Consider the following 57,671-nt stretch of genomic DNA (forward strand, 5'->3'; position numbering starts at 1 on the left):
GGGAGATCGCTCAAGCTCAGTTGCCGATCACCGTTGAAGATGAGGAGAGCATTGACAAGCTTCGGGTGTTGCGCGCTGCCGATCTGGTGTCCGTTTTGCTGCCACACCCGCTCTCCGGCATACACCATGCGCGCGTGCTAGCACTAACACCAAAGGGACGTGAGGCGCTCGCTAGAGAGCACGAACCTCTGCAGCCCTAGTATTGGGCGCGACAGTGGCAGTTTTCAGGGGCCCCTCGCAGCTCTTGCACATTGTGTCCCTGCAATCTGGGCTGCTGCCCTGCGCAGATGAACGCGGTTAAGTTTCACACCTGAAAGGTCGGTGAAGACAAAATTGACCGACCGACCGACCGACCGCCTCACCGTTGACCTAGACCCAGGAGAAGCCGCTTTGGTACGGGTGATTCGTAAGGAACTGGGCTTGCCTAACGGCGTCAAGGGACTGCACATGGATGTCCATCAAGCGCCTGCAAAAGTGGTCCTCAAATGCGGGCGGGCAAGATTTTGCGGATTATCCGAGCAACAGCTGGGTACCACCGCCGCCAGTGCCTGAGCAGCCTGCGCTTGTACTGGGGATGGGCGTGCCTGACTTGAAACCGGCAGTTAGGACCGGGCTCAGATGTGAAGCGGGGCAAGGTGACCGAATTTCTTGATATCCGAGGGCTCGTTGCGTAGACTGACCGTGACGCACCCGCACTCTTGCGGAAGCGAGGAGAGGCAGTTGCAGATCGCATCCCTGAACATTGTGGCTGTTTCGGACAACCCGAGTGACGTCGAGTTAGTTGCGCAGCTTCTGCAGCGAGCGGCTCTGAATCCCGAGATCCGAGTTGTGGATTCCGAAAAGAGCTTGCGCTCTGCCCTGCAGGACCAGTTACCCGAATTAATCGTTTCGGATTTCAAGTTGCCTCAATTTAGTGGATTGGATGCCCTTCTAGTCGCCAGGGATGTTTGTCCCGATACACCCTTCATTTTGGTGTCAGAGGTCTTCGGTGAGGACCACGTCATCCATGCGCTCAAAAGCGGTGCGACCGACTACGTCCTGAAGCACGATCTTGCAAGGTTGGCCCCAGCTGTGCGTCGCGCGTTGGGGGATGCGCAGTCAGCGCTTGAGCAGCGGAGAACGCTGGAAGCATTGCGTCACAGTGAGTTGCGGTTCAGACTCGCAGCGTCCACGGGCGATGTGTGGGACTGGGACATCGAAACGGGGTTGGCCCAGATTTCGCCGCAGTGGAAGATGCGTTTGGGCTATAGCGAAGAAGATGTCGAGAACACCGCAGAGGGATGGCTTGCGCTTCTAGAACCCGCCGACCGAGTGCGAGTCCTCGCTGCATTCTCCGCACATATCAGGAACCATGTTCCCTATGACGTCGAATATAGAGCCTTGGCAAAGGATGGTAGCTATCGCTGGTCCCACGCCAAGGGACAGGCGGTCTGGAACGCACACGGACGCGCCACCTACATGGCAGGCTCAGTGGTTGATATCACTGAACGCAAGAACGCTGAAATTAAGGTCCAGCGGCTCAATAGGGTCTACGCTGTGCTCAGCGGAATCAACTCACTCATCGTACGAACCCAGAATCGGGAAGAACTTTTCCAGGAGGCCTGCAATATCGCTGTCCATGCAGGAGGTGTTGGTGCCGATGCAATCTTGACCAGCTAAACCGCAAAGTGCCAATCCAATATTGACCAGGGTGTTCCACTGACCTGCTGAGAATTTCAGCAGGGATTCAAGGTGATCACCATGGACATGATTGGCAAGGTCAGGCGCATGAGGCTGCGCGACCAACTCTCCCTCAGCGAGATCGCAAAGCGCACGGGCCTGTCGCGCAACACGGTCAAGAAGTGGCTCAAGGCGCCCGGCGATGTTGTGCCGAAGTACGCGCGGGTGAAGTTCGATGGCAAGCTCACGGCGTTCGAGCCGGCCCTGCACCAGGCGCTCACAACCGACAGCCATCGCCCCAAGCAGGGACGGCGCAGCGGCCGTGCCTTGTTTGCTCAGATACAGGCCCAGGGCTACCGCGGCGGTTACAGCGCCGTCACCGACTACATCCGGCGCTGGCGGGTGGAGTCAGCAGCCAGTCCGGCCAAGGCGTTCGTTCCGATGAACTTCGAGCTGGGCGAGGCCTTCCAGTTCGACTGGAGCGTCGAAGCCATGGTCGTTGGCGGCGTGTTCTACAACATGCAAGTTGCGCACCTGAAGCTGTGCGCCAGCCGTGCTTTCTGGCTGATGGCCTACCCCAGCCAGGGCCACGAGATGCTGTTCGATGCCCACACTCGCTCGTTCCAGGCACTTGGCGGCGTCACCCGGCGCGGCATCTACGACAACATGCGCACCGCCGTGGACAAGGTGCAGCGCGGCAAGCAGCGCACCGTCAACGCTCGATTCGCGGCCATGTGCAGCCACTACCTGTTCGACGCCGACTTCTGCAACGTCGCCTCGGGCTGGGAGAAGGGGGTGGTGGAGAAGAACGTGCAGGACAGCCGCAGGCGCATCTGGATCGAAGCCGCGACCCGTCGCTTCGGCTCGTTCATCGAACTCAATGCCTGGCTGAGCGAGCGGTGTCGTTCGGTGTGGAGCGACACCACGCATCCGATCCACCGACAGTTCACCGTGGCCGAGATGTGGGAGTTGGAGAAGCCTCACCTCATGTCCATGCCGGCCCCCTTCAACGGCTATGTCGAGCGGCTGGCCCGGGTCAGCAGCACCTGCCTGGTGGCCGCCGCGCGCAACCGTTACTCCGTGCCGTGCGAGTGGGCCGGCCACATCGTCAGCACCCGCGTCTATCCCGAACGAATCGATGTGGCGGCCGCAGATGCCGTCGTAGCCAGCCATGCCCGGCTGCCGGGCAGTGGCCAGACCAGCTACGACTGGCAGCACTACATCGACCTGGTGCAGCGCAAACCGGGCGCATTGCGCAATGGCACGCCGTTCCTGGACCTTCCGGCGCCGTTGCTGCGTTTGCGCCAGTCGCTGCTCAGGCACCCTGGAGGAGACCGGGTCATGGCACAGGTGCTGGCCGTGGTGCCGCAGGCTGGGCTGGAAGCGGTGCTGGTGGCCATCGAGCTGGTACTCGAAGGCAGGGCCCCCAGTGGCAGCATCAGCGTGGAGCACGTGCGCAACGTGCTGGCCCGCTTGAACAACCCGGCCACGCCGGCGCAGGCGCAGACGTCCTTGCAACTCACCCAGGCGCCCAAGGCCGACACCGCGCGTTATGACCGGCTGCGCCCCACCCACCAGGATCATCTAGACGGGCAGGAGGTGGGCCATGCGTGAGACCTCCATCGATGTACAGGCCCAACTGAAGGCGCTGCGGCTCAACGGCATGGCCACGGCCTGGGCCGATCTGACGGAGCAAGGCGGCGATACGACCCTGGCCGCATCACGCTGGCTGGTGGAGCACCTGCTGCAGGCTGAAGATGCTGATCGGGCGATGCGTTCCATCGCCCACCAGATGAAGGCGGCACGCTTCCCGATGCACCGCGACCTGGCTGGGTTCGACTTCACCGTCGCGCCGGTCGACCGCGCGTTGATCCAGAAACTGGCGGACCTCTCGTTCACGCAGGATGCGCAGAACGTGGTGCTGGTCGGCGGCCCAGGCACCGGCAAAACCCACCTGGCCACGGCGCTGGGAATTGCTGGGCTCACCCGGCACGCCAAGCGAGTGCGGTTCTACTCCACGGTCGATCTGGTCAATGCCCTGGAGCATGAGAAGAGCCAGGGCCGTGCCGGACGCATCGCCATGAGTCTGGTGCGCATGGATCTGGTCGTGCTCGACGAGTTGGGCTACCTGCCCTTCAGCCAGGCCGGTGGCGCCTTGTTGTTCCACTTGCTGTCCAAGCTGTACGAGCACACAAGCGTGATGATCACCACCAACCTGACGTTCGCGGAGTGGTCCACGGTGTTCGGCGATGCCAAGATGACCACTGCGTTGCTGGATCGCTTGACCCATCACTGCCACATCATCGAGACCGGCAACGAGTCCTACCGCTTCCGTCACAGCACGCACGAAGCCCGGGGCCGCATAAAGACGCGCGAGCAGACCAGGAGGGCAGTGGCCGCCCAGGTGAGCGAGACCGCGGAGGAAGGGGCCTCGCCTGATGGCTCGGCCATACCAACCACGAGTTCAAAAAAAGGAGGACCTACCGAAGCATCCACCCTATAGTTATCCACAGTTGGCTTCAAATGGAACCAGCTCTAGCCCCTGGTCAATGTTCGACTGGCACTGCTGATCACGTTTGCACTGGCACTAACACACCCAGGCCAAAGGATCGGGCCTGGTGGGCTACAACGTGCAGACCGCCGTCGATGCAAAGCACCACTTGATCGTTGCGCACGAGGTCACGAACGTTGGCAATGACCGGGCACAGCTGCACAACATGGCCTTTGCCGCAGACCAAGCCATGGGAAGCGAGAACCTGCAGGTCTTCGCTGACCGAGGTTACTTCAATGGAACGCAGCTCAAGGCTTGCGAAGACGCTGGCATCACGACCTTCGTGCCCAAGCCGATGACATCCAACGCGAAAGCCGAAGGGCGCTTCGATAAAGGCGACTTCATCTACATCGCCAAGGATGACGAGTACCAATGCCCTGCAGGTGAACGTGCGATCCATCGATTTGCAACTACGGAGAAGGGGCTACACCTGCACCTGTATTGGTCAAGCGCCTGCCCCAAGTGCCCGCTCAAAGCACAGTGCACGACAAGCAGCAATCGGCGCATTCGCCGCTGGGAGCACGAAGAGGTGCTGGAGCGCGTGCAGCAACGGCTGGACAGCAACCCCGAGGCGATGACATTGCGCAGATCAACGGTGGAGCATGTCTTCGGAACGCTCAAGCACTGGATGGGGTCGACGCACTTCCTGATGAAGACCCTCAAGCATGTGAGCGCCGAGATGAGCCTGCATGTGCTGGCCTACAACCTCAAGCGGGTGATGAGCGTGATGGGTATCGCGCAGATGATGCAGGCGATGCGGACGGTGAAGGCGTGAGGCCTTTGTTGGCTTTTACAGGCCGAGAAAAGCTCTGAAAGGCGTCAAAAGGCCCCAGGCGCTCCAGAAACGGCTCTCAATAGAGCTGGTGGAAAATGCGGCTCAGTGCTGCGGGATGCGGGATGCGGCTGGCCCGCATGCTTCTTGAGCGTTTCCACACAGCCTGGGCCAAAAGCAGACCGTCGCACCAGCGGCGAATCTGCCAACAGCCACCTCCACAGCGCATGCATAATCCGGCTTGAGCTCATAAGCTCATCGCGTTGCGCAATGCGCGCGGCCATCACTTAGCTCCAAAGGCTGAGTGAGGTCAAGCTCCTGTTGACCCGACAAGAGCCACCAAGTGCCCATCCTTGTGGATGGCTCGTGTTGTCAGGTCACCCGCCCTCTTTTCTGAGTCAGCGGCTTGGGAGTTCCATTTTGCGTTCACACGATCAAAGCGCTCCGCCATTGGCGTTGCTGATTGCCCTGTCAGCTCTCGGCGTTCTGCCGTTCAACATGTTCGTTCCTTCGATGCCTAGCATTGCAAGAGAACTCGAAACCGATTTCGCCACAATCAATATGGCCGTGGCGGGATATGCCGTCGCGACCGCATTTACACATTTGATTGCCGGCGCGCTATCCGACAGATTTGGGCGAAGGCCTGTTCTGCTGGCCGCATTGGTGATTTTTGTGATCGGCTCCATCGGATGCTCCTTTGCAGGAAACATCTATATTTTTCTGGGGTTTCGGCTACTTCAAGGGAGCGCCGTAGCAGGTTTCGCAATGTCGTTGGCAGTGATCCGGGACACTGCTGGTGAGCGAATGGTGAGTCAAATCGGATATGTCTCCTCAGCCTATGCAATCGCTCCCATGGTCGGCCCTACAGTGGGCGGATTGCTGGCTAGCTGGTTAGGCTGGCGGGCAAACTTTGCCGCGTTCGCAATACTCGGCGCATGTGCCATCGCTCTTGTTCTGCGCTACCTGCCCGAAACCAATCGTCGTCGGTCCACCTCAATGATGCAGCCGTACCTTGGATACGGACAATTGCTCATTTCTGCGCGGTTTTGGGCATATGCCTGCTGCATGGCTTTTACCATTGGTACGCTCTATGTCTTCATCAGCGGTGCACCTGCCGTGGCTGTGCAGACAACCCAAATCTCCACGACGATGGTCGGCATTTACCTGGGGCTGGTGCCTGCGGGCTTCATGATTGGTAGCTTCGCAGCCGCGCGGTATGGCGTGCGCTTGACGCCACTTCAACTGATTGTTTTCGGACGGCTGTTGACTTGCGCAGGATTGTTGATTGGTGGGGCGTTAGCTGCATTGCAGATCAATCACCCCCTGGCATTCTTTGGTCCATGCGTATGCATCGGATTAGGAAATGGGTTAACGATGCCCGCCGCGAACAGCCGTGTGCTTTCCGTCTATGCAGGCCTGTCTGGTACAGCGTTAGGTTTGGCATCTGCAATCACGACGGCAGGAGCAGGAGCCATTGCCTTTTTCGCCGGACTGTTCATCGAAGTGTCGAATGCACGTGCGTATGTTGTGGCGGCGATGTTGACGACGTCATTGCTGTCATTGGCAGCCGCTGCACTCATCGTTCGTCTGGAGTCAGCGAGGAGCAGTGCCCCTTGAATAAGGCCCGCCCTCACCGCGCAGCATTGAGCGAATCTTGCTCTGAGCGGTGTCCGCTTCGGGCCCGTTAGCGTCCCCCACGTCAGCGCTACGATGGCGTAATCGGGAGTTGTTTATGTCGCCTACAGCCTTCAGGAGCTTTGCGCAGAGAGGTGTCGTTTTCGGAGTGCTGCTTGCGGCATCTGGGGCGTTCGCATTGGCACAGGAGATACTTGAGCACGTTGAATTTTTACGGCTGCAAACTGACAAGTTGTCGCCACGCGAATGGCCAAATGCCGAGTACGTAGTTCGAACCCAGCAACAGTGGGATGAGATCTGGGCGATGGGCAAATTAGAACCCAATCCGCGGGATGCTGAGAGCATAGGCACACCGAAGGTCGACTTCAGTCAATTCACTCTCGTTGGCGTTTCACGCGGAAAGCAGAGCCATGGGTGTACGAGCCTAAATATCAAATTTGTAATCCGACGCGGAAAACGAATTGATGTGCACTTCACCGACCCTGAGAACGCGAGACGAACCTACGGAGCGATGACGGTCTGCCCTGCGGTGGTTACCTATCTGAACGACTGGGTTTTGATACCGCGTACGCCCCGGCACTCGGTGATCAGATTCGTCGATAGCCAATCGATGCGCTAGAAGCTGCCCCGCAAAGCTGTAGCAAGATCTGTCCCGCCCGTGGCGGCGTGTCAGCGTCGCCTTTGGGCCCTCTGCAGTCAGTCGCCTTGCGAATTTGGACGTCTGCAGTGCAGCCATTGCTGCCTTGACCATCCAACAAATCGGCCCTTGGCTCCGTCCTTGAAGTGATTGCGGGGAGTAACTATTCGACCTGTGCCAAAAGTGCATCCGGTATCGAGTCTCCAAAACGCTGCATGGAACCAAGCACGTCGCGCAGTGAGTAACCCAGCGGCGTCAACTCATAGACCACTCTTGGCGGGATTTCAGCGTATGCGGTGCGCGTGACCAGCGCGTGACGCTCGAATCGCCGCAATCGATGGGTGAGCGTATGGGCACTCATCGCAGGTAGGAGTTCTCGCAATTGAGTGAACCGGAGCGGCCCGCGCATCAGCTCACGCACGATCAGTGTGGCCCATGGTCCGTCCAGCAGGATCAAAAAGCGTCCGACACCGCAGTCGGGGAGCTTTTCAGGTCGTTTTTGCGCTCGTTCCATCTTTTCTCTATTAGTGCAGTTGAAGTAACTGGTGCATGAAATGCATCATAGCGATTCCACACCGTTAAGTCACTTTTCTCAACCTAAGGGAGAACCTAAATGAGCTACATCATCCATGGCGCCACAGGCGCACAAGGCGCGCCGCTGCTGCGTCGTCTGACGAAGTCAGGCAAGCGAGCCATTGCCGCTGTTCATCGCAACAAGACCGTTCTGGGAATCGAGACGGTTTCCATCGACAACGAATCCGTGGACTCTTTGGTCGCAGCCTACCGCGACGCCGACGGTGTGTTTGTTCACCTTCCCATCGCCGATGAGGCTGCGCGTGTGAACTACGCCCACAAGATTGCGCAGGCCATTGCGGTGGCTCGGCCTCAGCGTGTGGTGATCTCCACTAGCGGCGCCATCGTTGACGATCCGAAGTCGCCGCTACAGGCCGCGCCAGAATCGGCCATAGCCATCCTCATCGAGGAAGTCGGGAAGTCCGGCGTATCGATGGCAGTTGTCGCACCTCGCCTGTATTTGGAGAACATGCTGTTGCCGATGGTGCACGACAACATCGCCTCGGAAGGCGTCTTGCGTTACCCCGTGCGTGATGATCTGGCGGTTTCCTGGAGTTCTCACCTGGACGTGGCCGAAGTTGCCGAGCGCCTGCTGATCGACTCTTCGGTCACTGGCGTGGTGGGGGTGGGGCACCTACCTGGGTTGGTAGGTGAGGAGCTGGCCGCCGGCTTTGCACAGTATCTTGGGCGGCCCGTGCGGTTCGAGAAGGTCGCTCCGCTTGCGTTCAAAGCACTCCTAGTTCCGATGCTCGGCGAGGCTGCAGCGAGTGGAGTGACGGGGCTCTACCTAGCTTTGCAGCGTGTTCCTTCCAACACCATCGCTACCGCGACCTCTGCGCAGCAGCTCCTTGGCTTCGCACCCCGCACATTGCCAGTCTGGCTTGCCGAACTTGCTGCGGCCGAGGTCCCTGCCGCGGAACCACAAATCTGAAATTCTGGTGTTGCCTTGACGTCCCCTACCTGTCCTCGCACTCGGTCGAGCATCGTTACGCGGATGTCTAAGGATATGGATTGATGAACAGAATCGTTTGAGGAACTTTTGATATGAATTCACTCAACTTGAACAAGCCGACTGTCGTGTACGTGTTCGATGCTTACTGCGGCTGGTGCTGGGGATTTTCCAATCGCGTAAGTGAGTTTGAAGCGGCAAACCGCGACCGCGTAGCTTTCGCGGCTGTTTCGGGTGGCCTTCTCACGGGAAAACGGGTCAGCCCCATTTCCTTTTTGACCCACATCCCCGAGGCCAACGCGAGGATCACGCGGCTCACTGGCGCTGAATTCGGCGAAGAGTTCAAGAAGCTTCTTGAAGAAGGCTCCTTTGAAATGAACTCAAGCCATGCCGGAGCTGCGATGGCGGCCCTGAAGCTTCAAGCTCCTGATCGCGCCGTCGATTGGGCCCACCAACTGCTAGAGGCGTTCTTTCAACATGGCCTGAGTCTGTCGGAACCGAGCACCGTCGCTGCCATCGCTTTAAGAAACGGTTTGGACGAGCTCAAAGTGCTGCGGGCCCTCGCTGATGGCTCTGCGCAGTCGCAGGCAGAAGCTGACTTCGCTTTGGCTCGAGAACTTGGCGTGAATTCTTACCCTACGCTGCTGTATGTTGATGGTACTCGTGTACACCAGCTTCCTGGGACCGGCACTTCACTTGCAGAACTCAACAGCACGCTGGACTCGTTGCTCGCGTAAAGAGCATCGCAAGTAGCTCCTTAGGCCAGCAGGACGATCGGCCTTTCTACGCGCGCGGCGAAAAGTCTTTCTGAATCGCCCCGGGATTGAACTGACCCCCAGAAGTTGGACGGTTACCTTGCCGCCAATCAGTCGCTGTTTCTCAGTCGGTATCCCACCGGGCTGAGTCCGCTCAATCTGAGCTTGACGCGCTCATGGTTGTAGTAGTGAATGTAATCATGCACGCCCGCTTCGAGCGTATCAAGGCTGTCGGGCGCGGCAAGCCGGAAGTACTCAGCCTTGAGGGTGCCGAAGAAGCTCTCAATTGCCGCATTGTCAAAGCAGTTGCCCTTTCGGCTCATGCTTTGCTTGACTCCCCGTTGCACAAGCATCGCTCGATAGGGCTGCATCTTGTAGTGCCAACCTTGGTCCGAGTGGACGATCAGTTCCCCCGTGCAAGCGGTCCGCGCCAGCGCTGCCTCGAGCATGCCGGAAACCAACTCGAAGACTGGACGCCTTGCCATGCGGTACGCGACGATCTCGCCGTTGTAGAGGTCCATGCAAGCTGACAGGTAGAGCTTGTGGCCATTCACATTGAATTCGGTGACATCGGTTGCCCACTTCTGGTTTGGTGCGGTCGCACGGAAGTCGCGCTGTAGAAAGTTCGGCACGTGCGCATCGCTGACGCCTAGAACATGCCGGGATCGCTTCTTCACCCGAATCAACGCGCGCAGCCCCATCTTGCGCATCAGGCGCTGCACGCACTTGTGGTTGATCGGTTCCGCCCCTGCATTGCATAGCGCGGCCGTGATCCGTCTGTAGCCGTAGCGCCCTTTATGCTCGTCATAGACAGTGCGGATCCTGGCCTCCAAGGCGCTTTGCTGGTCGGCGCGCTGGCTCGCCTGGCATTGGTAGTAGAACGTGCTGCGTGGCAGGCCTGCGACCTGCAACAGGTATGCCAATTTATGGTGATGCCTCAACCCGGCAATCAGACGCGCTTTGTCGGCGCAGCTGATCTCTTCGACCGAATCAAGGCCTGCAATTTTTTTAGGTACGCGACCTCGGCGCGCAGTCGTTCGTTCTCTTCTCGTAGGGTTTGCGCTGCGTCGGCGGCAACCTTGTTCGATGGCGCTGCGCAGCGGCCTTCCAGCTTCATCTTGGGACGCTCTTCTTTCTCGTTCTCGATAGCCTGCAGGCGGCCTTGATCGAGATTGCGTCGCCAGACCACGACTTGGTTGGGATTGCGGATGTCATAGATCGCTGCGACCTGGCGGCTGGAGAGCTGTTCGCGATCCTGATGGGACAGCACTTGCAGCTTGAACTGCGCACTGTACGTGCTGCGCTTGGGGCGCAGCCCGTCAATGCCGTGCAGGCGGTAGTGGCTCACCCAAGTGCGGATCTTCTCCTCAGGCACAGACCATTGGCGCGCCAGCAGCTTTGCCCCACCGTCCCCAGCCATAAAACTCTTGACCACTTTGAGCTTGAACTCTGTCTGATACTTCTTCATGAAACCCCTTGAAGTTTGTCCAACTTCTGGGGGTCAGTTCAAACCCGGGGCGATTCACAAGTGCTCTGGATACACACGGTAAGCGATGTGCTCGACGAGCCGGTGTTCCACCCAACGCTGAGCAAGCCAACAATTGTTAGAAATGAGCTATCGGTCGCCTCGTCTCCTACGATTGCGTAGGCTGGTATCCCCGTGAGATGGGTGGAGGTAAGAAGGTCAAACCCTGCCAACCTAGCAGACGTATTTCTCGCAACACGCTGGTCGAGATTTGGCGCCGGCTTACTGGTCCCTACCTACTGAATCACCGGCGGCTCTTTTGGTAGGCTACTGGAGTAATGCCCTCCAGCCTTCTGAAGGTCTCTGTGAAATGACTTTGCGTCGCGAACCCGCATGCCGACGCAACATGCGCTGCTTCGTACCCAGTCTGCAGCAACTCCTTCGCTTTGCGTATCCGTTCGTGTACGACATATCTATGAACCGGGAGGCCGAATGTCGCTTTGAAGCGAGCGGCAAAGTGGCTAGCACTCATGTCCGCATTCCCTGCAAGTGCCGAAACGGTTAAAGGTTCTGATAGAAAAGCGTCGATATATGACCTGATCAATCGCACCTGGATTGGTGAGAAGCGAGCACTTTCGGCTTTGTTGGCTTTCCGTCCCGCACCCTCATCGGCAATGCTCCGTACGCGCTGTGCTAAGGCGATGCAGAGCGACTCCGCGTATAACCGCCCCGACCTACCTCCATCTGCTGCCTCGCGAGCCAGGCACTTGGCGAGACTTACTATCGACTCATCTGTCACACAAGCGTAGACAGCGCTGAGTTGGTGCGTCAGCGCAGGTTCATCAGCCAAGGATCCGAGCGCACTCCAGTCGAAAGAAACATTGACGCTTTCCACGGCTCCTTCGTAGCTTAGGCTGTCCCAATGTTGCCCAGCAGGGTAAGCGGCAACACAACCGGGTGTGAAGTTTACGTGCCTTCGTTTGGTGCCATAGCGGAGGTCCACGGCACAAGCGCCACGTAAAACGACGGCTAGGTAGAAGTGAGATAGCGCTTCCCCAGCCCAAGTCCCGCGTTCCGCAGATCGGGCTACAACAATGGGAAACCCGCCCCACGATGGGAGGCCATCCGTAGTAAGCAGGAGCTCACCGGTGTTGCCGCTTGATGTTTTGTGTGTAGTACTCATAACGAATTCAGACCGAAGCGATAACAGTAGCGTTGCGGCCTTCAGCCCCTCACTGGGGAATACCCTTCGCAGAAGCTAAGGGAAATCCTTCGGCGTTTCTCGATAGCGCTCGCAATTCTTGATATATGTGAACCTCAATCCTAGTTATCTTTGGTCGCTCGCGATGTACACACGAGAACTTTCCAAAAATATAGGAGACACCCAATGCCGGTTCCAGAACACAAATACATGCGGTCATCACAGGTCCGCAGAAAACTGCTTAAGTGCAGTGCTATCTTAGCTTTTACATATGTATTGACTGCCTGTGGCGGAGGTAACGTTGACTCGACTGCTACCAGAGCGGCCGCGTGGACTGCTTCACAGAGCGATCTTACAGAAGACGTTAGCGCTCTCGGTATTCCGAAGCCCACCCCCGCGGAGTTTACGAATCAGACCATTCGACAGGTGGCCAGGCTTTCGTTGGACGGTAATCTTGTTCGCATCAAGTTCTCAAACCGCTTCGGGAAAGTCCCTTTGACCCTGAACAAGGTGCACGTTGCGCGGAGCGTTGGTGCTGCAGAGATTGACACTTCGAGCGACCATGCAGTCACCTTTGCTGGAGCTCCCAGCGTAACCATTGAAGCCGGTCAAGATAGATGGAGCGATGCTGTTGCCCTTCCAGTGGAGCCCCAAATACGGCTGGCAGTCAGTATTTACATGGAAAAAGCGACTATTGCCACAGGACATCGATTCTCTACTTCTTCTACGTACGTCAGTACCGGCGATCAAACAACCGCGCGTGATATTTTCTCCGCCGCCGAGAATGTGCGCTCATCCAGCTATTTCATGAGTGAGATAGCTGTGGAAAGGAGTGATGCGAGTAAGGTAGTGGTGGCGTTCGGTGACTCAATTAGCGACGGCGTTGCTTCGAGCACGAATGCCTTCTTAGACTACCCAAGCCAGCTCTCTAACCGTGCACTGAAAATCGACCGCAACATTTCAGTCGTGAATGCAGGAATGGGGGGAAATAGATGGCTGAACACGCCGTTTGGTCTCCCCGGTGTGCGTCGTTTCACTGAGCAGGTTCTCGGCGTAACGGGCGTCACTCACACCATCATTTTGCTCGGCACAAACGATCTAGGGCTCTCACAGCTATATCAAGATCAGGTGGTCACGGCTGAGCAGGTCATTGCGGCCATGACGGAAGTGATCTCTCTGGCAAAGGCCAAAAACGTGAAGGTGTATCTCGGTACTCTCATTCCGTTCAAAGGGGGATTTTTCTACACAATTGAAGGCGAAGCGAAGCGTCAGACGATAAATGCCTGGGTGCGAGCAAATCAAGAAGTCGCCGGTGTAATCGACTTCGACAAGGCAATACAGGATCCAGAGGACCCGCTTCGGATTCCTACCCATTTACATAGTGGTGACAGCCTACATCCAAACGACGCTGGTTACGCCAAATTGGCCACTGCGGTGGACCTAGCGATGTTCAAATAATTCGGCACTAGCTATTGAACGCCTCTCGAATGGGCTGTGAATCGCCCCGGTTTTGAACTAGCCCCTAGAAGTTGGACAAACTTCAAGGGGTTTCATGAAGAAGTACAAAACGGAGTTCAAGCTGGAAGTGGTCCAAAGCTTCTTGGCAGGCGAAGGCGGCGCGAAGCTCTTGGCTCGGCGGTGGTCGGTTCCCGAGGAGAAGGTCCGCACGTGGGTGAGCCACTACCGCCTGCACGGCATCGACGGTTTGCGCCCCAAGCGGAGCGCGTACAGTGCGCAGCTCAAGTTGCAGGTGCTAGCTCATCAGGATCGCGAGCAGCTTTCCAGTCGTCAGGTCGCGGCGCTCTATGACATCCGCAATCCCAACCAGATCGTGGTCTGGCGGCGCAATCTCGATCAAGGCTGCCTGCAGGCGCGCGAGAGCGGGAATGAAGAACAGCCTAATATGAAGCCAAAACGACGCTCTGCCGCACCGTCTAGCACGGTCGTTGCCGATGCGGAGAAAACCCTGCGGGAAGCGAACGACCGACTGCGCGCGGAGGTCGCGTACCTAAAAAAATTGCAGGCCTTGATTCGGTCGAAGAGATCAGCTGCCCCGACAAAGCGCATCTGATTGCCGGGTTGAGGCATCACCATAAATTGGCATACCTGTTGCAGGTCGCAGGCCTGCCACGCAGCACGTTCTACTACCAATGCAAAGCGAGCCGGCGCGCCGACCAGCACAGCGCCATGGAGGCTAGGATCCGCACTGTCTATGACGAGCACAAGGGTCGCTACGGATACCGGCGGATCACGGCAGCGCTGTGCAATTCAATGGCACAGCCGGTCAACCACAAGTGCGTGCAGCGTCTGATGCAAAAGATGGGGCTACGTGCGTTGATCCGGGCGAAGAAGCGCTCCTGGCATGTCCCGGGCACGAGCGATGCACACGTATCCAACGTTCTGCAGCGCGACTTCTGCGCGACCGCGCCGAACCAGAAATGGGCGACCGATGTCACCGAGTTCAATGTAAGCGGGCAAAAGCTCTACCTGTCGGCCTGCATGGACCTGTACAACGGCGAGATCGTCGCGTATCGCATGGCAAGGCGGCCGGTCTTCGAGATGGTTTCCAGCATGCTTGAGGCCGCGCTCTCGCGGACCAATTGCGTCGCAGGCCTGATCGTGCATTCCGACCAAGGTTGGCACTACAAGATGCAGCCCTACCGAGCGATGCTCGTGCGACGCGGAGTCGAGCAAAGCATGAGCCGCAAGGGCAACTGCTTCGACAACGCGGCGATTGAAAGCTTCTTCGGCACCCTGAAAGCCGAGTACTTCCATCTCGAAAGGCCCGATAGCATTGATACGCTCGAAGCGGCGTGCATGATTACGTCAACTACTACAACCACGAACGCATCAAGCTCCGGCTGCAGGGGCTCAGTCCGGTGGAATACCGATTGAGAAGCACCGCCTAATCGGCGGAATCGTGACCGTCCAACTTCTAGGGGCCAGTTCAAACCCGGGGCGATTCAAGGATAGCCGCTAGGCATTCAAGTGCTTGTGACTCCAAGGTGCTCATGGATTTGTCCGCTCCGCAGCTCTGGCCTTGTGTTGATCACCCGACGTCACTAAGTCTTGCAAACCCCTTCTCCAGATCTGCGATCAGATCGGCTGCATCTTCCAGCCCAATGTGAAGGCGCACCAGATGACCTACTTCGTCCCACTTGGAGGCACTTCGCATCTTTCGTAGATCGACGGTCATCGCCAAACTCTCGAATCCGCCCCAAGAGTATCCAAGCGAGAAGAATGAAAGGCTATCGAGCATCGCCTCGACCGCTTCGAGAGAAACCGGTTTGGTCACAAATGAGAATAAGCCGCTGGCACCAGTGAAATCACGGCGCCACAGTGCATGGTTGGGATGTGAAGGCAGGGCTGGGTATATGACACGCGCAACCTCGTCGCGGCCCTCCAACCAGCTCGCGACCTTAAGAGCACTCTCCTGGTGGCGCGCAAGCCTTGTTCCCAACGTGCGCAGGCCGCGCAAGGCAAGATTCACGTCATCCGGCCCGACATAAACACCTGCCTGAAATTGGTACGCTTTCAGTAGCTCCCAAGCGCGTGGCCCTGCCGCTACAGTGCCGATGAGCGCGTCCGAATGGCCCACCACGTACTTGGTGGCAGCCATCACACTCAGATCGACGCCCATGGTCAGCGGTTTGAAAAATAGCGGTGTGGCCCAGGTGTTGTCCATGATGACCAGGGCGCCGCGGCGGTGCGCGATCTCCGAGATAGCCGGTATGTCCTGAATCTCGAAAGTGTGTGACCCGGGCGACTCGGTAAACACCGCTTTCGTATTCGGGCGAAACAGCGCTTCGATGCCCGCGCCGATGCATGGGTCGTAATAGGTCGTTTCGAAGCCGAAGCGCCTGCCGGCTGTGTCGCAGAAATGGCGGGTGGCCCCGTAAACACTATCAGGCACCAACAGGTGATCCCCCGCCCCCACCACAGCCAGAATGGCAGTGACACAGGCAGCCAGTCCGCATGAGCAAAGCACGCTTCCTTGTGCACGTTCGAGCACGTTGATCGCCTCGGTGAGCGCTTCTGTGGACGGGTTGTTCCAACGGCCGTACTGGTAGCGCTGACTACCTGACTTCATCGTCGCTGCGCTGGGAAAGACCACTGTGGAGCCGCGGTAGATAGGCGGGTTGACGAAGCCGTAATGGTCTTCCGGATGAGAGCCGGCGTGAGCCAGGGCCGTGTTGATTCCACGTTGTTCGAAATCAGTGTGCATAACGTTGTCCTCTCTCGGAGCAAGAAGCCATCGGCTGTAGGTCTGGAAATTCTGTTCCTACCTTCTAGAAATATGATTTCTAATTGCTCCAAGAGTGCGATCATTTGGTTAATTTTATTAACTGACTACTAGCTTTGAAGACGCCGCAACATCTCAGGCCACGGATCTCGGCTCAAGTGGCTGCAGGGGAGCGACGAGCTCGACATTTCAGTGGTGAACCCTTGCGGGTTGGCCTGCCTATGTGTGTACCGAGGAAGAATGGAATGGCGGAGTTAGACAATACCGATCGAGCGATCTTGCAGCTTCTGCAGACCGACGGCCGACTGGCGAATACAGAGATAGCGTCGCGTGTGGCACTGTCACCCCCAGCATGTTGGAAGCGGCTCAAGCGGCTTGAGGAGAAAGTAATTCGGGGTTATCACGCCTCGCTAGAGCCCAGGGAGTTGGGTTTGGGCCTGTTCGCGTTCATCAGCATCATGCTTGACAACCATTCCGAGAAAGCGATGAACCGCTTCGAGAGCGGCGTAATGGCGCTTCCTAACGTTATCGCCTGCCACAATGTCTCAGGAAAATACGACTACTTGCTGCAAGTTGTCGTGAGCGACATGAATGCTTTCCACGAACTTGCCATGCACAAGATTCGCACGCTTGGCAATGTCAAGGAGATGTACACGGGTTTCTCGCTCAAGGAGATCAAGCGCTCAACGACCCTGCCGTTGTGAATTCAAATTTGTGGCCGATGCTGGCGCCTTCTATGGTTCCGGCACCCCCACACGCCGCCACACCGTCCGGTTAGCGTTTCATAACGCCCAGCGAATGTTAGTGCTGCGCGTTCCCTGGACAGCGGCAGGCCTGGCATCTAACAACTTATGGCGATTGCCAAAAAAAGTGGTGCGCCGGCTTGCGCTCTTCGAGCTTGGTGGAACCTGAGGAGGGTGCTCTAGTCGGTGAGGAGGTTGCCCCAGTTCGAGACCTCGAGAGTCAGAAACGGGGGCGCCTCTCGAGCGCGGCCTCTTGTATGGATGGTTCGGTGAAAGTCAAAAACTCCTGCATGCAATGGTTACGCAACCTAACGTCGACGGCGAAATTTGGTCAGTCAGCCGACTAAGACCTGTTCAAAATATTCTGAGCAGCAGAGCCAACAATACAAGTGGATGAACTGCAAGCTGGTGTTCAGTAGCCTCTCGCAGTTCTTCCACACCGCCTGTTCTTCTCCAACTACGCAAAGCTGCACTCCACCACCCAGCGCTGGGGTATCACTTTGAACGGGTGAAGTCCAATGCATGGCGTTGTGCTGTTCGCCATCTATCTCGCGCTCGATGGGTATTCGCATGCCCACGCACCCCAAGTGACGCTGGCGGATGATGTATCGACGCTGTTACGGTGGTTCAACGCTAGCGCTGGCTTCCTGGTATTGGGCTTATTCTCGAACGTCTACTACAAGGCGGTACTTGCATCGGAACAACGGTTACGAACAATCGCCTCCACCGACCCGCTGACCGGAGCCCTGAACCGCCGCGCGATGAGGTATGAGGTAGATGCCGCCCCACCGGGGCTTCTCGACGACGCTGCTGCTCGCCGACATCGATTTCTTCAAGCGCATCAACGACTGCTTCGAGGCCGGTGATCGCGTACTGGTAGTTGCACAGAAGCGCTGCTTCCCGCCTCATGACGAACGTGACACTGAAGGTCACAGGTACCTCGCAGGTGAGGTACAGGAACAAGTTGGGCCCCGGGGCCTGCGGATGAAGCGGCCGGCGGCGCATCAACACCACCAGGAAATCCTACATCGACGTCACCAGCCTTTCTAAGCCAGGTATCCTCGTCCGCCCAAGGGTACGGCGACAGACATCCCCGAAACGAGGATGCTGCAGACATCAAGTCGTGCGTTCCCGATCACAGCCGTCTTAGTGCTCGGTAGCGTGTGCCAATCGGCACACGATCCGATCAGTTGCCCGCGTACGGCAGTGACGAGTGGTGCACGACGATGCGCAGCTTGCCCGCATCGTCCTTGACGAAGGCCCAGCTCTTGTCCACGGTGGTCACCTTGCCGTCCTTGCCCGTGAATATCACGTTGCCTATGGTATTGGCAGAGTCACCGGAGATGAAGACTGCAGCATTGGCAATCTCGCACTTCGTCCAGCCCTTCAGAGCGAACCCGGTGTCCTTGGGGTATGCAGGATTGCCCCCCACGAAATACGAGAGTGCGCCCTCTCGGGTGGTGCGAAAGGTCTGGGGCACCTCAGTCAGGGTCGGCTTGAACAGCACGGTCCCAATCTGGTAGCCGTACGCGCTGTCGATCACCTTCTCGGCCAAAGCCTTGGCTGCCGGCTGGCCGCTGGTGGTGTTCACCGTCGAGATATCGACCAGCGCCTTGCACCAAGCTTGCTGGGCCGCCAGCACTTCGGTTTCGGAGATGGCGTGGTTGACCACAGGGCCCTTAGCGGCGGCGGGCAGGATGGCTCCGCCGATCAGGAAGCTGGCAACGGCGATACAGGTGAGTTTTTTCATGGTTTTCACTGGTTGAACTGGTTGGTTCCCGCCCGTTTTCCCAAGGGCTGCAGCGGGACCTACAGTTCACCAAAGCGGCATGAACCGGTTCTGAAAGCCGGGTTACAGCCATGTGAGCAGCACATGAACAACGGATGAACGCCAGGTCGCCTGCCCCCCGGCAAGCGGGCGCCAGGACATACTCCCCCACGATTCAATCCGCCGTGGCGTCCAATCGGTAGCCAAAGCCACGCACGGTCTTGATGAGCGCGAGCCCTTGGCCTTCGTCGATCTTGGTGCGCAGGCGGCGCACGTACACATCGACCACGTTCGTCAGCGGGTCCTCGTTGGTGCCCCAGACGTTGGAGAGGATGCGCTCACGGCTGTACACGCGACCGGGGGCGCTCATGAGCAGCTCCAGAAACGCCAGCTCGCGCGCAGTCAGCACGATAGGCTGGCCGGCCCGGCTGGCTTGCATGCGCTCGAGGTCCAGCACCAGGTCGGCGACGTGCAAGGTGCTGGCGCGCGGGCGCTGCTCGCGGCCGCGGCGCAGCAGCGCTTCGATGCGGGCCAGCAGTTCTTCAAACGCAAAGGGCTTGGTGAGGTAGTCGTCCGCGCCCAGGCGCAGTCCGGTGACCTTGTCTTCGGTATTGCTCAGCGCGCTGAGCATCAGCACCGGCAGGTGGTGGCCTTCGGCGCGCAGCGTCTGGCACAGCTCCAGCCCACTCAGGCCAGGCAACATCAGGTCGAGCAACAGCAGCACGCCGGGCTCGGCGCTCCGCGCCAGGGCCAGGCCTTCGGGGCCGGTGCGCGCCAGCTCCACGCGGTAGCCCTCGGCCTTGAGGCCGCGCACCAGGAAGTCGGCCACGCGCGCATCGTCTTCCACGACCAGGATGTGGGTCATACGCGGCGCTCCGGTGATGCGGCTTTGGCGTTGAGGGCGGGGGTTATGGTGGTGCCGTCCATCAACGGCAGCGCGATACGGGCCACGGTGCCCTGTTGCGCCACGCTGGTGATGGCAATGTGCCCGCCGTGTGCCTGCACGATGGACTGCGCGATGGACAGCCCGATGCCCGTCCCATCGGCCCGGTGCGCCCGCGCCCTGCGCCCGCGCACAAAGCGGTCGAACACGTGCGGCAATTCGTCCGCGTCGATGCCGATGCCCGCATCGCGCACCACCACCTCGACCCCTCCCGGAGCAGCCTGGAGCCACAAGCACACGGTGCTGCCGCTGGCCGAGTAGCGCACTGCGTTGTCCAGCACGATCACCAGGGCCTGGCGCAGCCGGTCGGCGTCGGCATGCACGACGACCGCTGGGCCGGGCGGCAGCACATCGCCGCCCTCCTGAGGGCTGGGCGGGCTTGGCAGCAGTTGCACCTGCACGCCATGGGGCGCGCCCAGGGCGGCCGCCTGCTCAGCAGCGTCGCCCAGTAGTGCATGGACGTCCACCGGTGCGGGGTGCATCACCAGCTGGTCGGCGTCGGCTTTGGCAATGAGCATCAGGTCATGGATCACGCGGGTGAGCTGGTCTACGCCCCCCACGATGCGCGCCAGCGTCTGGCGGTATTCGTCCACGGGTTTGTCGCCGCCGCGCAGGGCGATCTCGGCCTCGCCGCGGATGGAGGTGGCGGGGGTGCGCAGTTCGTGGCCCAGGTCTGCAAACAACTGGCGGCGGCGCTGGTCCAGGCGCTGCAGGGTGTCGTGGGCAGCGCTCAGCTCTTGTGTGCGTGCCTGGACCGCGTCTTCCAGGCCACGGCGGGCGGCGTCGGCCTGGGCGCGGTGTTGCTGCAGTTCGGCCGCCATGGCGTTGAAGTGCTGGGCCACGCGGTCGAATTCGTCGTTGGAGCCGGTGGCCACCCGGTGGTCGAGTGCGCCGGCCTGCAGGGCCTGGGTGCCTTCCAGCAGCCGGTCCAGCGGGCGCTGCAACCGTTGCTTGAGGTGCAGGGCCAGTACCACTGCCACGGCCAGGGTGATCAGGGCCATGCCGATGGCCTGCGCGCGCAGCAGATCAAGGCCGCGCTCGGTGGCGGCGCGCGCCACAGGCACGGCCGCGCGCTGGTGCGCAATCGCGCCGTTGATCAATTCGCGCAGGTCGCGCCCGCGCGCCATGTCGAACACCTGCGTGAGTTCAGCCCACAGGGCCGGAAAGTCCGCTCCTTGCTCCAGCGGCACCAGTTGCGCCAATCGTGCTTCCACAGCCTGGATGTTGTCGCGCATCAGCTCTGTTACGCCCACGAGCTGGGGCACCTCGGCCGGCATGCTCACGCCTTCACGGCGCACCATCTCGTTCCACAGCGCCAGATCGCGCTGCACCAGGTCATCCAGGTTGGCGGCGCTGGCGACCATCGCGGCCACCAGACGCTCGCGCTGCTCGGGCTGGGCGTCGGTGTTCATCAACCGCTGCAGGGCCCACACCCGCAGCCGCTGCTTGTTGGCCGACAGGTCGAGCAGCTCCGACTGGATGTCGCTGGCCAGCCGGCTGTGCTGCGCATAGTCGTTGACGCGGTTGGCGCCCCAGTACACAAAGGCGGCCTGGATACACACCAGGGCCACCAGGGCGGCGAATGCGAGGGAGAGTCGTGCGCGGTACATCAGCATTGGGTTTCGTGAACGATCCTCTGGATCGCCTGAAGCAGTAGGACGGACGATAACCCAGCTTGTTTTTTCTTCGATCCACATAGCTGTGCATCCGAATTCATAAATGCGTCTACAACCGAGAGCGCTGCACCGCCGGCAAGACGACGTCGTTCGACTACCTAGGTTTTGCTGGCCTGGATGCCAATGGGCGAATGATGCTGCAGACCTTATGTGTGGCAATCTCTGCGCATGGCCGCTTTGCACAATTGAGCGGTCGGTCACGATTCAAGCATGACAGACTGCAACCGCTGCCAAACCGACATCGGTGATTGAGGGCGGCTTCAGGCTGGTTGCTGCCGGTGACCTCTGCGTATTTGCCCAGCGTATATCTCAAGGCTGCCATGCACGAACCGAACTGACAGTACCAAGAATCAGCGGGAATCGACGGCGGACGAAAATACACATTCAGCAGAACAGGGAAGAATTTGCCAGTGTTTACAGCAATCATTGAAGGCGGCATTGGTTGGGCGGTAGGCCGGGTGGGCGATAAAGCAGCCAGGGCCTTCATCAGTCGCTGGAGCGAGAGGGAAGCGAAGGCGGAGTTGATCGAAATCATCGACGTAGCTATGGGGGACGCCGTAGCTGCTGTGCCGATCCTGGCAGAAGACTTCCGCTCAGAGACCTTCATCCACCACGTCGTCGCACCGACCGTGGTGCATTTCTTGCATGATCTGATCGTCGACAAACCCGAAGCGGAAATCGTCAGAGGCTACATCGAGCGATTCGTGGAGCCTTTCCTGCGCGGGCGCTCACTGAAGGAAACCTTGTCGCAGCTGTTCTACACCCGGCAAGGTGACTTGGAACATGCGTTTTCTCTGTTTCTGACACGCCTGCGTCCGGCCCTCTACGCCTCCAAGCACTGGAGAGACCCGATCCGTGATCATGCATTAGAAGAGGTTCGATCCACGGTCCTTCGCATCGAAAAGCAGCTCACTCCGACCACAGTTGCCGATGCGGTCGATATTGACGATGCACGGGCTGATGCGAAGGCGGCCTCCCAAGCGCTGCGGTCCTGGTCGCAGACGATTAGCGGCGAACATATCGATCGGCCTGAACTAGAGATACTTCGGCAACGCATTCGTGAGCATCCCTACGCTTGCACCCTGGTCATTGGTGAATCCGGCTCCGGGAAGTCGGCGCTTTTCGCCGAACTGGTCGAGTGCCTCCAGTCGCAGGGAGTGGTTGTCTTCGCCATCAAGGCGGACCTTCTTCCGACCCATGTGAGAACGCTGAATGATGTGTCGAAAGCACTGGGACTGCGCGGGCACTTGCTCGGCGAGATCGAGGCCTTGGCACGAACTGCCCCCGTCGTCGTCCTGATTGACCAGTTGGATGCAGTCAGTGAGGTCATGGACCGGTCATCGGAGCGGATGCGGCTTCTGCTTCAGATCGCCCACCATTTCCAAGACAAGAAGCGCGCTGAACGGGTTGAGCCACCCGTGCATATCCTCGTGTCTTCGAGACCCTTTGAAGCGGACTATGACGCCCGTTTTCAGTCTCTGGGCGCTGAGGTTGTCCAGCTTGCGCTGCCCAGCCAGGAGCAAGTTCACGCACTACTACAGCGCCTGCACATTTCGATGGAGGAGATTCCAGAGGTGCTGGGCGAAACGCTGAGACGTCCCTTTGCCTTGCGCATTTTCGTCGACATTCTGCGGAGAGGCGTTCCTGGTCGCGAACTGATCGCCTCACAGTTACTCAACACCTGGCTCACATCCGCCGATCTCGGTGACTCCACCATACGGCGGGAGGTGCTCAAGTTCTTGGAGAAACTGGCCGCCGACATGACCGAGAGTGAATCTCTGTGGCGGCCTGCAGATGTGTATGAGATCCAGGATCCTCAGGCAGTTCAGGTCGCCGTGGCGTCTGGCATCGTCGTGAGACAGAACAGTTTGGTGGGATTCAGCCATCAGGCTTGGCTGGATGACTTCCAGGCCAAGAACTTCTCAACCGGCCAATCACTGGCGAAATACGCCTGGGAGCGGCAGGACGGGCTTTTTGCGCGGGCTACCGTACTGCGGGCTCTGCAGCGTTTGCGGGCGTTCGATCTACCCGCCTATGAACAGGCGATTGATGCGCTGCTGGGAAACACCAAGACGCGGCGGCACCTTCGCCATCTCGTTGTGGACATGGTGGCTGGGCAACGGAAACCCTTCGCGCGTGAGCGGGGCTGGTTGCAACACCTTGTGCGCAGCGATGTTCCGTTGGCGCGCCGAGCCCTTGCGCGAATCACCGCACATTGGACAGATTGGCGCGAGCCCCTTCTCCCGCTGGTGCATAGCATCATGGGTAATGCGGAGCTGCGTTGGAGCGTCGTCCAGTTGTTGATTGCGGAAGCGCCACTCGATGCCGATTTCGTGGTCCGATCAATTGCCGCGCATTGGGACGCACCTGAACACGACCTTGAGGCGCTTGAGGTCTTTTCCAAGTCAGGCCAATGGTCTCCCGTCATTGTCGAGCGCCTTCGGCTGATATTCGCGCGACAGCGACTCGACAACTACACGATCGTTAGCTATGCGGAAAGGCTGGGTGATGATCGTGCCGCAGATCTCTTCAAGATTTATCTTGAGCGTGTGGAGGTCAGCAACGAAGACCGGCTACGGTTCCATGGCCTGGACAAGCTCGCTCAGCGATCAACCCTAGCTTTTGCAAATGTTCTCATTCCATGGTTTGTATATGTGGCGAGCCGAGACGAGCCTAGATCACGGGGCCTGCTGGATGCCTATCCGGCTTCTTCAAGTCTGCCCCATTGGTGGGACTATGAGCACACGGAGGACGGCATCTTCGGAATCACAAAGGCCGTTCTCTGTGCTTGTGCCAAAGAGCATCCGCATGATTTCCTGCGCCTGATCAAGACATTCGCCGACGTCGATGTGGCGGAGGTGCAAGCACTGATTGTGGAAGGCCTCGCTGCTGGTGGCATGGTGTTGGCAAATGAAGGTGTCGATTATTTGCTTGCCGACTCGCGACGCTTGCAAGTCGGAATGGCCTTCCTGCCAGACACCGACGGTGTGAGTCATCTGGTGGACGGATGGTCGACACAGGTGCTTCTGCGTGCCATCGTTACCCAACTTGGCACGGAGCAACTTGAGCGTATTCGGGCAAACATCGAATCATGGGATCCGTACCTGTATGAGGCGCAGGAAGAATCCGATGTTTCAACGAGACGCAATCGTCGCATTTGGGCTGAGGAGAGACGGTTTCCTCTGTTGGCACTATTACCTGCGCATGTTCTGCAGCCGCGCAGATACCGGCAAGTTCAGGAATGGCGTGCCACGCAGCCGGAACTCCGAGGCAGTCGCGGCGGAAGCATGGCATCTATCGTTAGATCACCGATGTCCTCACAGCAGATGGGCAACGCCTCTGACGATGACGTGTTCAAGATGATCGACGAGGTCGCGGACAATACAGATCGTCGGAGAGGCCGCCGCGGGTTGCGCCGCGATGGTGGCACGGTGGAGTTGGCGCGCGCGTTTGCGGCATTCGGCAAGACTCATGCTGACCGCGCCTTGTGGATCGCGGAGCAACGTTTTCGACCCGGTCGGCATGAGAACGTCGCAGGGGAACTGCTTCGTGTCCTTGCCGAGGATCCGAACGTCGATGCGCAGCGTGTTCGTGCCCTTGTCTGGAAATGGCATCGCGAAGGTTTTATCACCGAGGGGTGGCGAAAGGACGTGGCCTGGGCTCTTCAGGATCTGGCGAAACGTGATGAAGGTTTGATTGACGAGGATGTCGCGTTACTGGAGTCGTGGATCATCAACGACTCACTGCACACCAATAAGCGGATTGCGGCAAGGCTCGACTTAGAACAACGCAATCGTGAGATGAATAGCAATCGCAGAGCCGAGACGAATGCTATTGTGTTCCGCCGAACTCCAGGAGGCATGCGCATTCTTCCGCAAGACAATTTCACTTTGCTTGCAGGGATGGCGGCCGGTTTGCTGGGGCGTACGGAGCCAGACTGGGATGGGTGGTTGTCTGCCTTGGAGCGGCATGTAGATCGCCCCGAAGACCCAGCGATCTGGACCGCCATATTGATGTTTCGTGGTGCACCATTGTTTTGGGCGGATCGCCCGCGTGCGACGCGACTCGTGCAAACGATCTGGGATAGATTTCCAGACACATTCTCGGACAAGTATGTCTCGGACTTCCTCTGGCAGAACCGTGATCTGGTTACCGGCGAGATGATGAAGGCGATACGAGATCATTGGCTAGTTGGCAACGATGCTGGGAACCGGCAAGCTGCTGGCGAATTGCTGATGGCGACAGTGTTCCTTAACTCCGAAGACAAGATTGCATCAGTGCAGTTGGAGCAGATCCTGGTAGGGCCAGACACACCAGAACGTCTAGGCGCGCTGTTCACAGCGTCAGCCGCCTGGCGCGAGGCTTCGTTGCGTCCAGGGGCACACCATGTGTTGATGCGGTTTGTGCAACAGGCCGCTGGGCACGAGGCGTCGGCAATCGCTCGCGCCGTGTCTCATTGGGAACCACCGATGGCGGACGCATATACCAAAGAGTTTTTGAACGCCGTTGCGAGCAATCCTGCGGTGCTGCGTGTTTGTCTCGATAGAAGCTTCACGCGCTATCTGCAGGAACTGCTTCTCAGCCCAGGCTTCGAGGAACTGGTCCTTGAACTGGCGGAACGCTGCACGGAACTCATGTTCGCGCAAGGCGAGTCGCGCGTGCGGATGTCATACGGCGAGAGCTTTGTATCCGTCGCCATCGCACTCCAAAGATCCACGGATCCGCTTCGCAGCCGAGCAATGGATCTGTATGAACGGCTGTTGGATGGTGCGGCGTATGGGGCCGAAGAGGCGGCTGCAGCTTCGCTCTCGCGCTCTTAGCACAGACCTTGCCCAGGAATTTACCGATGCTAGATGGCGGTAGCCCAGCCCCAGTTGAGCGTCTGCTAATCGGCCGAAAAAGCACGTTCGTTTGACCTTCTCGATCGTCAGCAACCGCTGCAAAACCGACACCTGGGTTGGCATCTTCAGGCTGATAGCAGTCGTCGATGTTCAGCCGTTCACTGACTGCATATGTTCATACCGGACACTGGCAACTATCGGGGAACAATTCCATGCCACCGCATCCTCGGCACCTGCGTACAGGCTATCAGGCAGCTAGATATTCCCTCTTCATGGACTGAACCAGGTCGGCAGTAGTCGGTAAGGATGTCACCCCCGACACCGAATGCCCCGCACTCCATAGATCCGACCACCGTTGAATGACTGGTCCTTCAGATCCTCCTCCGAATTTGTTGCGCGCTTCCTGAACGGACACTGTCTCGTCCAACGCTTCGGGGTCGAGGCCCACCCGGACGATGGACGGCTTCAAAAAGTTCGCGGGCAACCCGGTGAAGGCGCGTGTGGCGAGCACATCGTCCATGGAGCTTTCCAGAAGCATCTCTTTGTAGTCCGCCGTCGCCATGCTTTCCTGGGTGGCGATGAATCGCGTACCCACACACCCCAGATCGCAACCCAACACGGTCGCGGCGCGCAGTGCCACGCCGTCCGAGAGTCCTCCCGACAACACAATGGGGCCGTCGAACATCTGGCGTACAGCACGCACAAACGCGAACGGGTTGGCCCAGCCGGTGTGCCCGCCTGCGCCGGACGACAGCAGCACCAGGCCATCGACGCCTGCCTCCACCGCACGCTCCGCATGGTGGAGCGAGGCCACATCGGCAAACACAAGGCAGCCGCCGTCACGCAACGCAGGAATCACCGAAGCGGGAGACCCCACACTGGTGATCACAAGCTCCGCGCCGTGGCGCACGATCAAATCCACTTCGGCCTTGAGGCGTGCGGGGTCGCGCCGCATGATGAGGTTGGGGCAATAAGGCGCTCGGCTGGGCTGTTCTTCGGCTTCGCGCTGAAGCCGCTGCAACCACGCCGCAAACTCGTCCAGCGACGTGCAATTGGCCGTGGGAAACGCACCGATGACGCCGGCCTCGCACGCGGCCGAGACCAGATCAATGCCCGAGACACGCAGCATGGGGGCCGCAATGACGGGCACCACCAGCCGCTCCATGAAAGGCAGTCGGTTCATTCTTGTTCCATTTCGTTCTGTGAATGCATTGCGTGAAGGGCCGCGATGGCCTGCACCGCCTCGTCCACGAGGTCGTTGACGATGGCCTGCAGCGGCTCGATGCGCCTGGCGAATGCGATGGATGGCCCCAGGGAGACCATGCCATGGCGCCAGTCGCCCTGGGTGTAGCAGCGCTCGCGCGCGACGGCTCCGCTGATGAGGCCGCCGAACGCGGCGTGTTCGGTGGCGCCGGTCCGCTCGATGGCCTGGACCTGGCGCGCGGTGTCGTTGAGCAGCACGCGCCAGGTGGTGCCCAGCGACTGCAGCACCCGCACCGTGGAGTGCTCGTCGCAGGTCAGCAGATGCTCCTTGTAGCGGGGGTGCGTCTGGATTTCCTCGCACACCAGAAAGCGGCTTCCGATGAGCACCCCGTCCAGCCCCTGGGCCAGCACCGCGGCCAGTTGCCTGCCGCGGCCGATGCCGCCCCCCAGCGCCACGGGCACGCTGAACTGGCCATGGGCGAGCGCCCCCATAAGCATGGTAGGCAGCTCGTTCATGCCCGGGTGCCCGCCTTCCTCCATGCCGACCAGGGCAATGGCATCGGCACCGGCGCGCACTGCAGAAAGCGCGTGGCGGATGCTGGAGGCTTTGTGAACAACGACGGCGTTGGCCTTATGCAGCGCTTTGATGAGTTCCGCTGGCGCATGTCCTGCTGTCTCGAAGACCTTCACGCCATGCCCCAGACTGGCATCCATCCAGCGCGGAACCATGGAGTTGGCTTCGGGCCGGTGCGAGAGCGTGAGGTTCACGCCAAACGGTTTGCCGTGAGTCAGCTCCGTGCAAAGCGCGAGGGCGTCCCGGAAATCCGCTTCGCTGGCATACGACCGGGGCGTGATGAAGCCCATGCAACCTGCATTCACCAGCGCAGCCACATACCTCGCGTCGGACAGCCACATCAGGCCGCCGCCCAGGATGGGGTGATCGATCCCCAGAAGCTGCGTAATGCGCGTGCGCAGAGCGGCGCCCATGGGTCAGCCCCCCGCAGAACCCAGGGCTGGCGCTCCAGCCAGGTCGATGTCGCCCATCCCCTCCATGGCCACGGGGAAGCGTACCCACGGCATGTCATCACCAGCGGCAAACTTGCCTCGCGAGGCGAAATGCGCTTGAGACGACAGTTCGGCGGGATGAACCACGGGTGCAGCTGGAACGTCATGGCGGCACAGCAGTTCGAAGGCCTCCCGCGATTGCAGCGGCTGCATGGCCTGCCCGATGCGCAGGTTGATCGCGTCGGCCGCCGCCTTGCGGGCCTTGTGCGTGGCGTACTCCGGGCCATCGAAAGGTGCGAGCGGCAGGGCCGCGCACAGCCGCTTCCAGAAATGGTCCTCCAGCGCGGCAATCGACAGATAGCGCCCATCCTTGCACCGGAACGCGCCGTAGGCGGCCTTCACCAGCGTGGCCTCGCGCTGCGCCTGCACGGTGCGCGCGCCGGCCGAGCGGTAGGCACCCAGCCGCGGGTTCATCCAGTGCAAGGCGCAATCGGCCAGTGCCACGTCCAGGTGCTGCCCCCGGCCCGTGGCTTCGCGCTGGAACAGCGCGGCCAGGGTGGCCGACAGCGCGTACATGGTCCCGCACAGGTCGGCCACCGGCAGCCCGAAACTCTGCGCGGGGGCGCCATCGGGCTGGCCCGAGACGGCCAGCACGCCCGCAGCGGCCAGGTAGTTGATGTCATGCCCCGGCAGGTCGGCCCAGGGCCCTGTCTGGCCGTAGCCGCTCAGGGATACGTAGATCAGGCGCGGACAGGCCTGGCACAGCGCCGCGGCGTCCAGGCCCAGGCGTGCCATCACCCCCGGGCGGTAGGACTCGATCACCACGTCGGCCGACGCGATCAACTCGCGGACCTGGGCGCGCCGGGACTCGTCCTTGAGGTCCACCAGCAGGCTTTGCTTGCCCCGGTTCACGGCCTCGAAGGCGCCCTGACCCAGGTGCCGGGCATTGTCGCCATGCGGCGGGCGCTCGATCTTGATGATGCTCGCGCCCATTTCCGCCAGGTTCTGCGTCAGAAACGGCCCCGGCAGCAGCTCGCTGAAATCCACCACCGTAATGCCCTGCAGCGGCGGCCGGGTTGCGGTGCCCGTCATGCGGTCGCTCCTTCGCTCGCTCTTTCGACAATGACGGCATCCAGCGGCAGCACGCCCTCTCCCTGGGCGCCGATCCACACCGGGTTGAGGTCCATCTCCTCGATGCGGTTTGCGTTGTGCATCACGAAGTCCGAGATGCGCAGCAGCAGCGTCTGCAGCGCCTCCAGGTCCGCCGGCGGGCGGCCACGTGCGCCGTCCAGCAGGGGAAAACACCGCATCTCGCGCACCATCGCGGCAGCCTCGCTGGCGCCCAGCGGCAGCATGCGGCGCGTGACGTCGCGCAGGATCTCCACGTAGATGCCGCCCAGCCCGAATGTCATCACATGGCCGAACACCGGGTCGCGCGTAACGCCGACCATCAGCTCCAGGCCACCGCGCGGCGCCATCTTCTCGATCAGTAGACCGTCAATGTGCGCGTCGGGCCTGTGGTGCTTCGCGGCCACCATGATGTCCTCCCAGGCTTGGCGCAGTTCCTCGGCGTTCTGCAGCCCCACCGCTACGCCGCCGATGTCGGACTTGTGCACGATCTGCTCGCTGGCGATCTTTGCCACCACGGGGTAGCCCATGGCGTTGGCCGCCGCGACGGCGTCCTGCGCGGTGGCGGTCAGTGCGTTGGGCAGTAGGGCGATGCCTGCTGCCAGCAGCTGGGACTTGGCTTCGGCCTCGGACAGGCTGCGCGTGGCAGTGGCTTGCGCAAGCACTGCCATGGGGTTCAGCGGCACACGCGCAGCGCTGGCGCGCTTCCAGCGGCCGTATTCGATCCAGCGCTGTATGGCCTTGATGGCCTTGCCCACAGACCGTGGCGGTGCAAACCCGCCTTCGACCAGCATGCGATAGCCCTCGCCCATGCGGTCGCTCATCCAGATGGGAATGATGGGTGTGGCACAGCCCTTTTGCGCCGCGATGATGGTGCGTGCCAGCTGGATCGTGGTGTCGCCATAGTCCAGCGCGATCGGAACGATCACACAGCCCAGATTGGGGTCCACCGCTACCGCGCTCAGCGACTTCTCGATCAATGCCGCATCGCTCAGCACAGCGGCGGTGGTGTCCACCGGGTTGTCCAGCGCGGCGAAGTCGGGCAGCAGATCGGCCAGGACCTGCCGCGTGTGAGGGGCAAACTGAGCGAGGGTCAGGCCTGCGGTGCCCACGGCGTCCGCCGTCAAGGCTGCGGTGCCGCCCGACGAGGTGTAGATGGCCACACCTTCGCTGGGTGCTGGCTCGCCGCGTGCGAACAGCCAGGCAGTATCAACCAGCTCGTCGATGTCATCCACCTCGATCACGCCGCACTGCTTGAACACGGCGCTGTTCACTTCGGCCGATCCGGTCAGGGACGCTGTATGCGATTGAGCCGCCTTCTGCCCGTATTCCGACTTGCCCACTTTAAGCGCGATCACGGGCTTACCGTTGGCCGCAGCACGGTTCACGGCGGCCACGAACTTTGCGCCATCCTTGATGCCCTCCAGCAAGGTCACGATCACCTTGATGTCGGGAGCATCGGCCATGTAGTGGATGAAGTCGGCCACCTGCAGGTCCACCTCGTTACCGGTAGAGGCCCACAGGCCGATGCCGATACCCCGGTCCATGGCCTGCATCACGTTGCGCCCCAGGCCGCCACCCTGAGTCGCCAGGCCGATAGGACCCTTGACGAGGTCATGAGGGAAGGAGGGCGAGAAGGTCAGGCCCAGGCGGTGGTTGACGTTGGTAAGACCCGGGCAGTTGGGGCCATACAGGCGCATGCCGCCCGCATCAGCAATCTCCTTGAGCCGCACCTGGGCACGTTCGCCTTCTTCACCGGCCTCGCCAAAGCCCGACGTCAACACGATGGCAAACAGAACGCCCCGCGCTGCGCATTCTTCGGCCACCGCCAGCACGCCCGATGCGGGCACCACGATCACCGCCACGTCCGGCGTGGCGGGCAACGATGCCACACTGGGCCAGCAGCGATGCCCGCGAATCTCTGCCTTGGTCGGGTTGACGAGGTAAATGTCTCCGTCGAACTCGGAATGGTCCAGCAGATTGGTCAGCGTGCGCTCGCCAATGCTCTGCGGGCGGTCGGACGCGCCCACAAGGGCAATTGAGCGAGGGCGGATCAGTCGCGAAAGGTCAGTCAATCTTGTCTCCTGGTCGTTATGGGGGTGTTTATGACGAGGGTCAAACAATCGCCGAGATGCCCAGGATTTCGCGCCCGGCAATCAAGGTCTGCACTTCGGTTGTGCCTTCAGGAATCGTGCCGCCGCGCGTGTCGCGGAAGATGCGCTCAATGGGGTAGTCGGTGGCATAGCCCAGGCCGCCGTGCACCTGCAGCGCCATGCTGGCGACTTCGTGTGCAGCCTCGGTGGCGTACAGCTTGGCAATCGAGCAAGCAGTGCGCGCATCGGCATTGGCGTCCAGTGCGGCGGCGGCGCGCAGGCTCAGTGCCCGGGCGGCTTCCACACGGATCGTCATGTCCACGATGAGCTTTTGCACCAGTTGGAAACTGCCGATGGGCTTGCCGAACTGGGTGCGGGTACGGGCATAGTCAATGGACAGGTCGAGCGCCGCTTGGGCTGCGCCGACTGCGCCCATCGCAATGTTGACGCGGGCGCCGTCCAGGCCCATGAGCATCTTCTTGAGCGCGTTGCCTTCTTCCCCCAGCAGGTTTTCGCGGGGCACCTTCACGTTGTCGAACGCCAGTTCCGCAGTGCCGGTGCTCCGCAACACCATAGTGTCAACATTGCGCACCTCATAAGGCGATACATCACGCTCTACCAAGAAGGTGGAGAGCCCTCCCTGGCAATCGGGGCTGAACGTGCGGGCAACCACGATGCCGAAGTCGCCAAAGGCTCCGTTGGTGATCCACAGCTTGCGGCCGTTGAGGACATAGTGGTCGCCCTGCAGGTCTGCGCGGGTCTGGACCTGCGCAATGTTCGAACCCGTGCCCGGCTCGCTGATGGCGTTGAACACCTTGCGTTCGGATGCCAGCAGGGGCTTCAGGAAGCGTTCGCGTTGCTCTTCATTGGCTTCGGCTGCCAGCTTGTTGATGGCCGCGTTGGTGATGTTCACCATGGTCCGCAGCGACAGCCAGGTGTAGCCCGCCTCTTCCATGAGCATCGCCCAGGTCATCTGGTCCATGTCCATGCCGCCCAATGCCTCGGGCAGACGGCCGCCGATGTATCCGAACTGGGACAGCTCTTTGAGGAGTTCGAAGGGGAAGGTCTTGTCCCGGTCGTGCTGGGCCACGCGGGGTGCGACCTCGCTTTTCATGAAGCGGCGCACGCTGTCGCGCAGCATTTCTTGTTCGGAACTCATCGTTGCATACATGGCTATGTCTCCTGGGTTGAATGCATGGACCCGCCGCTATGCGGGCGTGGTGTCTTTGGTGCCCGCGCTGCGCCGGCCCGAGGCGGTGGCGCGCAGCGTGGGCGCGGGGTTCTGGGGGTGGAACACGAGCGCCCGTACCTCCTGCAAGGCCTGCAGGCACGCGTCTTTGGTACGACGCAGCCGTTCGGTGGGGCCGGCGATCGACAGCGCGAGGGGTTCGTCGCCCAGATAGCCAGCCACGGCGATGGCGGCCAGGCCGTCAAAGCCTTCGTTCTCCACCCACATCCAGCCTTGCTCGCGCGCTTGCGCGATCTGCGCCTCCAGCGCTGCGAGGTCGGTGATGGAGCCGGGGGCGATCTGCTTGAGCGGCTTGAGCCGCAGCTGGCGTGCAGCCTCTTCGGGCGTGCCCAGCGCCAGCTCGGCCTTGCCCAAAGCGGATACGTGCAGGGCGATCTTGTTGCCCACGTTCTCCACATAGCGCAGCGGGTGTGTGCCCTCGGCAAACGCCAGGACCTTGACCACGCCGGCCTCCACGCGGCCGCACATGCCGGTCTCTCCAGTCTTGTCGCGCAGCAGTTCGCAGGCCTCGGACGCCACCGCGTAGAGCGAATCCCCCGCAGCGATGCCTTTGGCAACCGTGAGCAGGCGGGCCGTGGGATAGAAGCGCCGGGTCCGCGCTGTCCGCATCAAGTAGCCCAGCTCATGCAGCGTGTGCAAGAGATCGGAGCAACTGCTCTCTGGCAGGTCCATCAGGCGCGCAAGGTCTGAGTTGGAGAGTTCGCGGCGCTCCCGGGCAAAGACCTCCAGAAGGGCCATGGTGCGAGACGCAGCGGGGACGATGGTGGGCATAAGTTATCCGGTATTTCGTAGATATCAACGAATCATAGCTTTGACAGCAGGACTATTCATTGAGGAAATCTCTGTGAAATCTCGTTCTTTGCTTTCGATACGAAGATCAAAACCTCTTGCTTGTCTACGAAATATTGAAGTATTCTACGACCAGCCGCAATTCAGTGGCAACAAAAAATGGAGACAAGCATGCGTAGAACCTTCCGAAAACTGGTTGTTTTTGTCATCGCCTCATTGGCCTTCGGTGTGCTGCACGCTGCGGGAGATGCGTGGCCCAGCAAGCCCATCACGTTTGTGGTGCCGTTCCCACCCGGGGGCATTACGGACAGCACGTCGCGGCTTTTGGCCAAGCTGCTCAGCGCACAGCTGGGACAGTCAGTGGTGGTGGACAACCGCCCCGGGGCGGGCGGCTCCATCGGTGTCGAGTCGGCCTCGCGCCAGCCGCCCGATGGCTACACCATCATTTACGGCACGCAGGGAACGCATGGCGCCAATCTGGCGCTGTACAAGAACGTGCGCTATGACCCCGTGGCGGACTTTGTGCCCGTGCACGCCATGTCGGAAACGCCGCTCATGCTGGTGATCAACCCTTCGCGCCCGTTCAAGACGGTGCCCGAGCTGATTGCCTATGCCAAGGCTAATCCCGGCAAGCTCAACTACGGCTCCGCCGGGCCTGGCACGGGCACCCACCTGACGGCCGAGCTGTTCCAGACCGCCGCCGGCATCAAGATGACCCATGTGCCGTACCGCGGCAGCGCGCCGGCACTGAGCGACCTGATGGCCGGCAGCATCGATCTGATGTTCGACTACCCGGCGGTGGTGCTGCCCCAGGTGCAGGCGAACAAGCTCAAGGCGCTGGCGGTCACCTCCAAGACGCGCCTGGCCAGCTCGCCCGACGTACCCACCGTGGGTGAGCTGGGCGTTCCCGAAGCCGAATCCACAGCCTGGGGCGCTGTGTTCGTTCCGGCCAAGACACCGCCAGACATCGTGAAGCGCCTGGGAGACGAGATCGCCAAGGCCATCGTTCACCCCGAAATGCTGCAGGCCACCGAGAAGTTCGGCAGCGTCCCGCTCGTCGGCCTGCGCGACGCCAAGCTGGGCGCCTTCGTGAAGTCGGAGATGACACGGTGGCGTGCAGTGGTTCAGCAGTCGGGCGCCAAGCTTGATTGACAGGCTGCGGGCAATCCATGCCCGCCCAGCAGCTTTCTTTTTCCCTCCCTTCTTCCTATGACCGATTCAAAGACTTCCTTGAAGCCGTTGCAGCCGACTCTCTATGAGCTGGCTGAAGACGGCCACTCACTCAACTTCTTCTTTGCGCAGTGCGGCGCTTGCGGGGGGCTGAGCTTTCCGGCCAACGCGCCGGGGTGCATGCACTGCGGAAGCCCGCTGAGTGAAGCACAACGCGTCACCCGCCCAGGCGGTGGAGAGCTGCTGGAATTCGTGACATTGCACGTGCCACTGCTGCATGGAATGGCAGCACCCAGCATCGCCGGGGACATTCGCATCGCGCCCGGCATCGTCGAAGAAGGTGTGATGGCTGTGGGAGACGAAACGGCGCTGAGACACGGCATGACGGTTCGTGCCATCGCCGAAATGAAGCCCGAAGAAGGTGTTTACGCCTGCCGCTTTGTGCCCGTGAATGAAGGAGCCGCGCAATGAGCAATGTCCAACAATCCACTTCGGGCAACTGGCTCGATGCTAACGGCGGTGTGTTCATCGCCGGTATCGGTCTGCACCCGTACCAGTTCCCTACCGAAACGCCCTACACCGAACTGGGCCTAACGGCCGTGCGCGCTGCGCTGGCTGACTCGGGACTGGCATGGGACCGCGTACAAAGCGCGTACGTGGGCACCACTTCCATTGGGATGGCAGCCGGCCGCGTCATGCTGCGCCACCTGGGGTCAACGGGTCTGGCGGTGACGCAGGTGGAAAACGCATCGGCCTCTGGCTCCTTCGCATTCCGCCAGGCGTGCATGGAAGTGGCCACCGGCATGAGTGATGTGGTGCTGGCAGTCGGAGTGGACAAACATGGCGATGGGCGCCGTGCGGCCAACAAGGACGGTCTGGAGAGACTGAGCGAAACCGCCACCATCCCGGCGGCCAAGTTCGCGATGATGGCGCGCACCTATCTGCGCGAGCGCGGCGCATCCGTCGAAGAAATGGCCAACGTGGCCGTAAAGAACCACGGCAATGCAGCGCGCAACCCGTTCGCGCAGTTCCGCAAACCCCGCACGCTGGAGCAGGTGCTCGCATCGCCGCGCGTGGTGGGCGACCTCACGGTGCAGCAATGCTGCCCGCGCGGCGAAGGCGCTGCTGCGGTGATGGTGGTCTCTGGCAACGCGATCCGAAAATTGGGACTGGATGCCCGGCGCTGCGTGCGTGTCAAGGCGTCGGTCGCAGGCAGTGAACGGCCCGAAACGCACTACGGCGACAGCGCTGTAGAGCTGGTCCGCACCAGCGCACAGGCTGCTTTTGAACAAGCGGGCATCGCCCCCAAAGAGCTAGACCTGCTGGAACTGCATGACGCCTTCTCGGTGGAGGAGTTGCTGTACAGCGAAGCGATTGGTGTGTGCGATCCCGGCGAAGGCGCCCACTATCTGGCGCGTGGCGATTCGCACATTGGCGGCCGCTGCGCCATCAACGCGTCGGGCGGCCTCATCGGCATGGGCCACCCGCTCGGCCCTACGGGTATCGGCCAGTTGGCGGAAATCACCCGCCAGCTGCGGGGTGAAGCCGAAGGCCGGCAGCACCCCAACGCGCGGTGGGGCATGGCCCACATGATCGGTCTGGGTTCTGTGTCCGTCGCCCATGTGCTGTCGGCATCGGCGTGACGGCACTTCAGATCTCTTTTTGAAAGCAAGCCAATGACTACCTCTGATATCCAGGACCTGGGCACATTGCTCTATGAGGTGCGCGACCGCGTGGCCGTGATCACCCTCAACCGGCCCGACCGCATGAACACGCTGGGCAGCACCATGAAGCCGGACCTGGCGCGCGCCTTCTTCGAGCTGGCGCGCAACGACGAACAGGTGCGCGCGGTTCTGATCACCGGCAGCGGCGACAAGGCATTCTGCGCGGGCGCTGACATCAAGGAGCGCGCTACCGACGTGGTGCGCGGCACGGAGTATTTCGTGCGGCAGAAAGCAACCCACGAACTGTTCCGCAACATCGAAGAGTTCGAGAAGCCCGTGATTGCGGCCATCAACGGTGTGGCCCTGGGCGGCGGGCTGGAGATTGCCTTGTGCTGTGACCTGCGCATCGCGGCCTCCCACGCGCGCTTCGGCCTGCCCGAAATCAAGCTGGGCGTCATTCCAGCAGCCGGTGGCACACAGCGACTGCCACGGCTGGTGGGTGAAGCTCGGGCCAAAGAGCTGATCCTGACAGCCGACTTGGTGGACGCGGAAACGGCACTGCGCTACGGCCTCGTCAGCCGTGTGGTGCCGCAAGCCGAGTTGATGACAGCTGCACTGGAACTGAGCCAGCGCATTGCGCAGCACCCGCCGCTGGCGGTCCGTTTTGCCAAACGTGCCATCAACCGAGGCATGCAGACCGACCTGGACTCGGGCCTGGAATACGAGCGCTATGCGGCCGCAATGATCGTGGACAGCGAAGACCGCATCGAGGGCATGCGCGCCTTTGTCGAGAAACGCGAACCCCAATTCAAAGGACGCTAGGGCCTTACCGCACTGGCGACTTCATCAGACAACACACACGAAAGGTATCCCATGGAACTCGGATTGAACGGACAGGTCGCGCTCGTCACTGGCGGTGGGCAAGGTGTAGGCCGGCAGATTTGCATCGAACTCGCCGCCGAAGGTGCGCGCGTGGTGGTGAACGACCTGTTTGCCGAACGCGCCCAAGCGGTGGCGGATGAGATCAACGCCGCAGGCGGGCAAGCTTATGTCGCACCGGCGGACATTACCCAACAGGAGGCGGTCGATGCCATGGTGGCCAATGCCGCCGAGCATTTCGGCGCACCCATCACGGTGCTGGTCAACAACGCGGGCATCATCCCTGAGCGCCGCGAAAAAGGGGGCCGCACACCCGCCTTCGTGGACACCCCCGTGGTCGACTGGGCCAAGATCGTGAACCTGAATGTCTACGGCACCATGCACTGCTGCCGCGCCGTGTTGCCGGGCATGGTGCAAAGTAAGACGGGTCGCATCATCAACATCATCTCGGAAGCGGGCCGTATCGGCGAGGCCAACATGGCGGTGTATTCGGGGGCCAAGGCTGCGATTGCCGGTTTCGCCAAGGCCCTTGCACGGGAGCACGGCCGCCATGCGGTCACCGTCAACTCCATCGCTCTGGGCGCCGTGTCCCATGAGGGCATCAAGGACGGTCCGTTGAACATCCACGCCACGGTAGAGAACAACGAGCTGCTGGGCAAGATGCTCAATGCATATCCCATCTCCAAAGGCGTGGGTCGCCTGTCCCGTCCGGGCGACGTGTCGGGCATCGTGGCGTTCCTGGCGTCGGACCGCGCGCTGTTCATCACGGGGCAGACCATCGGCGCATCCGGCGGTTTCGCGATGGTTTGATGCAGGACGGGGTGGTCGGTCAAACCGCCTCTGCGCCGCTCAGGTGCTAACCGTGCTGCGTTCTCATGCAGCACGACCGAACACACAACAAGGAGACAAGACCATGATGAATCGCCGCCATTTCTCGGCATCCATGGGGGCTCTGGCACTCTCGCCCTCGGTATTTGCACAGAGCGCTTATCCGCAGCGCCCGATCACCCTCGTCGTTCCTTTCTCCGCAGGCAGCGTGGTGGATGTCCAAGCCCGCCTGATCGCACGCGTGCTGAGCGACAACTTGGGCCAGCCCATCGTCATCGATAACCGGGTGGGGGTGAGCGGCTCCATCGGTGCCGAGTTCGTGTCCCGAGCGGCGCCCGACGGCTACACCCTGCTGATCGGCACGCAAGGCACGCAGGGCACCAACACGGCGCTCTTCAAGAACATCCGCTACGACCCGGTCAAGGACTTTGTGGCCATACACGGGCTGACGGGGAACGCGAATGTCCTGGTCTCCAACCTCGGCATGAAGTTCAGCACCGTGGCGGATGTGATTGCATTTGGCAAGCAGACCCCTGGGAAGCTCAACTTCGGGTCTGGCGGCAACGGCACGTCGGCGCACCTGTGCCTGGAACTGCTGCAAACCCAGACCGGTGCGCGTTTCAACCACATCCCCTACAAGTCCAGCACGGCGGCCATGGTCGATGTGATTGCCGGGAACCTGGATGTGATGTTCGACTACGTGCAGACCTCCCGGGCGCAGATCCGGGACGGGAAAATCACAGCACTGGCCGTCACCAGCACCAGCCGCCTGGCCGTGCTACCCAACGTGCCGACCATGGCCGAGGCCGGAATACCGAGCGTGGTGGCCATGAACTGGGGCGGGGTCTTTGCACCAGCTAACACGCCAGCGCCCATCGTCAAGCGCTTGTCCGACGCGGTAGGCCAGGCACTGAACTCGCCCGAGGTCACGGCGTCGCTGGACGCAGTGTCGAGCGTCAAGATGGGCATGCCACACGAGCAGTTCGCACCCTTCGTGGCGGCCGAGGCCGCCAAATGGGGCGAGGTAATCCGCAAGTCCGGAGCGAGCCTCTGATGCCGGCGCCCCAAGTGGCCGTGGTCACGGGTGCGGGCAGCGGCATTGGCCGCGCGCTAGCGCTGGCATGCGCCCGCGAAGGCATGGCGGTGGTGGCGGCCGACATCGAGGCCAAAGCCCTGGCGCAAACGCAGGCGCTGGTAGAGGCGGCAGGCGCCGCGTGCATGGTGCAGCGCTGCGACGTGTCCAACGCCGCAGACGTGGAGCGACTGGCCGAAGCCAGCTGGGGCCATTGGGGCGGTGTGGATTGGCTCTTCAACAACGCCGGTGTGGCAGTGCTCGGGACCGCCTGGGATGCCACGGACGACGACTGGAGGTGGGTGCTGGGCGTGAACCTGATGGGGGTGGTGCATGGCGTGCGCAGCTTTTTGCCGCGCATGCAGGCCCGGGGCAAGCCGGCCCACATCATCAACACCTCATCGGCTGCTGGCCTCGCCACCATCGCAGGTTCCGCCGTGTACTGCGCCAGCAAGCACGCAGTCGTCGCTTTCTCGGAATGCCTGGCCAAGGATCTGGAGCAGGTGGATTCGCCCATCGGCGTGTCCGTCTTGTGCCCCTCCCTGGTGGCCACGCACATTGACCAGTCACAACGCAACCGACCAGCCGCATTGCCAGAGGTGGGCCCCACGGCTGCCGCCTATGGAGAGCGCGTGCGTGCCGGCATGGCCGCTTCAGCCATCACTGCCGAGGATGTTGCACGCGCTGCGGTCGACGCGATTCATGCGCGCCGCTTCCATGTCATTCCCCATGCCCACACGGGTGCGTCCGTGTGGGACCGCACCCAAAAAATCATGGGCGATTTCCACCACATTCACCAGGAGAGTCTTCAGTGACCGCAGCCCACCCATCCGCCGACCTTGCCGCCTTGCACAACCATGTGACGGTGCTCACAGAACGCGTTGAACGCATGGAGAGCATCGAAGCCATCCGCGCGCTGCGTGCACGCTACCACGAATTGGTGAATGAGGATGCGGGCAACCGACTCTACGAACTGTTTGCCCCCGATGCGTATGTGGCCTACGGCGGGCGCCCCGAAGTGCGGGGCCGCGACAACATCCGTGCGTTCTTCGCATCGTTTCCGGTGCAAACGGCCCGGCAGTTCATCCACAGCCATGTCGTACAGGTGCAGGGCGACCGAGGCACAGGTTCCAGCTACCTGGACGGCCGACCTGTGAAGGACGGCAAGAGCTTTTACGTGGTGGGCCGCTTTGACGACGAGTACATCCGCCTGGAAGGCCAGTGGTTCTTTCAACGCGTCACCTTGAGCGTGCACTACATGATCGAAGCCACCGAGCGCTGGGACCACCTCATTCCGCTGCAAGGAACTCGTTGATGCACAGCACCGCCACCATGGCCTCGTTGCCATCCTTGTTTGATCTGACCGGCCAGCGAGCGCTGGTGACGGGCGCTGCCAGCGGTCTCGGGCTGGCCATTGCAGAAGCCCTGCTGGAGGCGGGTGCGGAAGTCGTGCTGTCCGACAGCGATGCGCCAGCGCTGGACGCCGAAGTGCAGCGCCTGCGCAAGACGTACACAAAGGTGCAGCAGCGAGTGATCGACGTCAGCGACGGCGCCGAGGTGGACCGCCACCTCGACGTCATCGCGGCCGCAGGGCCCATCGACTGCGTGTTTGCCAATGCGGGCATGAGCGCTGGACGCGGTTTCCTGGCCGAACAAGGGCGCCTGGAAAATGTGGACCCGGCAGCATGGGAAAAGGTACTTCAGGTGAACCTGACGGGCGTGCTGACCACGCTGCGCGCCGCCAGTCGCCATATGAAGCCCCGCCGACAAGGGAGGATCATCGTGACATCGTCCATTGCCGGGCTGAGGTCGGAGGCACATTCCGGCTACGCATACGTGGCCTCCAAGGCTGCGGTGAACAACGTGGTGCGCCAGGCGGCCATCGAGCTGGCGCCGTTCAACATTCTGGTCAACGCCATCGCCCCCGGCCCTTTTGCCACCGGCATCAACGGAGGCCGCTTGCGTCTGCCGGAGAGCGCCGAGCGTATGCGCACCTACATCCCGCTGGGCCGCATCGCCCAGCCGCACGAGATCCAAGGGCTGGCGCTGCTGCTGGCTTCGCCGGCATCGAGCTACATGACCGGAGCCATCATCCCCATCGACGGCGGTGCGAGCGCGCGTTAGCGCCTGAGACCATCAGTTCATTCCTATCCAACCACGAACACATAGAAAGCAGCACCATGATCATCGTCACAGGCCATGTGATTGCACGCCCAGACACACAAGAGGCCGTTGAGCAGCTGGCCGTGGAGCATGTCCTGCGCTCCCGGGCAGAGCCAGGGTGCATGTCCCACGAGGTGAGCCGCGATGTGCAGCAGCCGCTACGCTTCGTGTTTGTGGAGCGCTGGGAAAACATGGCCGCACTGCAAGCCCATTTCCGCGTGGAAGCATCGCGCACGTTCGCACAGTCAATGGCAAGCTTGTGTCAGGAGTCACCGCAGATCGATATCTATGAGGCGGCAGCTGTTGCGGTACGCTGAAGGCGGCAGTTCCAGCCTGGCAATCCAGCCCATGAGATGGAATGACGGGATCGATTTTTCGCTGAATGACATTTGTGACCTCAAAACAGGCCACACATCATTTTTGTTGAGCGGTGACCGATTCCAGCGCGCTCGGTATGAAAGTCCTGACTTTGGCAAGCTCGGTGCCAAAACCGTAGGTTTGACTTGTCGTCTTCAGACTGCAAGCAGCTATGCGTTCCCGCAGCGCTAACGTCCGCTTTGACTCCAGAGAAACACTCCCAACAGACTTCACAGCGCACCAACCGACGCCTCCAATCCGACGACAGAGTGAGGCGTGGATTTATAAATATCCCGGGTCAAATCTCCGTTTTTCTGAGATTTCAAGTGCATCGTCTACTTCTATGCCGAGATACCGCACCGTTGATTCCAGCTTGGAGTGACCAAGCAGCAGTTGCACCGCGCGCAGGTTCTTTGTGCGTCGATAGATCAAAGTCGCCTTGTTCCTGCGCATCGAATGAGTTCCATACTCTGAGCGATCAAGCCCAAGTTCATCGACCCAATGTCTAAAAATCTTAGCGTACTGTCGGGTTCCCAGGTGGGGCGATCCGTGCAGTCTGCTGGGGAATAGGTAGTCATCAGATCTCAGCGCAGCCTGCTTGATCCATGCTGATAGGGCGTCCCGAGTCACTGCGGTAATCTCGAACTGGACAGGGCGCTTGGTTTTACTTTGCAAAATCGTCGCCCGTGATGCCAATTGATCGCCATGTGACACGTCGCGAACCTTCAGTGCAACAAGATCACATCCACGAAGTTTGCTGTCGATGCCTAAGTTGAAGAGCGCCAGCTCGCGAAGGCGTCGCTCCATCTGAAGTCGCACACGCAGAGCCCAGATTTCCTTGATCTTGAAGGGGGCCATTTGCCCGACGATCTTGCCCTTATTCCAAGGCTCATGATGCGCATTGCTGGCCGAAGTGTCCATGGCGGTCCCCCATTGACGGAGATGGCCTCGGAGCATGCGCGCATGCAGCACTAAGATATTGCGATTCATCAAAACAAATCACCTAGACCGGAGGGGCATTTGCTGCAATCTATGCGCAGCCCTCGCGCAGCTTGTAGGGAGCCAACCCCTGTACATGCGCCAGCTTATCCCGCAAGCTCAGCCAAGACCACCGTCATGCGCGACGGCGCGATGCCGACGATCTCTGGCACCGCAACTTGATACTTCACAAATGGGTCTTCTTCCACCCGGCTTTCATCTCGGCCTTGTCGCACGAGCTTCCGGTTGCTGGGATTAAGCGGAAATTGGTCTGCTAGCGGCGGAAGGCTGCAATCGCTGCAGAGCTAACCTCGAGAGCGGGAGCACCCCCACACTTAGGCCCTCGCCACCGGCACGTCCTCCCACCGCGTCGTGTACTGCGGTGTGCGCCTCTCCTGCTTCATCCCCCAATCCTTGCCCTTGTTGGTGCCACCCGTGGCGCCTGAATGCACGGTGCCCTTGCCATAGCGCTGGTTGAGCGCATCCAGTGCCACCATCAGCTGGGTGCGGTCCCGGTGGTCTTCTTCCTCCAGATCCAGCTCGCCCTGAAGCACGTTTCCCGGCACCAGGTCCAGCAGCATCACCCCGGCCTTGGCCATCTTGTAGCCAGGCTCGTACATCCGGCGCATGCCAGCTGTGGCCGCCCACACCAGCTTTCCCGTGTCGGCCGTAGGCCGGCGCAGGGGCACCACCACCGACTTGTTGAAGCGAGGGCCGGGGCGGAAGGGCGAGGTGTGGCAGAACACCAGCAGCTGGCTGGCCAGACTACCTTGCTTGCGCAACTTTTCGGCCGCGCGGCTGGCGAACTCGCTCACGGCTTCCACCAGCGGCTGCAGCTCGGTCACAGCCTGACCGAAGGACCGGGTGCAGGCAATCTCTCTCTTGGGCTCGGGCGCGTCATCCAGCTCGATGCACTGCATGCCCTGCAGCTCGCGCACTGTGCGCTCCAGCACCACACTCCAGCGCCTGCGCACCATGGCCGGGTCCAGCCGGGCCAGGTCCAGAACAGTATGAACCCCGCACTGATGCAGCTGCGCGCCGATCTTGCGGCCCACGCCCCAGACTTCTTCCACCAGCGTGCTGGCCAACACCTCGTCCAAGTCCTGGGCAGGCAGGGCGGTCAGGTTGCACACCTGGGCCAGCTCGGCGGGGTAGCTGCCTGGTTTGCGCTCTGCCGTCTTGGCAATGTGGTTGGCCAGCTTCGCCAACGTCTTGGTGTGGCCAATCCCGATGCCGCAGGGGATGCCCACCCACTGGTGGATGCGGGCGCGAATGGCGTGGCTGCGTGTGATCAGGTCGCCCCGTAGCCCCTGCAGGCCGACAAACGACTCATCGATGCTGTAGATCTCCTGCGAGGGGCCCAAACCCGCCGCCAGGCTCATCATCCGATTGCTCATGTCGCCGTACAGCGTGAAGTTGGCACTCAAGGCAACCAGCCCGTGGGTCTCTTCCATGTGCCGTATCTGGAACCACGGCGCCCCCATCTTGATGCCCAGGGCCTTGGCCTCATTGCTGCGGGCGATGGCGCAGCCGTCGTTGTTGCTCAGCACCACCACCGGGCGGCCGTTGAGGCTGGGGCGGAATACCCGTTCGCAGCTCACGTAGAAGTTGTTGCCATCCACCAGCGCATACATGCTGGCCTCCGTCCATCAGATCAGGTGAGAAACAGCTTCACGCACCCGCTCACCACACCCCACACCTCAATGGTCTGGCTGTCACGGGGGATGATGTCGGGGTAGGTGGGGTTGGCCGCGCGCAGCTTGATGCGGCCGGCCCGCTGGTGCAGATACTTCACGGTGCATTCGCCGTCCACAATGGCCACGACGATGCTGTTGTGCTTGGGCTTGATCGCCCGGTCCACCGCGATGATGCTGCCGTCCTCAATGCCAGCGTCCCTCATCGAGTCGCCCCGCACGCGCCAGAAGTAGGTGGCCTGGGGGTGCTTCACCAGCAGCTGCATGATGTCCAGCCGCTCCACCACGAAGTCGTCAGCTGGCGATGGAAACCCCGCGCGCACGCTCACCCCACAGAGGGGCAAGGCCAGCGACTGCGCCGCCGTGTCGTACGGCACGGGTAGCGGGGAATTCCAAAGACTGTACATATTTACAGTATAGCTCCCTGCTGCCAGAATGTTGCCATGTGTACCTACTACGAGGTCCCGGGCCGTGACCAGCTGGTGCTGCACTTCGGTGACGTGCCCGAGGAAGAGTGGCGCGACAAGATGAGCCCGCTGTACCGGGGGCCGTTCCTGCGGGCCAAGGGCGAAGCCGGGCGCGAGCTGGTGGTAGGACAGTGGGGCATGATCCCGCCGAACTCCAAAACACACATCCCCACCGGTAAGGACGGCAAGCGACTGAGCACCTTCAACGCCCGGCGTGAGGGCATGGCCAAGTCATGGACCTACGGCGGCCCCTGGCGCAAGGGGCAGCGCTGCATCATCCCGGCGCAGCTTTATGTCGAGCCTTACTGGGGGACAAAGAAGCACATCCCCTGGCAGTTCGAGCGCGCCGACGGCGAGCCCTGGGGCCTGGCGGGCCTGTGGAGCGAGTGGACCGATCCGGCCACGGGCGAGATGGTGCTCAGCTACACCTTGATCACGCAGAACTGCGACGACGTGCCGGTGCTGAACCTAATGCACAGGCCTGACCCCAAGCGGCCGCCCGACATGCAGGACAAGCGCACGGTGGTGCCGCTGGAAAAAGGGGACTGGGATACCTGGCTGCACGGCACCGTGGAGCAGGCCGAGGCGCTGATCAAGGTGCCGCTGCTGGAGCTGTTTGTGCACCGGGCGAAGGACCCGGCACAGCAGGTGGAGTTACCTGTCGAGTCAGCATGACGCATGCGTACAACAGCCGGTGCTTGCGCTGCCTGAACTTAGCGATATAAATTACTGCTTGTCCGGGGCTGATGCGACCCCGGCCGCGTCCGGGTTACCTGGCGCATAGCCGAGTGGTGCGATGCCCCGGCGCCCGACCTGTCCGGCTATCGGCAACGGGAGTAGCTTCAACACTACCCCTGCTGCCAAATGAACAAGATAGCCAAACTCCGTATCCAGTCCGCGCTCATCCAACAATGCCGTTGTTTCTACTGCGGTTTGGCAATGATCGAACCTGCGATGCCTGAGTTCACGCCCAAAGAACTCAAGCCTAAATTCCAAAAGTACCTTCGTTGCACGGCTGAGCATCTAACTGCTCGCCAGGATCAAGGGCGCGATTCCGCACAAAACATCGTTGCTGCCTGTTGGTGGTGCAACACTCGGCGACACAAAGGGCGTGAAGAGAATGCGCCAAATCCACAGAAATATCGGCAACGCGTGCAAAGCTTGATGAAAAGGGGGCGCTGGCACCCAGTTGCCGCGATAGCTGTCGCTTTCCGAACCAACGCTTACGGAGTAGGCGAGCCTTCAAAACCGAGGGCAAGCGTGACTTCAGAAAAACTGACGAACCTGCAGGCGTTCCCGCAAGGCGGCTTGTGAATGCCTGCGTATTTGGGAGACCAACTGCTTAAGTTGGATTAAAGCAGTTGCGGGACTTCCAATGGTGGTGGCACTTTGCATTTGCGGGTGCTGCTGCCATGGGGAGTGTTAACTGAACCGCAGGGGCGGGCAGGCAGATCGGGCTCCCTTTGGGGAGCCCTTTCTGTTTGTGGGCAGTCCCCACCTGCAAGCAGCTGTAAAACCCTGCGGGATCCGAGCATTCGGGCCAGGAGTGAGAGATGAACGGTGCTCCAATCGGGCTTCGTTTTGTTCGACTCGATGTCTTCTTCTGTGAATCGTTTGTTCTCTTGGCCAAGTCGTGTGCGCCTGGCAGCTGTGCTGGCACTGACTCTTGCTGGCGCTGCTCTCCCCCATCCTTCCTGGGCACGTTCCCCACAATTTGACAGTGCGGCGCTGCTCACGCCCGAGCCCACCTCTTTTGCGCAGTGTCCGCAGTTCTTTGCGAACGGCACACCACCGGTCATCACGCCCCGGCCGCAGTTGCGTGAGCTTTGCTATGAAGCGTTTGCGGTACTGCACTCTGGCACCACCAAGACACCGGTGTACGTGGCCCAGCGGTTGAACCGCAGGCTCATTGAGGATGCTGACGAGAAGCGGGCGAAGCGCTTCTTTGCAGATGCGCGCTTGCCCAGTGGCGAGCGGGCGGAGCTGGAGGACTACAAGAACTCTGGCTACTCCCGAGGGCACATGGCCCCTGCAGGAGACATGCCCACGCCAACGGCCATGGCCCAGAGCTTCAGCTTGGCCAACATGGTTCCGCAGAACGCCCAGCACAACGGGGGCGCCTGGAACAAGATTGAGCAGGACACGCGGCACTATGTGAAGCGGGCCAAGGGGGATGTGTTTGTGATCACCGGGCCAGTGTTTACGGATGCGGGCCCACGCATTGGGGCCAATGGGGTGAAGGTGCCGAGCTATCTGTACAAGCTTGTGTACGACGCAACCACCCAAAGGGCCTGGGCGCATTGGCAGGAGAACCGCGAGGGGGAGACAGTGGGTCGGCCGATCAGCTACCAGGAGCTAGTGAGACGCACAGGCGTGGAGTTTTTGCCAAGAAGTGCACTGCAGCATTGAGTCGCAGCAAGGACCGTGTCAGCGGCGGGGTTATAAATCCATCCTTTCCAACCTCTACACGTGAGCATCCATGAACCGCGCAGAACTCGTTGAAATCCTGGCTTCCAAGAATGATCTGTCCAAGACAGCAGCCAATGCGGTGCTGGAAACGCTGATCGACACCATCCAGACGGCCGTGAAGAAGGGCGATGCCGTGCAGCTGGTGGGTTTTGGGACCTTCAAGTCGGCCAAGCGTGCAGCACGCACGGGCAAGAACCCATCGACCGGTGCTGCACTGAAGATTCCTGCAAGCACGGTGCCGAAGTTTGTGGCGGGGGCCAAGTTCAAGGCTGTGGTGGATCCAAAGGCGGCCAAGCGCAAGGCGGACAAGGCTGGGAAGTAAGTACCGCACTTTCCGTCGCAACCGAAGCAAACCGCCATGGGGTCAGGCCTCTGGCGGTTTTGTTTATGAGGGGCCGAAGAAGGCGTCCGACACGGCGATGCGTCTGCCACCTAAGTGCGCCATAAGGCGTCAAAGTTAACATCGGGCCTATGAATACGTTTTCCAATGCCTTTCGCGCTGAAGTCGTTCGCATGGCGCGCAAGGAGCTCAAACCTGAACTTCAGGGCATGCGCAAGGCGATCACCGGGCACCGCTCGGAGATCGCCGCACTCAAGCGTGAGGTCAACGCCCTGACCTCCCAGCTCAAAGCCACTCAACGGCAGGTCAAAACAACAGATGCGCCCAAAGCCAAGGCCGCGACAGGAGGCGTCACTACCAAGAAGTCAAAGCAGATCCCGTTCGATGCTCAGGTGTTGATCGACAAACGCGCAGCACTCGGTATTACGCAGAAGCAGATGGCTCAGCTGCTGGGTGCTTCTTCGATATCTGTCTACAAGTGGGAGACGGGCCACGTTCATCCACGGGCAGCGCAACTGGAGCGCATTGCTGAAGTGCTCAAACTGGGCAAGCGCAAGGCGCTGGCATTGCTCCATCCGCAGTGACGATGAATGGTGGGCCGGATTGCCCCACCATAGACTTAGCGGCGGCGGTACTGCGCTCCTGGTGACGAGTCATTGCGCTCGTCCGCCAGTTCGAACAGACACCGCATGTAGGGCTGGACTTCGCTCCATTGGGCGCGGACTTCATAGAAGCGCGATAGATTGCGCGTGGCCTCCACCGCATCTGGCCAACGGTCCGCAGCGCTTACGCGCGTCATAGCTTCTCGGCTGTCCTGTTCGTCGTGCAGGCTTCCGTCTTGAGCGCCATAGGTGTGGAATTCCACGATCCGCCTGGGCTGCGTAAGGTCAGTGCCCTGACACATGCCACTTGGCTGTGAGTTCTCTCGCGAGGCATGGGCTCCGGCGAACGAGTCCTGGACCGTGTGGAGCACCGAGCCGAATGCCACGTGGTGCAAGTAAGGAAGCAGCTTGTCCTGCCGCCCGAGGATGTAGAGGTCCGAGACCCGCCACTGTGTGCATCCAAAGTGCTCTCTCAAGGTGGCGTTGTCGATGTCTCGAAGAAAGGTGTCAGGCCTGATTTCGCGCGATGACACCTTCCAGGCGAACTCCAGCCAGTCCAGCACTTTGGCGCGGGTTGCGCCGGGGTGTACTCCTTCTTCACTGGCCATGGCGTGTAGGAACTGCAAGTCGCCGAAGTGCGAGCGGGTCATCACATTGCCGTGAAGACTACCCTTGGTCTTGCTGCACCCAACGATCGGCTGGGTCTGTGCCTTCTTCTCTGCATCCTTGAAGAGGCAGTACCAACACAGTGGCTGCGTCGAGAACCGGATGGTCTGGGACACATTGCACGACTTGCCCAGGTAGGTGCAATTGCCTTCGTCGGGGGAAAGCTTGAATGGAGGCAGATCGTTCCAACGCACGCCGTAGATGACATATGGGGTAGCAAACGGCAGATCCCGAGAACTGCAGCTGACGTCTTGCGCCAGAGCGCCGGACTCTATCGGGCAGCCCATGCCAATCTGGGTGATCTCTTCGTGGACTCGGCCCTTGATGATGACACCCAGGCGCTCAGCCACCTTCGCCAGAGAGTCCTCTTTTTCGTTGGTCAGCTTGGATTCGAAGGCGGAGCCCATGGGGGCGATCTGGAAGGCGACGGCGGCGCTGGAGAGGGCGAGAACACCTGCGGCTACCGCAACCAGACGCGCAACAGAGCGCACAAAAGGCGAAGACTTGTGATGATGAATTGCGATCTTTGTGCATGCGGCGTGCATAGGTCCCTCCTATGGCCGCACTCTAGATGGAACCCAGCTCTAGGCAAACAAATATTGTGCAAAACGATGCCGAGACCGCGAGGCATGTCCGAGAGAATCTGACTGCTTCAGGCTGATTGCGGCCGTGCGAATTTGATGGACGAATGTCGGAGGTTGCCTATAGCTGCCCGCCAGAGTTTTCAGGACGGTCGATCGGTTCGCACTGGAATCTGCCACTCATCTACTGCATTGTGCAAGCGCGGCGACGCTGCTGATCCATGATTGCTCCCTTGTTCGACGAACCGGGGTGCGCTCGGGCGCCCTCGACAATACACCGCTTGCGGCTTATTCGTCCAGGGTCGCAGCTTATGCGTTCAAAGTCGCAGTTGTTTCATTCTTCGTCAGCAACATCGAGGCATTTACTTTGAATCCATCGCGCCCCGGGCGCCCTTGGCGGTTGAGGGAACCAGATCCGACGGTTCAAGCAGAGCGGCGCCCGCACCGCTGACAGAAACCACGTCGAGAACTGCGCCGACCGGAATGAGGCCGAACCCATCGCCACCGCGTCGTTTCGTCGCCGCCGTGAGGTCGCGAGCCGGCTCGAACGGCTCCTCGTCGCCAAGCTGGAAGGTCCCCCAATGCACACCGAAGGAGCGTGCGGCGCCCAGGTCCTCATGGGCTCGCACGGCATCGTCCGGGTCCATGTGCTCGAAACGCATCTGCGCCCGCGGCTGGTAGGCGCCGATTGGCAGTGCTGCCAAGTCAATGGGCCCGACGCGCTGACGGATGTCCTTGAACATCGCCTGCACGTAAGCCGTGTCGCCGGGGAAGTAAAACCGCCTCAGTGAGCCCGCGACCTCGTTTTCCACGACCCAGCCACCCCACAGCGTGGTGTTGTGCTTCCGCGGTCCTCGCCCGCTGCTGTGCTGTGCGGGTACAAACTGGAATGTCACAGCCCCTACCGTCGCCGCTTGCCACCAGTCAAAGGAGTGCGCCGGGGCCTGCACATGGTCTTCGAACCAGGACTCGAGGCCCCGACCCACAAAGAAGCGTGGCGGCCCGCCGCGTTGTCGGGCCAGATGTCGCACCGTGGGCAGGTCAAGATGGTCGTAATGGTCGTGCGACGTCAGCACCACGTCGATGTGCGGCAGTCCGTCGAGCGGCAACGGCAGCGAGGTCAGCCGCGCTGGCCCGAAGCCGGCCACAGGAGCAGCCGTGTCGGTGAGCACGGGGTCGAGCAGCACCCACAGACTGCCTACCCGCATCAGCATCGCTGAGTGGCCCAACCAAGCCACCGCGAAGGGCCGCTGCGCCATGGCTTCGATGTCAAGCGGCACGGTGGGCGGCACCTCGGTGCGGCTGAGATCGCGGGTGATCTGCACCCAGGCGCGGCGCAGGAAGTAGGTGGCGGACACCCGGGCGCCTGTGTCTTCGGTCAGAACATATGGGTTGGCAAAGGTCTGCATTGGCGGTTGCTCCGAGTCATTGAAAACTGTCGAACAGGCCAAGAGCAGACCGCTGCACAGCAATGCAGCCATCGCACCTGCGAGCGGCAAGGAGGGGCGTTTCATTGATCTTGCTCGCGGCCTGGAACATCAACTGCATGGAGACGCCAATCAGTGCGCACCGGGAAAGCACGGCAAGGGGGTATGAATCTTCCTGCCATGGTCAAACGAAATCGACGTGCTTGCGCAGCGGTAACTCGCGGATGCGCTGGCCTGTGGCGGCGAAGATGGCGTTGGCCAGCGCCGGCGCGGCCGGCGGCACGCCCGGCTCGCCGATGCCTTTGATGTTGCCGGTGGTCTGCAAGGCCCTGGTCACGATCTGCGGGGTCTGGTACAGCCGCATGCTGGGATAGTTGTGGAAGTTGGTTTGCTGTGCCGCGCCGTCCGCATAAGTCAACTCGCCCATGATCGCGTGGCCCAGGCCCCAGATCACCGCGCCCGACAGCTGTGCGTCGACATTCACTGGGTCCAGCACCTGGCCCAGTTCGGCAACCACAAATGCCTTGTCGATGCGGATGCCCTTTGGCGTGGCCGAGACCTCCACCACTTCGGCCACCGGTACACCGAAGGACAGAGTGAAGGCCAGCCCGCGGCCGCGTCCCTTGGGCAGCGGCGTGGTCCAGCCGGACAGCTCGCCCACCGTCTGCAGCACCCGTCTGGAGGGTTCGTGGGAGCACAGGCGCAGGCGCTCGGCCAGCGGGTCGGCGCCGGCAGCGAGGATCAACTCGTCCAGAAAACACTCGTGCAGAAAGCCATTGCCCGACGCGCCTACCGCTCGCCATGAACTCACCGGCACCATCTCCGGCACACGATAGCCGGTGACACGGTAGTGGGGGATGGCGAAAGGCTGGTCCCAGGCCCCGGCCACGATGGCCACGTCGGGTCCGAGGGTGGGCACCTTCTGCCGCCCAAGCTGCGAGGCGTTGACCGACTGCGAGGCTATTTCCAGGTCGTAAGCCTGCACCTGACCCTTGGCCGCCATGCCGCGTGCGCGGGCAATGGCCAGCGGACGCGGGTAGTCGTGCGTCATGTCTTCCTCACGGCTCCAGGTCATCTTGATCGGCACGCCCTGGTGGGCCTTGGCCAATTCAACCGCCTGGCGCACGTACTCCTCTTCGAGCCGGGCGCCGAAGCTGCCGCCCATGATCTGCACGTGCACATGGATCTGGTCCTCGGCCAGCCCGCTCACGGCGGCCGCGCCGGCCAGCACGAACAGAGGAACCTGCGTGCCGGTCCAGATATCCAGGCGGCCGTCCTTGAGCAGCACCAAGGCATTCATGGGCTCCAGCGGCGCGTGGGCCAGGTAGGGCACGCGGTATTCGGCCTGCAGAACGCTTGCGGAATCGGCGGCCTTCAAGACGGTTTCGACATCGCCTTCGTCCTTGAAGCGGCTGTCCTGGCGTTCGGGCGTGAAGGACGCGGCCGCCTGCTTGAACATCGCTTCCGATGTCAAGGGGTAGGGCGCCGCGCCCCATTCGATCTCCAGCAGATTGGCCGCCTGGAAGGCGCGCCAGGTGTTGTCGGCAATCACGCCCACGCCGCCTGCGATAGGCACTACCTTCAGCACGCCCTTAGCGGCTTCGGCTTTCCCGGCATCGAAGCGCTTGATGCCGCCGTCCCAGCGCGGATTGGTTCGCACCGTGGCATAGACCATGCCCGGCATCCGCAGATCGATGCCGTACACCGCGGCGCCGGTGGACTTGTCGACGATGTCCAGCCGCTGCATGGGCTTGCCCAGCAGCCGCCATTCGCTGGCGGGCTTGAGTGTCACCTGCGAGGGCGGGCTGAGCTTGCCCGCGGCGGCGGCCAGCGCGGTGTAGGGAATGCGTTTCCCGTCGGGCATGAGCACGTGGCCATCGGCGGTCTTGAGTTGCGCGACCGGTATCCCGGTCTGTTGCGCCGCCGCCGCCAGCAGCATCTGCCGCGCCACGGCCCCGGCTACGCGCAGCTTGTCGAAGGCATCGGGCACGGTGGTTGAACCACCGGTGACCTGAATGCCCAGCATCTTGCCCATCACGTCGCCCGCACCGCGCCCTGTTCGGGCCATGAAGCTGTCGCTGGTGGCCGCAATGGGAAAGCCCTCGGCCACCAGCGCGCCGTTGTAATAGGCGGCGGATGGCGGCCCGGGGTCCACCTGGAACTGGCCCCAGGCAAGGTCCAGCTCTTCGGCGATAAGCGCCGCCTGGATCGAATACGCTCCCTGCCCTTTGTCGGCGCGCGGCGTGGTCAGCGTGATGCCGCTGGCATCGATGCGCACATAGGGGTTGAGCGTGGCCGCGCCGTCGGACAGGCCCTTGAGCAAGGGATTCGCCGGGTCGCGCTTGTAAAGAAAGGTGCCCACCGCCAGGCCGGCGGCCACGGCGCCGGCGCCGATCAGGAAAGTGCGACGGGCAATGCGTGCAATGTTGGTCATGGTTCAAGCCGCTTTCATATGCGAAGCGGCGGTCTTTACCGCCTGACGGATGCGTGGGTACGTGCCACAGCGACACAGGTTGCCCGACATGGCCTGATCGATCTGTTCATCTGTCGGGTTCGGCTCGCTGGCCAGGAATGCCGCGGCCGTCATCATCTGGCCGGCCTGGCAGTAGCCGCATTGGGCGACCTGGTGCTCGATCCACGCCTGCTGCACCGCGTGCAGCGCACCCGGCTGTCCAAGCCCTGCGATGGTGGTCACCGGCGCTTGTACGGCGCTCGCGGGCATCAAGCAGGAACGCACCGCAGCGCCGCCCACGTGCACGGTGCAGGCGCCGCACTGGCCTACGCCGCAACCGTACTTGGGGCCGGTGACGCCGAGTTCATCGCGCAGCACCCACAACAGCGGCATCTCTGGTTCGACATCGACCACATGGTCCTTGCCATCGACGATCAGTTTCATTCTGGTGTTCTCCGGTTGACGGAAATGTGGAACTCAAGCCCCCGCGAAGGGAACGACGGCATGTCGAATCACCTGGAGATCACGAAGCTGCGCAGGCCGACCTGAGGGGATACGTGAAGGCCGGCTGCGCCGCGACTTCAAACGCAGCGGTCAGCGTTCCTATTGCTTCTGATTCCCATGTAGACGATGACAACATGAGCGGACTATACACGGATATGTTGTCAGCGTAAACAATGTGATCTATGTCTACATTTGGTATAATGCGACCACGCCCATTCATGAGCCCCGGGAATACTGGGGATGCCGCCACTTGCCGCCATCAACAAAGACGCTGAACACGAAGCTGGATGCCGTCGATAGGCCATATCACCACGGAGACCTGCGACGCGCGATCGTTGAAACCGCCTCAGCGATGCTGCGCGAGGACAAGGGCTGGCAGTTCACACTGCGCGAGGTGGCGCGCCGGGCAGGCGTCAGCCATGCCGCTCCCTACAAGCACTTCCCTGACAAGGCCGCGCTGCTGCTAGAGCTGGCGTTGCGCGGCTTCGATCAGTTAGGCCAAGAGTTGAAAGCGGCGATAGTTCCTCGACCGCGCTCCGCTCGCAAAGAGTTCCTGGCAGTCGGTGGCGCGTACATCGCCTTCGGTTTGAGCAACCCTGCGCTGTACCGCCTGATGTTCAGCAGCGACGCGGGTGACCTCCAGGTCGCGCACATCAGCGAAAGTGCCTTGTCGGCGCTGGGGGTGCTGCTGGACGTGCTAGCCCGTGGGCAGGAGACCGGCGCCTTCAAGAAACGGCCTTTGCAGGGCCAAGCCGCGGCCTGCTGGGCGCAAGTGCACGGTCTCACCATGCTCAGCATCGACGGTCTTCTCATGCCCGAGAAGGTTGGAAGTGCACCGGTCCAGGCTGCACTGGATACGCTGCTCGACGGCGTCCTCGGCTGAGCAGGCAGCGCCTGGAGCGTGTGCCATTGCCCCGGTGCCGCGTGCTACCCACGCGTGTGCCAGCCTTACGCCTTCAGGACAACCGCCGAGTCGCTCCCGCATGCGCTGCGACTGCACTGGAACTGGCCCGCCTGCCGCAATCCATCCGTGGGGTCGGCCATGTGAAGGACCAGAACCTGACGGCGGCCCCAATCCAACCGATCGCGGACGGGCGTCAGCTGTACCTCGTATAGCGACCGCTCGGGCTAGCGCCACCCGCTGAATTCAAGGGCGGCTTGATGGCGCTTATCGTAAGTACGTCGGCCTGCAGTGACGGGCTCCTTTCGCTGCAGAACCGACCTCGGCGAGTCGGCTTCAGGCTGATTGCTGACGTTTAGCCTGGAGTCGTCGAACGACTGCTGCGATCGAGAGCAGACAGTTAATAACATCACTGGGCGTATTGCGAACTCAACTGCTTCCTTGTTTTGCTGATATCTCCATACGCATGCAGCAGTGTGCCGTGATGTACAACGAGGTACGCATCAGACCGAACGGAAGCCGCGAAATCATCGGCCAATTTGAGCTTCTCTTGCGACCACTCGCTCGGCTGCTCGGTCGAGGCAGGCGCGCTCCATGACACCTCGAGGAAGACCGATTCAGCGTGGACAAGGGTTCGTGGTGGATGTCGCGACGAGGCAGGTGCGTAGGCAGGGGGCCGCTTGGACTGTTTCTTCTCCTGTAGGTTCGCAGCCGTCGGCTCCTGTTGCATGCGAGCGTCGACGAGTCTGATCGGCCAAACCAATCTATGGCTGTCTTCTCGCCGACAGAAAGCTCCAGGCACTTGGACACTCGGTGTCGCCACATGCCCCCCTCATCCGTTGATCATGACTGGTGTCACTAGTTCAGCTTTGCAAATAGCAAACGGCCTCGCACTCATTCGCTCTGAGGGGTCACCTTACTTCTTGCGGAAGCAGTTCTCTTGCCATCTCCACGGCTTGCTCACGTGACTCAGCAAGAAGTAAAGGGTAGCCCCAGAACTTGGCGAAGACGGCCGCGAATGCCTTGTAACCCAGACGTTTTGCAGAGTTGGACTCGACCATGATCATTGCCAGAACCAGTCTTCGCAATTCAACCTTGTGCTTTTTCATCCAAAGTGCGGTACGTTTCTTTTCTTGCGGCAAGTGTTCATGGGCTTCAACAGTTGGTACGGTATCGGTTAAGAGAACGAAGGGTTCTCCGCGCCGCAAATTGGCCTCGAACTCGTCGAAGTCCTTCTGATGATCATGTCCAGGTTCTTGCGTAAGATCCATCCAGACCAAAGGGAAGTCAGAACTATTCATAACCATGGCGGTTTCCTTTACTTTTGATGAAACGCCAGGTGGCCGCAATGGCGAAAACACCAGGCAACGAGATGAAAAACACGGCTGAGAAGGCAACGTGCCAGCCGTCGCGTAACCCGTCGGAGATCCCTCCTAGGGTATTCAGTACAACAAGCAGGGTGCCGAGGATCAGGGCAGCCCACTGAGTCGCGCGTGTTCCCATCAGTGCGAGCAGCACCGTGACGATCCAGGCACCATAGAACGCGGAAAACATCCACAGTACGCCTGGCTCGAACGTAATCGCCGAAGTTGCTCCCTGCGCTCTCATGAAGTCGTTTACGTAGAAGAACAGCTGGAAAGTCACAAAAAGAACAGCACCCGCGGCTGTCGTCAACCAGAACAAGGCGACCTTGTTTGAGTTGTTCGTTGCCAGGTCTTGGGCGGGGCGTAGCGGGGGGCGAAGGGACATAGAAACTTTCTCGAGGTTCAATAGTTGTTTGTCTGGGGATTTCCAACGGGTGATTCGCGTGCCTGCGGGCAAGTCAATACGTATAGTCCAGCGTCACCATCACACTGCGTGGTGCGCCATAACTTACGGTGTCGAAATTGCCTTTTTGTAGCGCGTACTTCTTATCGAACGCGTTGTTGACATTGACGGCCACGTTGGCCTTATTTGTGATGGCGTAACGTGCTACCAGTGACACGAGGGCATATGAACTCTGCTCTCCCCCCAACGAAGTGGTGCCAGTGTTAGGGGTCTGGTAAAAGCGGCTTTGCCATTTGACGCCTCCGCCAAGCGTCAACTTGCTCAACGCCCCGGGCAACTGGTAAGTGGTGAAAACCTGGGCCGTGCTGCGCGGTATTTGCGAATTCAAACGAGCGCCACCGCCATCTTGTGCCGTGAAGTTGGCGATACTTGCGTAGACGTTCCAGCCACGCGCCAGCTCGCCTTGCAAATCCAGCTCAACCCCGCGTGACTTCGTCCCATCCACACCTGCATAGACTTGGGCGCCGCTTGGCGTGTAGGTTCCTGCGACAAGTTGAGCCGCGTTGTCCAGCTCGGTCTGGAACAAGGTTAGCGCTCCATTCAGCCGCCCGTCCATGTAAGCGCCTTTGAGACCGATTTCCTTGGTTTTTCCTTTGGATGGCGTGAGCACATTGCCATTGCGGTCCCGATAGTCGGTTTGCGGATTGAATATCCTCGTATAGCTGACATAGGCCGAATAGGTCTTGTCAATGTTGTAGATCAAGCCCGCATAGGGAGTGAACTCACTGCTCTTTTTGTAGTGCAACGACATA

The 57,671-nt window shown here is 60.9% G+C and carries 50 protein-coding genes and 3 pseudogenes (2 of these 53 only partly in view); 30 read left to right on the forward strand and 23 right to left on the reverse strand.

Annotated features, from left to right (window positions below; genetic code table 11):
• From ASE52_RS18810 to ASE52_RS25960, 7 genes and pseudogenes are all read left to right on the forward strand, one after another.
• On the forward strand, window positions 1–200 hold the 3' portion of the coding sequence (locus tag ASE52_RS18810) for a hypothetical protein (protein WP_228896126.1). The gene continues 25 nt to the left of window position 1, outside the view; the window shows 200 of its 225 coding nt (coding positions 26–225); its start codon lies off the left edge, out of view; its stop codon occupies window positions 198–200.
• Between the two features lie 520 nt (window positions 201–720).
• A complete protein-coding gene (locus ASE52_RS18815) occupies window positions 721–1,659 on the forward strand; it encodes a PAS domain-containing protein (RefSeq protein ID WP_158004174.1) in 939 nt (312 codons plus the stop codon).
• An 81-nt stretch (window positions 1,660–1,740) separates the two neighbouring features.
• On the forward strand, window positions 1,741–3,273 hold the full coding sequence (gene istA, locus ASE52_RS18820) for an IS21 family transposase (protein WP_057228587.1): 1,533 nt from the start codon (window positions 1,741–1,743) through the stop codon (window positions 3,271–3,273).
• Entirely contained in the window at window positions 3,266–4,162 is an 897-nt protein-coding gene (gene istB / locus ASE52_RS18825) for an IS21-like element helper ATPase IstB (protein ID WP_057228265.1), read from the forward strand. The genes istA and istB overlap by 8 nt, the downstream gene beginning before the upstream one ends.
• Before the next feature lie 100 nt (window positions 4,163–4,262).
• Window positions 4,263–4,985 (forward strand): annotated as a pseudogene (locus ASE52_RS18830) (transposase); the annotation flags it as partial.
• 447 nt (window positions 4,986–5,432) lie between these two features.
• The gene (locus tag ASE52_RS18835; RefSeq protein WP_057228267.1) at window positions 5,433–6,599 is read left to right on the forward strand and encodes an MFS transporter; all 1,167 of its coding nucleotides are present in this window, start codon (window positions 5,433–5,435) and stop codon (window positions 6,597–6,599) included.
• A gap of 115 nt (window positions 6,600–6,714) precedes the next feature.
• A complete protein-coding gene (locus tag ASE52_RS25960) occupies window positions 6,715–7,236 on the forward strand; it encodes a hypothetical protein (RefSeq protein ID WP_158004175.1) in 522 nt (173 codons plus the stop codon).
• Between the two features lie 181 nt (window positions 7,237–7,417).
• Here ASE52_RS25960 and ASE52_RS25280 read toward each other — a convergent pair whose 3' ends face one another.
• On the reverse strand, window positions 7,418–7,768 hold the full coding sequence (locus ASE52_RS25280; RefSeq protein WP_082606933.1) for a helix-turn-helix domain-containing protein: 351 nt from the start codon (window positions 7,766–7,768) through the stop codon (window positions 7,418–7,420).
• Window positions 7,769–7,867: 99 nt separating this feature from the next.
• On the opposite strand from ASE52_RS25280, the gene ASE52_RS18840 reads away from it, so the two are divergent.
• Both ASE52_RS18840 and ASE52_RS18845 read left to right on the forward strand, forming a co-directional pair.
• Window positions 7,868–8,758, forward strand: coding sequence for an NmrA family NAD(P)-binding protein (locus ASE52_RS18840; protein ID WP_057228269.1), 891 nt, complete (start codon window positions 7,868–7,870; stop codon window positions 8,756–8,758).
• Window positions 8,759–8,871: 113 nt separating this feature from the next.
• Window positions 8,872–9,513, forward strand: a complete 642-nt coding sequence (locus ASE52_RS18845) for a DsbA family protein (RefSeq protein ID WP_057228271.1) — start codon at window positions 8,872–8,874, stop codon at window positions 9,511–9,513.
• Between the two features lie 128 nt (window positions 9,514–9,641).
• On the opposite strand, the gene ASE52_RS25285 is transcribed toward ASE52_RS18845, so the two are convergent.
• Window positions 9,642–10,999 (reverse strand): IS3 family transposase gene (locus ASE52_RS25285; RefSeq protein WP_241777052.1). Its coding sequence is split into 2 segments (ribosomal slippage): window positions 9,642–10,522 and window positions 10,522–10,999, totalling 1,359 coding nucleotides; the frame shifts between segments, so codons are not numbered across the junction.
• Window positions 11,000–12,692: 1,693 nt separating this feature from the next.
• Between ASE52_RS25285 and ASE52_RS25295 the strand changes: the two genes are divergently transcribed.
• Together ASE52_RS25295 and ASE52_RS25770 are read left to right on the forward strand one after the other, a co-directional pair.
• Window positions 12,693–13,655, forward strand: a complete 963-nt coding sequence (locus ASE52_RS25295) for a GDSL-type esterase/lipase family protein (RefSeq protein WP_158004177.1) — start codon at window positions 12,693–12,695, stop codon at window positions 13,653–13,655.
• 94 nt (window positions 13,656–13,749) lie between these two features.
• Window positions 13,750–15,106 (forward strand): annotated as a pseudogene (locus ASE52_RS25770) (IS3 family transposase).
• Between the two features lie 140 nt (window positions 15,107–15,246).
• On the opposite strand, the gene metC reads toward ASE52_RS25770, so the two are convergent.
• The gene (metC, locus tag ASE52_RS18875; RefSeq protein WP_057228280.1) at window positions 15,247–16,422 is read right to left on the reverse strand and encodes a cystathionine beta-lyase; all 1,176 of its coding nucleotides are present in this window, start codon (window positions 16,420–16,422) and stop codon (window positions 15,247–15,249) included.
• Window positions 16,423–16,685: 263 nt separating this feature from the next.
• On the opposite strand from metC, the gene ASE52_RS18880 reads away from it, so the two are divergent.
• Window positions 16,686–17,144, forward strand: coding sequence for an Lrp/AsnC family transcriptional regulator (locus ASE52_RS18880; RefSeq protein ID WP_057228282.1), 459 nt, complete (start codon window positions 16,686–16,688; stop codon window positions 17,142–17,144).
• 393 nt (window positions 17,145–17,537) lie between these two features.
• On the opposite strand, the pseudogene ASE52_RS25775 reads toward ASE52_RS18880, so the two are convergent.
• Window positions 17,538–17,697, reverse strand: a pseudogene (locus tag ASE52_RS25775) (IS5/IS1182 family transposase); the annotation flags it as partial.
• Between the two features lie 16 nt (window positions 17,698–17,713).
• On the opposite strand from ASE52_RS25775, the gene ASE52_RS25780 reads away from it, so the two are divergent.
• Window positions 17,714–18,049 (forward strand): hypothetical protein, encoded by a 336-nt coding sequence (locus tag ASE52_RS25780; protein WP_140426270.1) that lies wholly within the window; start codon window positions 17,714–17,716, stop codon window positions 18,047–18,049.
• Window positions 18,050–18,369: 320 nt separating this feature from the next.
• Here ASE52_RS25780 and ASE52_RS18890 read toward each other — a convergent pair whose 3' ends face one another.
• The 3 genes from ASE52_RS18890 to ASE52_RS18900 all read right to left on the reverse strand — a co-directional run bounded on the left by ASE52_RS18890 (window position 18,370) and on the right by ASE52_RS18900 (window position 21,504).
• On the reverse strand, window positions 18,370–18,933 hold the full coding sequence (locus ASE52_RS18890; RefSeq protein WP_057228286.1) for a hypothetical protein: 564 nt from the start codon (window positions 18,931–18,933) through the stop codon (window positions 18,370–18,372).
• A gap of 193 nt (window positions 18,934–19,126) precedes the next feature.
• The gene (locus ASE52_RS18895; RefSeq protein WP_057228288.1) at window positions 19,127–19,816 is read right to left on the reverse strand and encodes a response regulator transcription factor; all 690 of its coding nucleotides are present in this window, start codon (window positions 19,814–19,816) and stop codon (window positions 19,127–19,129) included.
• Window positions 19,813–21,504, reverse strand: a complete 1,692-nt coding sequence (locus ASE52_RS18900) for a HAMP domain-containing sensor histidine kinase (protein WP_057228589.1) — start codon at window positions 21,502–21,504, stop codon at window positions 19,813–19,815. The genes ASE52_RS18895 and ASE52_RS18900 overlap by 4 nt, the downstream gene beginning before the upstream one ends.
• Before the next feature lie 476 nt (window positions 21,505–21,980).
• Here ASE52_RS18900 and ASE52_RS18905 point away from each other — a divergent pair, with 476 nt between their 5' ends.
• A complete protein-coding gene (locus ASE52_RS18905) occupies window positions 21,981–26,390 on the forward strand; it encodes an ATP-binding protein (RefSeq protein ID WP_140426271.1) in 4,410 nt (1,469 codons plus the stop codon).
• 268 nt (window positions 26,391–26,658) lie between these two features.
• Here the strand turns inward: ASE52_RS18905 and ASE52_RS18910 are convergent, their stop codons facing one another.
• The 6 genes from ASE52_RS18910 to ASE52_RS18935 are packed head-to-tail and all read right to left on the reverse strand — an operon-like array spanning window position 26,659 to window position 33,860.
• Window positions 26,659–27,594: a nitronate monooxygenase gene (locus ASE52_RS18910; protein ID WP_057228292.1), complete on the reverse strand. Its 936-nt coding sequence runs from the start codon at window positions 27,592–27,594 to the stop codon at window positions 26,659–26,661.
• Entirely contained in the window at window positions 27,591–28,601 is a 1,011-nt protein-coding gene (locus ASE52_RS18915) for a nitronate monooxygenase (RefSeq protein ID WP_057228294.1), read from the reverse strand. The genes ASE52_RS18910 and ASE52_RS18915 overlap by 4 nt, the downstream gene beginning before the upstream one ends.
• A gap of 3 nt (window positions 28,602–28,604) precedes the next feature.
• A complete protein-coding gene (locus tag ASE52_RS18920) occupies window positions 28,605–29,711 on the reverse strand; it encodes a CoA transferase (protein WP_057228296.1) in 1,107 nt (368 codons plus the stop codon).
• Complete coding sequence (locus ASE52_RS18925) at window positions 29,708–31,822, reverse strand: acetate--CoA ligase family protein (protein WP_082606936.1); 2,115 nt, start codon at window positions 31,820–31,822, stop codon at window positions 29,708–29,710. Before ASE52_RS18925 ends, ASE52_RS18920 begins: the two co-directional genes overlap by 4 nt.
• A 40-nt stretch (window positions 31,823–31,862) precedes the next feature.
• Window positions 31,863–33,011 (reverse strand): acyl-CoA dehydrogenase family protein, encoded by a 1,149-nt coding sequence (locus tag ASE52_RS18930; protein ID WP_057228300.1) that lies wholly within the window; start codon window positions 33,009–33,011, stop codon window positions 31,863–31,865.
• 36 nt (window positions 33,012–33,047) lie between these two features.
• Window positions 33,048–33,860, reverse strand: a complete 813-nt coding sequence (locus ASE52_RS18935; RefSeq protein ID WP_057228302.1) for an IclR family transcriptional regulator — start codon at window positions 33,858–33,860, stop codon at window positions 33,048–33,050.
• 189 nt (window positions 33,861–34,049) lie between these two features.
• Between ASE52_RS18935 and ASE52_RS18940 the strand changes: the two genes are divergently transcribed.
• The 10 genes from ASE52_RS18940 (at window position 34,050) to ASE52_RS18985 (ending at window position 41,971) form a co-directional block, all read left to right on the forward strand.
• Window positions 34,050–35,030 (forward strand): tripartite tricarboxylate transporter substrate binding protein, encoded by a 981-nt coding sequence (locus tag ASE52_RS18940; protein ID WP_057228305.1) that lies wholly within the window; start codon window positions 34,050–34,052, stop codon window positions 35,028–35,030.
• Window positions 35,031–35,087: 57 nt separating this feature from the next.
• Window positions 35,088–35,519: a zinc ribbon domain-containing protein gene (locus tag ASE52_RS18945; RefSeq protein WP_057228307.1), complete on the forward strand. Its 432-nt coding sequence runs from the start codon at window positions 35,088–35,090 to the stop codon at window positions 35,517–35,519.
• Entirely contained in the window at window positions 35,516–36,691 is a 1,176-nt protein-coding gene (locus ASE52_RS18950) for a thiolase family protein (RefSeq protein ID WP_057228309.1), read from the forward strand. Before ASE52_RS18945 ends, ASE52_RS18950 begins: the two co-directional genes overlap by 4 nt.
• Window positions 36,692–36,724: 33 nt before the next feature.
• On the forward strand, window positions 36,725–37,534 hold the full coding sequence (locus tag ASE52_RS18955; protein ID WP_057228311.1) for an enoyl-CoA hydratase-related protein: 810 nt from the start codon (window positions 36,725–36,727) through the stop codon (window positions 37,532–37,534).
• A gap of 51 nt (window positions 37,535–37,585) precedes the next feature.
• On the forward strand, window positions 37,586–38,401 hold the full coding sequence (locus ASE52_RS18960; RefSeq protein ID WP_057228313.1) for an SDR family NAD(P)-dependent oxidoreductase: 816 nt from the start codon (window positions 37,586–37,588) through the stop codon (window positions 38,399–38,401).
• A gap of 103 nt (window positions 38,402–38,504) precedes the next feature.
• The gene (locus ASE52_RS18965; RefSeq protein ID WP_057228315.1) at window positions 38,505–39,473 is read left to right on the forward strand and encodes a tripartite tricarboxylate transporter substrate binding protein; all 969 of its coding nucleotides are present in this window, start codon (window positions 38,505–38,507) and stop codon (window positions 39,471–39,473) included.
• Window positions 39,473–40,306: an SDR family NAD(P)-dependent oxidoreductase gene (locus tag ASE52_RS18970; protein WP_057228317.1), complete on the forward strand. Its 834-nt coding sequence runs from the start codon at window positions 39,473–39,475 to the stop codon at window positions 40,304–40,306. The genes ASE52_RS18965 and ASE52_RS18970 overlap by 1 nt, the downstream gene beginning before the upstream one ends.
• Window positions 40,303–40,806, forward strand: a complete 504-nt coding sequence (locus ASE52_RS18975; protein ID WP_057228319.1) for a nuclear transport factor 2 family protein — start codon at window positions 40,303–40,305, stop codon at window positions 40,804–40,806. Before ASE52_RS18970 ends, ASE52_RS18975 begins: the two co-directional genes overlap by 4 nt.
• Window positions 40,806–41,615, forward strand: coding sequence for an SDR family NAD(P)-dependent oxidoreductase (locus ASE52_RS18980; RefSeq protein ID WP_082606937.1), 810 nt, complete (start codon window positions 40,806–40,808; stop codon window positions 41,613–41,615). Before ASE52_RS18975 ends, ASE52_RS18980 begins: the two co-directional genes overlap by 1 nt.
• A 56-nt stretch (window positions 41,616–41,671) precedes the next feature.
• Entirely contained in the window at window positions 41,672–41,971 is a 300-nt protein-coding gene (locus ASE52_RS18985) for a putative quinol monooxygenase (protein WP_057228321.1), read from the forward strand.
• Between the two features lie 322 nt (window positions 41,972–42,293).
• On the opposite strand, the gene ASE52_RS18990 is transcribed toward ASE52_RS18985, so the two are convergent.
• From ASE52_RS18990 to umuD, 3 genes are all read right to left on the reverse strand, one after another.
• Window positions 42,294–42,932 carry a tyrosine-type recombinase/integrase gene (locus ASE52_RS18990; RefSeq protein ID WP_057228592.1) on the reverse strand — a complete coding sequence of 213 codons (639 nt, stop codon included), beginning with the start codon at window positions 42,930–42,932 and terminating at the stop codon, window positions 42,294–42,296.
• Between the two features lie 392 nt (window positions 42,933–43,324).
• Window positions 43,325–44,623 carry a Y-family DNA polymerase gene (locus ASE52_RS18995; protein WP_057228323.1) on the reverse strand — a complete coding sequence of 433 codons (1,299 nt, stop codon included), beginning with the start codon at window positions 44,621–44,623 and terminating at the stop codon, window positions 43,325–43,327.
• A 20-nt stretch (window positions 44,624–44,643) separates the two neighbouring features.
• Window positions 44,644–45,090, reverse strand: a complete 447-nt coding sequence (gene umuD, locus ASE52_RS19000; RefSeq protein ID WP_057228325.1) for a translesion error-prone DNA polymerase V autoproteolytic subunit — start codon at window positions 45,088–45,090, stop codon at window positions 44,644–44,646.
• A gap of 36 nt (window positions 45,091–45,126) precedes the next feature.
• Here umuD and ASE52_RS19005 point away from each other — a divergent pair, with 36 nt between their 5' ends.
• From ASE52_RS19005 to ASE52_RS19020, 5 genes are all read left to right on the forward strand, one after another.
• Window positions 45,127–45,825, forward strand: coding sequence for an SOS response-associated peptidase family protein (locus ASE52_RS19005; protein WP_057228327.1), 699 nt, complete (start codon window positions 45,127–45,129; stop codon window positions 45,823–45,825).
• Window positions 45,826–46,014: 189 nt separating this feature from the next.
• Window positions 46,015–46,464 carry an HNH endonuclease gene (locus ASE52_RS25300; protein WP_082606938.1) on the forward strand — a complete coding sequence of 150 codons (450 nt, stop codon included), beginning with the start codon at window positions 46,015–46,017 and terminating at the stop codon, window positions 46,462–46,464.
• Window positions 46,465–46,785: 321 nt separating this feature from the next.
• Complete coding sequence (locus tag ASE52_RS19010; RefSeq protein WP_235509292.1) at window positions 46,786–47,559, forward strand: DNA/RNA non-specific endonuclease; 774 nt, start codon at window positions 46,786–46,788, stop codon at window positions 47,557–47,559.
• A gap of 70 nt (window positions 47,560–47,629) precedes the next feature.
• Complete coding sequence (locus ASE52_RS19015) at window positions 47,630–47,941, forward strand: HU family DNA-binding protein (protein WP_056057356.1); 312 nt, start codon at window positions 47,630–47,632, stop codon at window positions 47,939–47,941.
• 149 nt (window positions 47,942–48,090) lie between these two features.
• Window positions 48,091–48,543, forward strand: a complete 453-nt coding sequence (locus tag ASE52_RS19020; protein ID WP_056057358.1) for a helix-turn-helix transcriptional regulator — start codon at window positions 48,091–48,093, stop codon at window positions 48,541–48,543.
• 35 nt (window positions 48,544–48,578) lie between these two features.
• Here the strand turns inward: ASE52_RS19020 and ASE52_RS19025 are convergent, their stop codons facing one another.
• The 4 genes from ASE52_RS19025 to ASE52_RS19040 form a co-directional block, all read right to left on the reverse strand.
• Window positions 48,579–49,772, reverse strand: a complete 1,194-nt coding sequence (locus tag ASE52_RS19025) for a hypothetical protein (RefSeq protein WP_235509293.1) — start codon at window positions 49,770–49,772, stop codon at window positions 48,579–48,581.
• Between the two features lie 398 nt (window positions 49,773–50,170).
• The gene (locus ASE52_RS19030; protein ID WP_082606939.1) at window positions 50,171–51,322 is read right to left on the reverse strand and encodes an MBL fold metallo-hydrolase; all 1,152 of its coding nucleotides are present in this window, start codon (window positions 51,320–51,322) and stop codon (window positions 50,171–50,173) included.
• 97 nt (window positions 51,323–51,419) lie between these two features.
• A complete protein-coding gene (locus ASE52_RS19035) occupies window positions 51,420–53,669 on the reverse strand; it encodes a molybdopterin cofactor-binding domain-containing protein (protein WP_057228332.1) in 2,250 nt (749 codons plus the stop codon).
• A gap of 3 nt (window positions 53,670–53,672) precedes the next feature.
• The gene (locus ASE52_RS19040; RefSeq protein ID WP_057228333.1) at window positions 53,673–54,131 is read right to left on the reverse strand and encodes a (2Fe-2S)-binding protein; all 459 of its coding nucleotides are present in this window, start codon (window positions 54,129–54,131) and stop codon (window positions 53,673–53,675) included.
• 235 nt (window positions 54,132–54,366) lie between these two features.
• Here ASE52_RS19040 and ASE52_RS19045 point away from each other — a divergent pair, with 235 nt between their 5' ends.
• Window positions 54,367–55,074 carry a TetR/AcrR family transcriptional regulator gene (locus tag ASE52_RS19045; RefSeq protein WP_241777053.1) on the forward strand — a complete coding sequence of 236 codons (708 nt, stop codon included), beginning with the start codon at window positions 54,367–54,369 and terminating at the stop codon, window positions 55,072–55,074.
• Window positions 55,075–56,003: 929 nt separating this feature from the next.
• On the opposite strand, the gene ASE52_RS19055 is transcribed toward ASE52_RS19045, so the two are convergent.
• The 3 genes from ASE52_RS19055 to ASE52_RS19065 all read right to left on the reverse strand — a co-directional run.
• Window positions 56,004–56,393: a hypothetical protein gene (locus ASE52_RS19055; protein ID WP_235504033.1), complete on the reverse strand. Its 390-nt coding sequence runs from the start codon at window positions 56,391–56,393 to the stop codon at window positions 56,004–56,006.
• Complete coding sequence (locus ASE52_RS19060) at window positions 56,386–56,841, reverse strand: hypothetical protein (protein ID WP_057228338.1); 456 nt, start codon at window positions 56,839–56,841, stop codon at window positions 56,386–56,388. The genes ASE52_RS19055 and ASE52_RS19060 overlap by 8 nt, the downstream gene beginning before the upstream one ends.
• Window positions 56,842–56,914: 73 nt before the next feature.
• A protein-coding gene (locus ASE52_RS19065) for a TonB-dependent siderophore receptor (RefSeq protein WP_057228340.1) crosses the window boundary here: on the reverse strand, window positions 56,915–57,671 show its final stretch. The gene runs 1,550 nt beyond the window's last position; the window shows 757 of its 2,307 coding nt (coding positions 1,551–2,307); its start codon lies off the right edge, out of view — the gene reads right to left on this strand; the stop codon is at window positions 56,915–56,917.

It is taken from the genome of Acidovorax sp. Root275 (assembly GCF_001428965.1).
Lineage (GTDB): Bacteria > Pseudomonadota > Gammaproteobacteria > Burkholderiales > Burkholderiaceae_C > Acidovorax > Acidovorax radicis.

Excerpts from the sequence above, each read along its gene's own strand:
- ASE52_RS18985 (WP_057228321.1), top strand. The coding sequence starts at position 41,672 with ATGATCATCGTCACAGGCCATGTGATTGCACGCCCAGACACACAAGAG.
- ASE52_RS18955 (WP_057228311.1), top strand. The coding sequence starts at position 36,725 with ATGACTACCTCTGATATCCAGGACCTGGGCACATTGCTCTATGAGGTG.
- ASE52_RS18890 (WP_057228286.1), bottom strand. The coding sequence starts at position 18,933 with ATGAAAAAACTCACCTGTATCGCCGTTGCCAGCTTCCTGATCGGCGGA.
- ASE52_RS19025 (WP_235509293.1), bottom strand. The coding sequence starts at position 49,772 with ATGCACGCCGCATGCACAAAGATCGCAATTCATCATCACAAGTCTTCG.
- ASE52_RS18980 (WP_082606937.1), top strand. The coding sequence starts at position 40,806 with ATGCACAGCACCGCCACCATGGCCTCGTTGCCATCCTTGTTTGATCTG.
- ASE52_RS19030 (WP_082606939.1), bottom strand. The coding sequence starts at position 51,322 with ATGAAACGCCCCTCCTTGCCGCTCGCAGGTGCGATGGCTGCATTGCTG.
- ASE52_RS18995 (WP_057228323.1), bottom strand. The coding sequence starts at position 44,623 with ATGTATGCGCTGGTGGATGGCAACAACTTCTACGTGAGCTGCGAACGG.
- istA (WP_057228587.1), top strand. The coding sequence starts at position 1,741 with ATGGACATGATTGGCAAGGTCAGGCGCATGAGGCTGCGCGACCAACTC.
- ASE52_RS18930 (WP_057228300.1), bottom strand. The coding sequence starts at position 33,011 with ATGTATGCAACGATGAGTTCCGAACAAGAAATGCTGCGCGACAGCGTG.
- ASE52_RS18845 (WP_057228271.1), top strand. The coding sequence starts at position 8,872 with ATGAATTCACTCAACTTGAACAAGCCGACTGTCGTGTACGTGTTCGAT.
- metC (WP_057228280.1), bottom strand. The coding sequence starts at position 16,422 with ATGCACACTGATTTCGAACAACGTGGAATCAACACGGCCCTGGCTCAC.
- ASE52_RS18840 (WP_057228269.1), top strand. The coding sequence starts at position 7,868 with ATGAGCTACATCATCCATGGCGCCACAGGCGCACAAGGCGCGCCGCTG.
- ASE52_RS18970 (WP_057228317.1), top strand. The coding sequence starts at position 39,473 with ATGCCGGCGCCCCAAGTGGCCGTGGTCACGGGTGCGGGCAGCGGCATT.
- umuD (WP_057228325.1), bottom strand. The coding sequence starts at position 45,090 with ATGTACAGTCTTTGGAATTCCCCGCTACCCGTGCCGTACGACACGGCG.
- ASE52_RS25300 (WP_082606938.1), top strand. The coding sequence starts at position 46,015 with ATGAACAAGATAGCCAAACTCCGTATCCAGTCCGCGCTCATCCAACAA.
- ASE52_RS18940 (WP_057228305.1), top strand. The coding sequence starts at position 34,050 with ATGCGTAGAACCTTCCGAAAACTGGTTGTTTTTGTCATCGCCTCATTG.
- istB (WP_057228265.1), top strand. The coding sequence starts at position 3,266 with ATGCGTGAGACCTCCATCGATGTACAGGCCCAACTGAAGGCGCTGCGG.
- ASE52_RS18900 (WP_057228589.1), bottom strand. The coding sequence starts at position 21,504 with ATGTACCGCGCACGACTCTCCCTCGCATTCGCCGCCCTGGTGGCCCTG.
- ASE52_RS19035 (WP_057228332.1), bottom strand. The coding sequence starts at position 53,669 with ATGACCAACATTGCACGCATTGCCCGTCGCACTTTCCTGATCGGCGCC.
- ASE52_RS18895 (WP_057228288.1), bottom strand. The coding sequence starts at position 19,816 with ATGACCCACATCCTGGTCGTGGAAGACGATGCGCGCGTGGCCGACTTC.
- ASE52_RS25280 (WP_082606933.1), bottom strand. The coding sequence starts at position 7,768 with ATGGAACGAGCGCAAAAACGACCTGAAAAGCTCCCCGACTGCGGTGTC.
- ASE52_RS19015 (WP_056057356.1), top strand. The coding sequence starts at position 47,630 with ATGAACCGCGCAGAACTCGTTGAAATCCTGGCTTCCAAGAATGATCTG.
- ASE52_RS18910 (WP_057228292.1), bottom strand. The coding sequence starts at position 27,594 with ATGAACCGACTGCCTTTCATGGAGCGGCTGGTGGTGCCCGTCATTGCG.
- ASE52_RS18990 (WP_057228592.1), bottom strand. The coding sequence starts at position 42,932 with ATGGACACTTCGGCCAGCAATGCGCATCATGAGCCTTGGAATAAGGGC.
- ASE52_RS19040 (WP_057228333.1), bottom strand. The coding sequence starts at position 54,131 with ATGAAACTGATCGTCGATGGCAAGGACCATGTGGTCGATGTCGAACCA.
- ASE52_RS19020 (WP_056057358.1), top strand. The coding sequence starts at position 48,091 with ATGAATACGTTTTCCAATGCCTTTCGCGCTGAAGTCGTTCGCATGGCG.
- ASE52_RS19055 (WP_235504033.1), bottom strand. The coding sequence starts at position 56,393 with ATGAATAGTTCTGACTTCCCTTTGGTCTGGATGGATCTTACGCAAGAA.
- ASE52_RS19005 (WP_057228327.1), top strand. The coding sequence starts at position 45,127 with ATGTGTACCTACTACGAGGTCCCGGGCCGTGACCAGCTGGTGCTGCAC.
- ASE52_RS19060 (WP_057228338.1), bottom strand. The coding sequence starts at position 56,841 with ATGTCCCTTCGCCCCCCGCTACGCCCCGCCCAAGACCTGGCAACGAAC.
- ASE52_RS18950 (WP_057228309.1), top strand. The coding sequence starts at position 35,516 with ATGAGCAATGTCCAACAATCCACTTCGGGCAACTGGCTCGATGCTAAC.
- ASE52_RS25960 (WP_158004175.1), top strand. The coding sequence starts at position 6,715 with ATGTCGCCTACAGCCTTCAGGAGCTTTGCGCAGAGAGGTGTCGTTTTC.
- ASE52_RS18960 (WP_057228313.1), top strand. The coding sequence starts at position 37,586 with ATGGAACTCGGATTGAACGGACAGGTCGCGCTCGTCACTGGCGGTGGG.
- ASE52_RS18880 (WP_057228282.1), top strand. The coding sequence starts at position 16,686 with ATGGCGGAGTTAGACAATACCGATCGAGCGATCTTGCAGCTTCTGCAG.
- ASE52_RS18935 (WP_057228302.1), bottom strand. The coding sequence starts at position 33,860 with ATGCCCACCATCGTCCCCGCTGCGTCTCGCACCATGGCCCTTCTGGAG.
- ASE52_RS18920 (WP_057228296.1), bottom strand. The coding sequence starts at position 29,711 with ATGACGGGCACCGCAACCCGGCCGCCGCTGCAGGGCATTACGGTGGTG.
- ASE52_RS18915 (WP_057228294.1), bottom strand. The coding sequence starts at position 28,601 with ATGGGCGCCGCTCTGCGCACGCGCATTACGCAGCTTCTGGGGATCGAT.
- ASE52_RS18965 (WP_057228315.1), top strand. The coding sequence starts at position 38,505 with ATGATGAATCGCCGCCATTTCTCGGCATCCATGGGGGCTCTGGCACTC.
- ASE52_RS18945 (WP_057228307.1), top strand. The coding sequence starts at position 35,088 with ATGACCGATTCAAAGACTTCCTTGAAGCCGTTGCAGCCGACTCTCTAT.